This is a genomic window from Aliiglaciecola sp. 3_MG-2023 (genome assembly GCF_030548205.1).
In the GTDB taxonomy this organism is placed as follows: domain Bacteria; phylum Pseudomonadota; class Gammaproteobacteria; order Enterobacterales; family Alteromonadaceae; genus Aliiglaciecola.
On record NZ_JAUORV010000018.1, the window covers coordinates 57,672 to 115,342 of the forward strand.

General features: G+C 42.0%; 48 protein-coding genes (2 of these 48 cut by a window edge). 29 read left to right on the plus strand and 19 right to left on the minus strand.

All coding sequences use genetic code 11. The annotated features are described in order from the left end of the window. The 3 genes from Q4574_RS18110 to Q4574_RS18120 form a co-directional block, all read left to right on the plus strand. Positions 1–1,094, plus strand: the 3' end of a protein-coding gene (locus Q4574_RS18110; protein ID WP_303476195.1) for a fatty acid cis/trans isomerase. Its footprint begins 1,303 nt before the window's first position; the window shows 1,094 of its 2,397 coding nt (coding positions 1,304–2,397); its start codon lies beyond the left edge, outside the window; its stop codon occupies positions 1,092–1,094. A 459-nt stretch (positions 1,095–1,553) separates the two neighbouring features. Continuing rightward, positions 1,554–2,594 (plus strand): hypothetical protein, encoded by a 1,041-nt coding sequence (locus tag Q4574_RS18115; protein ID WP_303476197.1) that lies wholly within the window; start codon positions 1,554–1,556, stop codon positions 2,592–2,594. Positions 2,595–2,691: 97 nt separating this feature from the next. Further along, positions 2,692–2,961, plus strand: a complete 270-nt coding sequence (locus Q4574_RS18120; protein WP_303476199.1) for a hypothetical protein — start codon at positions 2,692–2,694, stop codon at positions 2,959–2,961. 62 nt (positions 2,962–3,023) lie between these two features. Here the strand turns inward: Q4574_RS18120 and Q4574_RS18125 are convergent, their stop codons facing one another. From Q4574_RS18125 to Q4574_RS18140, 4 genes are all read right to left on the minus strand, one after another. Beyond that, a complete protein-coding gene (locus tag Q4574_RS18125) occupies positions 3,024–3,260 on the minus strand; it encodes a thioredoxin family protein (RefSeq protein ID WP_303476201.1) in 237 nt (78 codons plus the stop codon). Between the two features lie 12 nt (positions 3,261–3,272). Beyond that, on the minus strand, positions 3,273–4,265 hold the full coding sequence (locus Q4574_RS18130) for a permease (RefSeq protein WP_303476202.1): 993 nt from the start codon (positions 4,263–4,265) through the stop codon (positions 3,273–3,275). A 109-nt stretch (positions 4,266–4,374) separates the two neighbouring features. Further along, positions 4,375–4,899 carry a sigma-70 family RNA polymerase sigma factor gene (locus tag Q4574_RS18135; RefSeq protein WP_303476204.1) on the minus strand — a complete coding sequence of 175 codons (525 nt, stop codon included), beginning with the start codon at positions 4,897–4,899 and terminating at the stop codon, positions 4,375–4,377. Positions 4,900–5,375: 476 nt separating this feature from the next. Next, positions 5,376–6,299, minus strand: a complete 924-nt coding sequence (locus Q4574_RS18140; protein ID WP_303476205.1) for a hypothetical protein — start codon at positions 6,297–6,299, stop codon at positions 5,376–5,378. A 573-nt stretch (positions 6,300–6,872) separates the two neighbouring features. On the opposite strand from Q4574_RS18140, the gene aldA reads away from it, so the two are divergent. Both aldA and Q4574_RS18150 read left to right on the plus strand, forming a co-directional pair. Then, complete coding sequence (gene aldA, locus Q4574_RS18145; RefSeq protein ID WP_303476207.1) at positions 6,873–8,312, plus strand: aldehyde dehydrogenase; 1,440 nt, start codon at positions 6,873–6,875, stop codon at positions 8,310–8,312. Between the two features lie 65 nt (positions 8,313–8,377). Continuing rightward, positions 8,378–8,776 carry a hypothetical protein gene (locus Q4574_RS18150; protein ID WP_303476208.1) on the plus strand — a complete coding sequence of 133 codons (399 nt, stop codon included), beginning with the start codon at positions 8,378–8,380 and terminating at the stop codon, positions 8,774–8,776. 110 nt (positions 8,777–8,886) lie between these two features. Here Q4574_RS18150 and Q4574_RS18155 read toward each other — a convergent pair whose 3' ends face one another. Then, the gene (locus Q4574_RS18155) at positions 8,887–10,095 is read right to left on the minus strand and encodes a hypothetical protein (RefSeq protein ID WP_303476210.1); all 1,209 of its coding nucleotides are present in this window, start codon (positions 10,093–10,095) and stop codon (positions 8,887–8,889) included. Between the two features lie 323 nt (positions 10,096–10,418). Further along, positions 10,419–12,404 (minus strand): sigma-54-dependent Fis family transcriptional regulator, encoded by a 1,986-nt coding sequence (locus tag Q4574_RS18160; protein WP_303476212.1) that lies wholly within the window; start codon positions 12,402–12,404, stop codon positions 10,419–10,421. Between the two features lie 357 nt (positions 12,405–12,761). Here Q4574_RS18160 and Q4574_RS18165 point away from each other — a divergent pair, with 357 nt between their 5' ends. The 7 genes from Q4574_RS18165 to Q4574_RS18195 all read left to right on the plus strand — a co-directional run bounded on the left by Q4574_RS18165 (position 12,762) and on the right by Q4574_RS18195 (position 23,797). Further along, positions 12,762–14,561, plus strand: a complete 1,800-nt coding sequence (locus tag Q4574_RS18165; RefSeq protein ID WP_303476214.1) for a PQQ-dependent dehydrogenase, methanol/ethanol family — start codon at positions 12,762–12,764, stop codon at positions 14,559–14,561. A gap of 92 nt (positions 14,562–14,653) precedes the next feature. After that, on the plus strand, positions 14,654–15,325 hold the full coding sequence (locus tag Q4574_RS18170) for a ubiquinol-cytochrome c reductase iron-sulfur subunit (RefSeq protein ID WP_303476216.1): 672 nt from the start codon (positions 14,654–14,656) through the stop codon (positions 15,323–15,325). A gap of 65 nt (positions 15,326–15,390) precedes the next feature. Then, positions 15,391–15,852 (plus strand): hypothetical protein, encoded by a 462-nt coding sequence (locus Q4574_RS18175; RefSeq protein WP_303476219.1) that lies wholly within the window; start codon positions 15,391–15,393, stop codon positions 15,850–15,852. After that, positions 15,827–19,222 carry an FG-GAP-like repeat-containing protein gene (locus Q4574_RS18180; RefSeq protein ID WP_303476221.1) on the plus strand — a complete coding sequence of 1,132 codons (3,396 nt, stop codon included), beginning with the start codon at positions 15,827–15,829 and terminating at the stop codon, positions 19,220–19,222. The genes Q4574_RS18175 and Q4574_RS18180 overlap by 26 nt, the downstream gene beginning before the upstream one ends. A 60-nt stretch (positions 19,223–19,282) precedes the next feature. Further along, complete coding sequence (locus Q4574_RS18185; protein WP_303476224.1) at positions 19,283–20,428, plus strand: alpha-hydroxy acid oxidase; 1,146 nt, start codon at positions 19,283–19,285, stop codon at positions 20,426–20,428. A 45-nt stretch (positions 20,429–20,473) separates the two neighbouring features. Next, entirely contained in the window at positions 20,474–22,519 is a 2,046-nt protein-coding gene (locus Q4574_RS18190) for a TonB-dependent receptor (protein ID WP_303476227.1), read from the plus strand. A gap of 501 nt (positions 22,520–23,020) precedes the next feature. Further along, entirely contained in the window at positions 23,021–23,797 is a 777-nt protein-coding gene (locus Q4574_RS18195) for a BPSS1780 family membrane protein (RefSeq protein WP_303476229.1), read from the plus strand. 52 nt (positions 23,798–23,849) lie between these two features. Here the strand turns inward: Q4574_RS18195 and Q4574_RS18200 are convergent, their stop codons facing one another. After that, a complete protein-coding gene (locus Q4574_RS18200) occupies positions 23,850–24,269 on the minus strand; it encodes a hypothetical protein (protein WP_303476232.1) in 420 nt (139 codons plus the stop codon). Between the two features lie 365 nt (positions 24,270–24,634). Between Q4574_RS18200 and Q4574_RS18205 the strand changes: the two genes are divergently transcribed. Both Q4574_RS18205 and Q4574_RS18210 read left to right on the plus strand, forming a co-directional pair. Next, positions 24,635–25,009, plus strand: coding sequence for a DUF3224 domain-containing protein (locus Q4574_RS18205; protein ID WP_303476315.1), 375 nt, complete (start codon positions 24,635–24,637; stop codon positions 25,007–25,009). 174 nt (positions 25,010–25,183) lie between these two features. Beyond that, on the plus strand, positions 25,184–26,206 hold the full coding sequence (locus Q4574_RS18210) for a bifunctional helix-turn-helix transcriptional regulator/GNAT family N-acetyltransferase (protein WP_303476235.1): 1,023 nt from the start codon (positions 25,184–25,186) through the stop codon (positions 26,204–26,206). A 26-nt stretch (positions 26,207–26,232) separates the two neighbouring features. Here Q4574_RS18210 and Q4574_RS18215 read toward each other — a convergent pair whose 3' ends face one another. Then, the gene (locus tag Q4574_RS18215) at positions 26,233–26,985 is read right to left on the minus strand and encodes a phosphatase (RefSeq protein ID WP_303476238.1); all 753 of its coding nucleotides are present in this window, start codon (positions 26,983–26,985) and stop codon (positions 26,233–26,235) included. A 321-nt stretch (positions 26,986–27,306) separates the two neighbouring features. On the opposite strand from Q4574_RS18215, the gene Q4574_RS18220 reads away from it, so the two are divergent. The 4 genes from Q4574_RS18220 (at position 27,307) to speA (ending at position 30,609) form a co-directional block, all read left to right on the plus strand. Continuing rightward, positions 27,307–27,747: a nucleoside deaminase gene (locus Q4574_RS18220; protein ID WP_303476241.1), complete on the plus strand. Its 441-nt coding sequence runs from the start codon at positions 27,307–27,309 to the stop codon at positions 27,745–27,747. A gap of 108 nt (positions 27,748–27,855) precedes the next feature. Next, positions 27,856–28,326 (plus strand): hypothetical protein, encoded by a 471-nt coding sequence (locus Q4574_RS18225; RefSeq protein WP_303476243.1) that lies wholly within the window; start codon positions 27,856–27,858, stop codon positions 28,324–28,326. A 1-nt stretch (position 28,327) separates the two neighbouring features. After that, entirely contained in the window at positions 28,328–28,543 is a 216-nt protein-coding gene (locus Q4574_RS18230) for a helix-turn-helix transcriptional regulator (RefSeq protein WP_303476245.1), read from the plus strand. Positions 28,544–28,686: 143 nt separating this feature from the next. Further along, positions 28,687–30,609 carry a biosynthetic arginine decarboxylase gene (gene speA, locus Q4574_RS18235; protein WP_303476248.1) on the plus strand — a complete coding sequence of 641 codons (1,923 nt, stop codon included), beginning with the start codon at positions 28,687–28,689 and terminating at the stop codon, positions 30,607–30,609. A gap of 38 nt (positions 30,610–30,647) precedes the next feature. Here the strand turns inward: speA and Q4574_RS18240 are convergent, their stop codons facing one another. Beyond that, positions 30,648–31,808 carry a serine hydrolase gene (locus Q4574_RS18240; RefSeq protein ID WP_303476251.1) on the minus strand — a complete coding sequence of 387 codons (1,161 nt, stop codon included), beginning with the start codon at positions 31,806–31,808 and terminating at the stop codon, positions 30,648–30,650. Between the two features lie 150 nt (positions 31,809–31,958). Here Q4574_RS18240 and Q4574_RS18245 point away from each other — a divergent pair, with 150 nt between their 5' ends. Genes Q4574_RS18245 through Q4574_RS18255 form a run of 3 tightly spaced genes read left to right on the plus strand, consistent with a single transcriptional unit; the run spans position 31,959 to position 34,704 of the window. After that, a complete protein-coding gene (locus Q4574_RS18245; RefSeq protein WP_303476254.1) occupies positions 31,959–33,326 on the plus strand; it encodes a DNA-3-methyladenine glycosylase 2 family protein in 1,368 nt (455 codons plus the stop codon). Beyond that, positions 33,323–33,793, plus strand: a complete 471-nt coding sequence (locus Q4574_RS18250) for a methylated-DNA--[protein]-cysteine S-methyltransferase (protein WP_303476257.1) — start codon at positions 33,323–33,325, stop codon at positions 33,791–33,793. The genes Q4574_RS18245 and Q4574_RS18250 overlap by 4 nt, the downstream gene beginning before the upstream one ends. Before the next feature lie 32 nt (positions 33,794–33,825). After that, on the plus strand, positions 33,826–34,704 hold the full coding sequence (locus tag Q4574_RS18255; protein WP_303476260.1) for a DMT family transporter: 879 nt from the start codon (positions 33,826–33,828) through the stop codon (positions 34,702–34,704). A gap of 34 nt (positions 34,705–34,738) precedes the next feature. On the opposite strand, the gene Q4574_RS18260 is transcribed toward Q4574_RS18255, so the two are convergent. Beyond that, a complete protein-coding gene (locus Q4574_RS18260; RefSeq protein WP_303476317.1) occupies positions 34,739–36,166 on the minus strand; it encodes a sensor domain-containing diguanylate cyclase in 1,428 nt (475 codons plus the stop codon). A gap of 182 nt (positions 36,167–36,348) precedes the next feature. Here Q4574_RS18260 and glmU point away from each other — a divergent pair, with 182 nt between their 5' ends. After that, positions 36,349–37,710, plus strand: a complete 1,362-nt coding sequence (glmU, locus tag Q4574_RS18265; RefSeq protein ID WP_303476263.1) for a bifunctional UDP-N-acetylglucosamine diphosphorylase/glucosamine-1-phosphate N-acetyltransferase GlmU — start codon at positions 36,349–36,351, stop codon at positions 37,708–37,710. A 146-nt stretch (positions 37,711–37,856) separates the two neighbouring features. Further along, complete coding sequence (locus tag Q4574_RS18270; RefSeq protein WP_303476265.1) at positions 37,857–39,002, plus strand: HDOD domain-containing protein; 1,146 nt, start codon at positions 37,857–37,859, stop codon at positions 39,000–39,002. A 21-nt stretch (positions 39,003–39,023) separates the two neighbouring features. On the opposite strand, the gene Q4574_RS18275 is transcribed toward Q4574_RS18270, so the two are convergent. Then, positions 39,024–42,083 (minus strand): DUF4157 domain-containing protein, encoded by a 3,060-nt coding sequence (locus Q4574_RS18275; RefSeq protein ID WP_303476269.1) that lies wholly within the window; start codon positions 42,081–42,083, stop codon positions 39,024–39,026. Between the two features lie 213 nt (positions 42,084–42,296). Here Q4574_RS18275 and Q4574_RS18280 point away from each other — a divergent pair, with 213 nt between their 5' ends. Both Q4574_RS18280 and glmS read left to right on the plus strand, forming a co-directional pair. Further along, entirely contained in the window at positions 42,297–43,073 is a 777-nt protein-coding gene (locus Q4574_RS18280) for a DeoR/GlpR family DNA-binding transcription regulator (protein ID WP_303476272.1), read from the plus strand. Between the two features lie 9 nt (positions 43,074–43,082). Beyond that, on the plus strand, positions 43,083–44,915 hold the full coding sequence (gene glmS, locus Q4574_RS18285; protein ID WP_303476275.1) for a glutamine--fructose-6-phosphate transaminase (isomerizing): 1,833 nt from the start codon (positions 43,083–43,085) through the stop codon (positions 44,913–44,915). Positions 44,916–45,278: 363 nt separating this feature from the next. Here glmS and Q4574_RS18290 read toward each other — a convergent pair whose 3' ends face one another. The 7 genes from Q4574_RS18290 to Q4574_RS18320 all read right to left on the minus strand — a co-directional run bounded on the left by Q4574_RS18290 (position 45,279) and on the right by Q4574_RS18320 (position 53,126). Further along, positions 45,279–48,392, minus strand: a complete 3,114-nt coding sequence (locus Q4574_RS18290; protein WP_303476277.1) for an efflux RND transporter permease subunit — start codon at positions 48,390–48,392, stop codon at positions 45,279–45,281. A 53-nt stretch (positions 48,393–48,445) separates the two neighbouring features. After that, positions 48,446–49,384: an efflux RND transporter periplasmic adaptor subunit gene (locus Q4574_RS18295; RefSeq protein ID WP_025254202.1), complete on the minus strand. Its 939-nt coding sequence runs from the start codon at positions 49,382–49,384 to the stop codon at positions 48,446–48,448. Beyond that, complete coding sequence (locus Q4574_RS18300) at positions 49,381–50,703, minus strand: TolC family protein (RefSeq protein WP_025254201.1); 1,323 nt, start codon at positions 50,701–50,703, stop codon at positions 49,381–49,383. The genes Q4574_RS18295 and Q4574_RS18300 overlap by 4 nt, the downstream gene beginning before the upstream one ends. Before the next feature lie 71 nt (positions 50,704–50,774). Further along, complete coding sequence (locus tag Q4574_RS18305; protein WP_198825403.1) at positions 50,775–51,170, minus strand: hypothetical protein; 396 nt, start codon at positions 51,168–51,170, stop codon at positions 50,775–50,777. Positions 51,171–51,257: 87 nt separating this feature from the next. Further along, the gene (locus Q4574_RS18310; RefSeq protein WP_025254199.1) at positions 51,258–52,142 is read right to left on the minus strand and encodes a cation diffusion facilitator family transporter; all 885 of its coding nucleotides are present in this window, start codon (positions 52,140–52,142) and stop codon (positions 51,258–51,260) included. After that, positions 52,135–52,494, minus strand: coding sequence for a DUF3703 domain-containing protein (locus Q4574_RS18315; RefSeq protein ID WP_025254198.1), 360 nt, complete (start codon positions 52,492–52,494; stop codon positions 52,135–52,137). The genes Q4574_RS18310 and Q4574_RS18315 overlap by 8 nt, the downstream gene beginning before the upstream one ends. After that, the gene (locus Q4574_RS18320) at positions 52,491–53,126 is read right to left on the minus strand and encodes a cation transporter (RefSeq protein ID WP_025254197.1); all 636 of its coding nucleotides are present in this window, start codon (positions 53,124–53,126) and stop codon (positions 52,491–52,493) included. The genes Q4574_RS18315 and Q4574_RS18320 overlap by 4 nt, the downstream gene beginning before the upstream one ends. 81 nt (positions 53,127–53,207) lie before the next feature. Here Q4574_RS18320 and cadR point away from each other — a divergent pair, with 81 nt between their 5' ends. Next, complete coding sequence (gene cadR, locus Q4574_RS18325; RefSeq protein ID WP_025254196.1) at positions 53,208–53,597, plus strand: Cd(II)/Pb(II)-responsive transcriptional regulator; 390 nt, start codon at positions 53,208–53,210, stop codon at positions 53,595–53,597. 440 nt (positions 53,598–54,037) lie between these two features. Here cadR and Q4574_RS18330 read toward each other — a convergent pair whose 3' ends face one another. Further along, positions 54,038–54,955: a LysR family transcriptional regulator gene (locus Q4574_RS18330; RefSeq protein WP_303476293.1), complete on the minus strand. Its 918-nt coding sequence runs from the start codon at positions 54,953–54,955 to the stop codon at positions 54,038–54,040. Between the two features lie 113 nt (positions 54,956–55,068). Between Q4574_RS18330 and Q4574_RS18335 the strand changes: the two genes are divergently transcribed. From Q4574_RS18335 to Q4574_RS18345, 3 genes are all read left to right on the plus strand, one after another. Beyond that, entirely contained in the window at positions 55,069–55,428 is a 360-nt protein-coding gene (locus tag Q4574_RS18335) for a cupin domain-containing protein (RefSeq protein ID WP_303476296.1), read from the plus strand. A gap of 237 nt (positions 55,429–55,665) precedes the next feature. Then, the gene (locus Q4574_RS18340; RefSeq protein WP_303476299.1) at positions 55,666–56,934 is read left to right on the plus strand and encodes an alpha/beta hydrolase; all 1,269 of its coding nucleotides are present in this window, start codon (positions 55,666–55,668) and stop codon (positions 56,932–56,934) included. Between the two features lie 264 nt (positions 56,935–57,198). Then, positions 57,199–57,671, plus strand: the 5' portion of a protein-coding gene (locus Q4574_RS18345; protein WP_303476302.1) for an amidohydrolase family protein. Its footprint extends 820 nt past the window's final position; the window shows 473 of its 1,293 coding nt (coding positions 1–473); the start codon lies at positions 57,199–57,201; the stop codon falls past the right edge of the window.

Below are 57,671 nucleotides of genomic sequence, written 5' to 3' on the forward strand. Positions count from 1 at the left end.
ACACTCAGAAAAATAATTTGCGCTTACCTGCAGAAAAAGAGAGTACTGCCTTTGCTGTCACTTGGATTGAGTATGCTTCACGCCAAGGTGATTACATGCGCGCCAGACAAAGCTTTATGAATACCGAATTAAAAAAAGGCTATCATTTTAATCCTGAAGATATTTGGGATGGAGATGGTGAAAACAAAAACGCGACATTGACTGTCTTTCGTCATTTCGACAATGCCACTGTGATTAAAGGATTAGTGGGTAAACCGCCCAAAACGGCATGGATTATCGATTACGCGTTGTTGGAACGTATTCATTATTTACTTGTGGCCGGTTTTGATGTGTACGGTAACTATGGTCACCAATTAATGACGCGGTTGTACATGGACTTTTTACGCATGGAAGGCGAAACCAACTTCTTGGCTTTTTTACCACCAGATAGTCGTCGTAAAGAATTAGCTGCCTGGTATCAAAAATCAGGCCCCGAATTGACGTCTTTTTTTGAAGGTAACGTGCACATTTTTGATCAGCCAAGTGGGATTGAGTACAAAACCAAAAATCACAAAAAAGAACTATTTGGTATTTTTGCTAAGCATTTAGAAAAGGTGCAACCACAGCGTTATAATTTAAATAACAGTAAGTTGGCTACCAATAGCCAAGCACTTCTGGCTCAATTGGGTAATATTAAAGGAACGGGGGCATCTATTCTGCCTGAGTTAACCATGATTATGGTTGAACCTGCAGATGGCAAAACCGAGGAAATTTTCACCCTGGTGCGTAATAGCGCGCATTTCAATGTGAATAGCTTATTTTCTGAAAATGACAACCGAGATCTCAAAAATGACAATGTGACATTAGTGCATGGCTTGCTGGGAAGTTATCCCGATGCGTTTTGGCGAGTAAAAGAAAGCCATTTGGCATCCATGGTTGCATTGGCCCAACAAATTGAAACAGAACAAGACTACACCACATTTCTTGATACATTTGCGGTGCGCCGTACCTCGAAAGACTTTTGGCAATTTAGTGACAGACTAAATCAATTGTTCATGCAAGATAATCCTGTTGAAGCTGGTTGGTTAGACTACAACAGGTTGGAAAATCGTTAGACTAAATCAGATAAAGCAATGACAAAGTAGAATGCGCCTTTGGCTCTTGCTTTTTGTTTCGGGCATTTCTCGGGGCGTTTCTCGGTTTTGTAGCATGGTCTTTAGGCCATGGGTTTTCTCGGGGCGTTTCTCGGGGTTGTAGCATGGTCTTTAGGCCATGAATTTTCTCTGAGCATTTCTCGATTTTGTAGTATGGTCTTTAGGCCATGGGTTTTCTCGGGGCATTTCTCGGGGTTGTAGCATGGTCTTTAGGCCATGGATTTTCTCGGGGCGTTTCTCGGGGTTGTAGCATGGTCTTCAGGCCATGAATTTTTAAGAATCAGCACTATCTGCTGTAGCATCTTAATAGCTTAATAGGTCAAAAGTCACATTTAAAAAGGTGACTTTCTTCACCTGTGCACCTCATATCCTGCCTGTATATTAAGCCCTCTTACTTAATATACTTCTAAAGGATGCATCATGAGCTTGTCAAAAATCAGACTTACCAGTAAAACTAATGTAATTGTAGCTTGGGCGCTTGGCGCGCTATGCTGGCTAGCTATTCCCACCGTTTTTGCTCAGAGCCAACAGTTCCATGGGCCTGCTTTTAAGGCACAAATGACTAAGTTAGATTTGTTTGATAAGTCACGGAAACGTCCAATTAAGGTGACTGTATGGTTTCCTTCAGAACAAACCGCAACATGTGAGAATGTGCCTGTTTGTATTGATAAGCAGGCGCAGAAAAATAAAGTGTTTGTCTTTTCACATGGTGCGATGGGCGATCCAATGGGATACAACTGGATAGGGTATGCATTGGCATCTAAGGGATTTACCGTTCTAGCCCCCTCACATTTTGGTGAATCTTGGATATACGGCCCAGACAATGTTGATCCCCAAGCTGCACTACGCACTTGGGAACGTCCGCTAGATGTGTCCTTTGTTCTCGATCAATTTGCTTCAGGTGCTTATTTAAGCGAGCAACTCAATTTCGACAACGTTACTGCAATAGGACATTCTTCAGGGGGCTTTACTAGCTTAGCGCTGGCTGGTGCAACTTTGGGCAAAGACATGACAAAGTACTGTCAATCGGCTGCTGCGGAAAAAGACTTAAGTTGTCAGTATGCAAAGATGTCAGAACTACAAAATGACCAGGACGCGCTGTTAGCCGCAAGTTACAAAGATCAACGCATCACTGCTGTAATTGCTTTTGATCCTGCTCTTGGGCCATCAGCGGATATTAAAAGTGTCAGTGAAATTTCTGTGCCTGTGCTAGTGGTTGCGCCAATTGATAATGATTTTTTAGATTTTGATGGTCATGCCGGTTTTTATCACCAGCAATTGCAAAATAGTCGCTTGGTCAGTTTGCAAAATAATGAGGGGCATTTTGTCTTTTTAGATAGTTGTCATCATACCCACAAAGCCATGGGAGTTTCCCTGTGTGAAGATAGAGCAGGTGTTGATAGAGAAGCGGTTCATAAACAGCTATATGCTGACGTATTTGGATTTATCTTTAGTTCTTAATCCAATCTAAGGTTGCACCACAATCAAGCTGAAATTAATTCGCAGTATTTCCTGTCTAATACTTACCATCGCAATATTTAATTGAGGCGAGATTGAAATGTGTAGTTCACCTAAGAGCGGCGGTGCTAACCGCCTGCGCCAAGCTGAGAATAAAAGTATCGCAGAACGTTTAACCTCTGAACAAAGGGCTCGATTTACCCTAGTGGCTAATCGTGCTCAGGAGCGACGTGAGCAGCGACAGTTGCTTAATAAGCGCAGGCAGCAGAGGAATTCAAATAGTTCTACAAGGCACACTAGGGCGGGTAACAGTAAGCCCAAAGCCTCGTCTATCAGAGCTTGGTTTTCGAAATTGTATCTTGCTCTTTGATAAAGCTAGGTAGTCTTTGGTTACTGTTGCGTCCTAAAATAGGTGTAAGGCTTACGATACTCTTATTTCTGTAGCCAATTTTGCACCTGTTCTTTACTTGGTATGCCCCTTTTATGAACCACTGTGTCGTTCAAGACAACGGCGGGCGTCGACATAACACCGTAGTTCATAATCTGAATTGGATCTTCAATTTTTTCAATATCTACCTCTATTCCTAATTCACTAGCACTGTCTTTAATGAGTTGTACTGTACTTTTACATTTGGCACACCCAGTGCCTAAAACTTTGAATGATTTCATATTTGATACCTTTTATAACAAAAATAATAAACTATTAAAGATCCATCCAATTAAGGTGAATGAAACCAACAATAGTGCGAAAAGAATGGCCAGTAAGCGCCATTGCATTACTTGTTTAAGTAAAATAAATTCGGGGAAACTAGCGGCAACAGTGCTCATGCAAAATGCCAGAGCGGTACCAATGGGTAAGCCATTGGTAATCAGACTTTCCATCACCGGAATCACTCCCGTTGCATTGGAATACAAAGGAATGCCTACTAACACCGCCGCTGGAACAGACCACCATTGTCCAGCACCTAGATGTTGCTCGATCCACCCATCTGGAACAAATCCGTGTAACGCAGCTCCTAAACCAACACCTATAATCACCCATTTCCAAACACGCCCGAAGATCTCCAAGGCTTCGGATTTTGCAAAGTTGTGACGTTCTTTAAAAGTGATTGTTTGATTTGCCATATCGACGCTGTCGCCTTGCCCGTTGCGACCGTTTTCAAGGGCTTTAGCCGCGAAAGATTGTAACCAACGCTCTGCCCGAATACTGTCTAAAAATAGTCCTCCTAAGATACCTACCAGCATCCCAACTACAATATACATAAGGGTAAATTTCCAGCCTAAAAGGCTGAGTAAAAGTAATACGGCCACTTCGTTAATCAACGGAGATGTCAATAAAAAAGCCATTGTAATCCCAACAGGTATACCTGCCGAGGTGAAGCCGAGAAAAACAGGAATACTGGAACACGAACAAAATGGGGTAATTGCGCCAAATCCTGAAGCAAGTAAGTAACTTATGCTGCGGTTTCTGCCTGCCAGGAAGTCGCGCACTTTTTCGACATTCATTGAAGCTCGCATCAGTGCAATTAGGTAAATCATCACCACTAATAGCACAAATATTTTGCTAACATCTTCAACAAAAAAATGTAGCGCGTCACCTAGTTTTGTTTCAGCGGATAAACCCATTAAGTCATATATCAACCAACTGGCAAAATCTGTAAAAATTTGAAACATTGGGCTCTCTCGTTTGTTTGATATTAATGTAGACGCACGAACAAGCAAAAGGATGCAGAAAAAGATGGAAGTATTTGAGTTGGTATATTTGGGGCGGAATTTAAAAAAGTTATTTAGGTTTGATATGTCCGCAAACTTTACCATTTTCATCAAAACTCACACTGCAGTGGACTTCGATGGAGTCACGGAGTCGCTGGCGTGCACGAAGCAAGCGAGCTTTGGCTGCCGACAAAGAAATTGCTTTATTTAGTGCGTAGGCTTTAACTGTATTATTTTTTAGGTCGCAAAACTCTAGTATCTCTTTGTCAGCGCAGGTTAGTTTTGCAAGGTTGCGGTTTACGCATTCGCTGAGGAGGTCAATTTCTTCGAGCTCATGTTCTGGCTGAGAAATCTCAGTCGATACTTCCAGCATTCCCTTGCGACGCCGATTGTGATCAACCAATATATTGCGAGTGACTCGAAATAACCAAGCTCGAGGTTGTTTTACATTGCAGAACTTTTGACCCTGTAAAACCGCCCGCAGTTTAACTTCTTGTAGCAAATCGTCAGCAACCATTGCATCGGATACTCTGTGGCGTAAAAAAGCGGATAACTCAGACTCGTTATCATGGATTGCTTGAAGGATACATTTCACTGTTATAAGTCGTCATAATTTACAAACATAGAGTCTACGTATTTCAGTTCGGAACTAGACTTAGATAATAAAAAGAATAATCCACAAGCCTCAGAGATGCAATGGCTCAAGATAGTTCGGCCATGGGTTTTCTCTGGGTATTTCTCGATCCATTTCTCGGGGCTAAAGCACCCGACTACGGGTATGGGTTTATCACGGCTTTGTAGCATGGTCTTTAGGCCATGGGTTTTTATCTCGGGGCTAAAGCCACCGACTACAGGTTATGGGTTTATCACAGTTTTGTAGCATGGTCTTTAGGCCATGGGTTGTCTCGGGGTATTTCTCGATCCATTTCTCGGGGCTGTAGCATGGTCTTTAGGCCATGGGTTTTCATCTCGGGGCTAAAGCCACCGACTACGGGTATAGGTTTATCACGGTTTTGTAGCATGGTCTTTAGGCCATGGATTTTTATCTCGGGGCTAAAGCTACCCCGATATTTATATTTCATCTATGATGGCATTTACTTTTTCTAGATAGACTTGCTCAGGAATTTGTCCGTTTAGGTACAGTTGTTTCAATTTTTCTAAGCGCACTTCAACTTCTGATTTCTGTTGTGGGTTAGAAGATGGTGAAACCCCCTCTCCCTCATTACTCTTGAAGGTTAAATGACTTTCATTCTGATTGGCTGGCCTTTGGGTTTCGGGTGCTCCAGATGGAAGTGCGTTATTTTGTGCAGATTGCCTAGGTTGCATGGTGCTAGTTAACGCAATCTTAATCCAATCTTTGCGCTGGTTAACCTGAGTTACACCTTCGGACAGCTGGAGTTGCCATGAGTGCTCGGTTTCAGTGGTGTAATCGCCCGTTGGTAGTTTGAACCCCTTTAATTCTGAATGGGTGGCAAACCGCGAGTTGTTAACACTGTTTCCAGCTCTGATGTATTTTTTTTGTATATCCACCTGTGCTTCTGCTAACAATAAGTACAAGTCATTACCACTTACATATACAGAACCACTGGAATATAGCGTGTCTGAGCCTATCCCCAAGAAGGACGAGTGTCTGTCAGACACTGAAAATACCAATAATTGATCTTTGGAAAGGGTTTGTAAGGTACTAAATATACCCTCCGATAAAACCTCAACTTCGCGTTCTGTAAATACAGTTTTTACCTCGTCACTGCTTACAAAAGAAGATAAAAGACTATCTGAAGATTTTGGTTCAATGGTAATTTTGGCTAAAGCGGATGCTAATATTGGTTGTGATATGTGTGATGCTGGCTGGCTTTTTGCCGAGATATCTTTAACTTCTTGAATGGCGATATAATCGAGCTCTTGTTGCCAAACTATTTTTTCAAATCCATGCAAATTGGATGTGTAACCGATCAACATTAAGATTGCTGTAAAACACTGTAAATTACTCATCATCTTTAGCCGCCAAGTCATTTTTAGTTATTTTATTATTAGCCTTAGATACAGCAATATACATACCACTCTCCTAATACTCATGTTTAATATTGCACAGAATGAATAAGGTAAATCTAGATGTGTTGCTGGCACTGGGCTTAGCTGCACTCAAGTGCGTTATTATTCTCTTGAGATTGGCGATCTTCCAACTGTCTTAAAAATCAGCAAACTGTATCATCTGCGACACTTGGACATGCAACACTTGATGCTTTTTCTCCTTTATAAACTTTAATTCAGACTACATAGCGTTTGATATTTTTCTACCCTCTCAATAAAAAAACACTTTCATAACATTGGCTTAACAATAAAGTCGGGATAGTTATAACAGCTGGTGTGACGCTTGCAGTAAGTCTTAGGTATTGTTTTTTACCCAACCGTATTGCAAAGCTAAGGGGTTGCTTGGTAATCGACAATCATTCTGTTTAAACGGATTAGATTATTCCGAGCCGGTGCAGTCCTTGAAAGGAGTCTCATAGAGACACGGCGTAATGATTTATAAACGACTTGAAATTAAAACGTGGGAGTAATTCAAGCATGTCTGATATACCAGTTTATCGTAATTATATTAATGGGGAGTTTAGCGCTGAGCCAACATCCACCATTGAAGTGTTCAACCCTGCAAATGGCCGTTTGTTGTCTAAGGTTCCTAATTCTTCCGCTGAAGAAGTTGAACAAGCTATTTATGCTGCGCGCGAAGCACAGTCTTCATGGGCTCAAAAGCCGGCCATCGAGCGCGCAGGTTTTTTAAAGAAAATCGCCGATAAAGTGAGACAGAATGCTGAACGGTTGGCTACTGTTATCGTAAAAGAGCAAGGAAAAACAAAAGAGTTAGCAAATGTAGAAGTCAACTTTACGGCTGACTATATTGATTATATGGCGGAGTGGGCACGTCGCATAGAAGGGGAAATTGTTACTAGTGATCGACAAGGTGAAAACATATTTGTTTTTAGGAAACCCCTTGGCGTCGTTGCGGGCATTTTACCTTGGAACTTTCCATTCTTTTTGATTGCTCGAAAAATGGCGCCAGCACTTGTCACAGGCAATACAATTGTGATTAAGCCAAGTGAAGAGACACCAAACAACTGCTTCGAGTTTGCTAAACTCGTTGCCGAAACTGATTTACCTCCAGGGGTATTTAACGTTGTTTGTGGTACTGGACATGAAGTGGGTAATGCACTTTCTACCAGTCCAAAAATAGATATGATTAGTTTTACTGGCAGTGTAGGTACAGGTTCGAGAATTATGGCCGCTGCCGCGCCAAATGTAACCAAGCTTAATTTGGAATTAGGTGGCAAAGCACCTGCCATCGTATTGGCGGATGCAAATATTGACTTGGCTGTGGAAGCGATAAAGAACTCGCGGGTGATAAATACTGGGCAAGTTTGTAATTGTGCTGAGCGTGTTTATGTACAGGCATCAGTAGCCGATGAGTTTACTGCAAAATTAAGTGCTGCTATGTCTGCAACACGATACGGCGATCCTATGGCGCAACCCGATATTGATATGGGACCCTTGGTAAATAAAATTGGCTTGGATAAAGTGGCTAAAATGGTAGAGTTTGCTAAACAGCAAGGGGCTGAAGTGGTCACCGGTGGTGGACTGGCAGATTTAGGTCAAGGTTTTCATTATCAACCAACAGTCTTATCGGGGTGTAATAGTGATATGGAAATTATGCAAAAAGAAATCTTTGGTCCTGTTTTACCTGTACAAATTGTCGCAGATTTGGATGAGGCTATCGCTCGTGCAAATGCTTCAGAATATGGATTAACTTCTTCTGTATATACCCAGAATTTGAGTCTTGCCATGAGCGCAGTTAACGGCTTAGATTACGGAGAAACTTATATCAACCGGGAAAATTTTGAAGCCATGCAAGGGTTTCATGCTGGCGCTCGTAAATCCGGTGTGGGTGGTGCAGACGGAAAACACGGGTTATACGAATATACCCGTACTCATGTGGCCTATATTCAGTCATAATCTTAACCGGTGGGCCTCGTTAGTCGAGGCTCACTATCGTTAAGATAAAAGTTGTATGGAATATCGTGGAAAGATTAAAACGAAAACTAAAAAAACGGGGTGTGAATGTTATTGAACTCAGCAAGAAAGAATACGCTGATAAGGTCTTAGCACTCAACGATACTGCTAGCGCTATGACTAGCCAATATGCTGAAGCGTGTAGCGAGTTTGCCAACTTTAACGCTATCCTAGCCGTTGATGAAAGTGGTATTTTTTATCTTGTAGAAAGTACTTTTAAAGATGTTATGTTATTACCTGAAGGCTATCCATCCAGCATATCGGTATATGAAAAAAACATATTTGACAGCATCGAAGTTGCGACATTTTTTATGCAAAACACCATTCCCCATAATCAGTTACCGCTACACGTAATTAATCCCACTGAATTAACCAATCTGCATTGCGTTTACATAATAAAGAATTAACTCCATTTACTTAGTTTCTTCCCCAGTTTTGGGGCATTAAAAAGGGCATTTTGAGTATGCCCTTTTATGTGTTTATGCGTTAATTAGTTGTTGCAGTGTGCAAACCCTAATTAGAAAGTAACCGATGCTTCAGCGATTATGCCGTCCCATTCAGCTCCGCCAATGGCACCAAACTCGGTAGCTCCACCACCAGAGAATTGTTCTTCTTCTTGTTTTACATATTCAACTTTAAATAAGGTTGAATCATTCATCCACCAACCGGCGCCAACCTGCAATCTTGTTGCATCGTTTTCTGTTGAGATTCCTTCGCTATCGTTTGTAGATTCTTGATATCGCACCGCTATATAGGTGCTGGCGGATATATCGTATTTACCTTCAATTGACCAAAATGCCATTTCTGACTCTTGCTCAATATAGTCTGTCTGCAAGCTACCTTGACCGCTTGCCCAGCTATAATCATCAGTGGCTTTGCCGTATAACGCATGGATCATGAAGCTATCTGTTTTATATTGCACATCGGCTTGCCAGATGAATGCATCAACACCCGGTATTATCAAAGTATGAGTACCTCTAGCACTAACTGGAGTACTGGCGAACTGATAGTTATCGCCATCACCTAAACCTATTGCTGAACCAAATGCTTTACCGGTTACAGCATCGATATCGTGATTGGTTTTAAATGTACCCGCGCCGAAAGAAAGCCCGCTATTGAAATTCAGTGTACCCCGTAAACCGTAATTGTAACCGCGACCATCACTAAAATCAGCAAAGAAGTCAGGGGTCGATACAACTGCGTCCCATGTAATCTTTGTGTCGTTAGAAATATCATGAACACCATAAACCCAAACACCTTCTTCAGCGGTGATCATATCAACTAAGCCGTTCCCAACAAAGGGGTTGGCCTGCACTGCTGCTCCATCTGAATAACGTAAAAACGTTTGGGTTGTAGCAATCAGATTTCCTAAACGTAAGCCCATGGTATCGTTCATATCGAATTGAATCCAAGCTAAATCCTGCGAGATGGCAGCACTACCGTTATTCCAATCATTTGGTTCTTCTGCAAGCTCTGCAAATATGGACACTTTTTCAGAAACCTGAGCATTAATGTTCAATGCAAAGCGCAGGCGATGGAAGCCAGAGTCAGATTCAGCGTCCGCTGGATTTACTGCGGCTCCATCAACCTCCATGCCTGTCTGCCAAGACTGCATTACTGCGCCGCTAAATTGAATTTTACTTGTATCAGCAGCGAAGGCTTGGCTAGCTAATATAGAGCTTAGAATCGCTGATGCGACTTTTAATTTTTTAAATTTAATTTTCATGATAATTTTCCCATTGTATTGTGGCCTGTGAATGGTTAGCCATCGACTATTTCGCAATTCGCATGCCATGCTTTTTACATTTCAGTAACAAAATAAATTCAATTGAAACAATGGGTTATGGTTTTTGTTGAAAATTTGAGGTGACGCTTTTGTCGCAAAGTTGCATTAGCTATGCGACAAGTGAATGATACCTGTGTTAACCGTAGATTGAATGGATTTTAAGTAGCGAAAATAGCCAACGGAAGGTACGTCGGCTATTTTCAAACAAAGGGGATCGAGACTAATTGAGTGATCTAGAAAGACGGTGTTTTTCTAGTTGTTAACTAATAGATTTCATTCGGTTGAACGATGTTATATTTACGCATTTTTCGATAAACAGTGGAGCGGCAAATATTCAGTTCTTCAGACACTTGAGTAATATTCCAACGGTACTTTTTGAGGGTCTCTAGCAAATGAAGCCCTTCCTGATTTCCCACATAATTTGAAAGCGTTTTGTTTTGCTCAACTGGATCTTCAATAGGTTCTTTCTTTTCTAATTGTATGTTGGTACTTACTATATCTTTGGGTAGGCAATCTGCTTCAATTCTATTGTCTTCAGATAAGGCTTCAGCGAACTTGAGAGTACTCACTAACTGGCGGATATTGCCAGGCCAATGATAACTATGCAGAATACTTCGAGCTTGTTCGGAAACTTGGATCTCTTGTTTTGAATTTAGATTATTTAAGAGGTAATTAATTATGAAGTCTTTATCTTGTCTGTCTCTCAAGTTTGGTAGCTCGATAGACATACCATTCAAACGATAATAAAAATCCTCCCGAAACAGTTTTTGCGCTATTAATTCCTGTAAATTTTGATGAGTAGCTGAGATTACTTGAATATCAATATGCGTGGGTTCAGATGCGCCAAGTGGGATAGTTTCTCTTTCGGCTAGAACTCGCAATAAACGAGTTTGCAATTGAATCGGCATATCTCCAATTTCGTCCAGAAATATAGTGCCTCCGTGGGCCAGTTCCAATTTACCTTTCATGCCTTTTTTATTCGCACCTGTAAAAGTACCACTGCGGTATCCGAACAGTTCACTTTCGATCAACGATTCTGGAATCGCCGCACAGTTTAGGGCAATGAAAGGTCCATCACAACGGTCACTGGCTCGATGAATTGCGCGCGCAAATGCTTCTTTTCCTGTACCTGTTTCACCTGTAATCAGGAATGGAATATCTTTATTAATCACCCGCATTATTTGTTTGATTTGCAACTGTGCAACTGGATCTTCTCCTGCTAATTGTTGCAGGGTCGGGTGGGCTTTCATGGCTAAACTTTCGGTAGGTTTTCGTTCAGTTAGGGCGTGCACACTGTTTAATTTAGCTGATGGAACACGCAAGCCAATCTCGATTTCCTCTAGCATCTTAGGAGAAAAGCAACGAACGACTACGCCGCCACCTTTGCTTTTTGTAAGCAACTCATCAATCGACTGACCAACAATATCTTCTATTCGACTACCGGGAAGTTGTTGACTGGCTGGCAACAATGAATCGTATTCTGCAAAAGCAGAACGATTTGCCCCAACAATGATACCTCGTTCATTCACTGCTAATAGTTGCTCTTGAATCAGATCAGCAAAGCTCTCTGTTGGTTTAATACTCATTGTGACTTGATTGCGATATGCCTGTCGAAAATAACTATTTTCAATCATTCGCCCGTACATCATCACCATTTGTAAGGTTAGAAATTGGTTTTCTTTATTTTTTGAAGCACCTATGCAAGAGGCATTCAAGCAACCTCTTAACTCACCCATGGGATCAAAAATAGGGGTCACTGAGCAGCTCAACTGACTTTGCTCGGCAAAAAAATGTTCGTGTTGGTGAACGATAATTGACTCTTTTTCAGCTAAACAGGTTCCAATTCCATTAGTGCCAACTTGCTTTTCTGACCAACCTGCGCCAATTCTTAACCCTGATTTTTGGCAACGATCACGTAAACTTCCTGGTAGTTTCGCATCCAATGTAAGCCCGTTTTCATCCGTCAGCACCACTGAAAAACCCGCATTGGAAATACGTTTTGCCAAGCCAGTTACGCCGTGTTTAGCGATATTTAAAAAATCTTCTTGTCGTTGCAGTTCTTGCTGTAATTCGTGGCTAGATAAAATTTCTACTTCGCTTTGTTTATGCGGATCTAAGCCATATTTTTGAATACTTCGCTGCCACGAATTGATAATTGTTTCGCTTGGTTGAATATCTCTTTCTTGGAAATTTCCAGTCATAAAAGCGACAACGTCATTGCTCGTTTTTAGCTGAGGTGCATGGTTCATTTTTCATTCTCCAACACAAACGCAATCATTGTTAAAAGAGCGGGTAAAACTCTTTTAAAAATGACTTTATTAATTTAGGTTATCTTTTCACCATAACACCTAATTTTCAAAATGTTTAACAATTTTTTGACAATAATTAAAAATGCGAATTAGCTGAAAATAGGTGTCTCATTTTCGCATTTCTGCTGCAACACTTGTGTACTAATTAAAAACAAACGTTTTTGGGTCAGAAAACGCAAAGAATAGTTATTCAATTAAATCAACATCTTACGGGTTTTTGTTAATTTAAATGTTATTGGCATGTTAATTGATTCATAAGTTCGCCAATCAAAAAATTAAACAGGGGCACGGATAAAAATGAAATCTACATTATTAAAAATGAAATATCTTAGTTGTTGCATAGGAGCTGCAGCGCTGGTATCCGCCTATTCGGTATCAGCAGCGAACCTGACAACCCTTAATAAAAAAATTGAAAACTATAAAACGGTTACCCACAAACGATTAGTTGAAGCTGCACCCCAAGACTGGTTGTTGCCCAAAGGTAACTACGAAGGTTGGATGTACAGCAAGCTTAAAGAAATCAATTCTAAAAATGTCAGTAAACTTCGACCGGTTTGGACTTATTCCACTAACTTGGACTCAGGTCATGAAGCGCCTGCCCAAATCAACAATGGTGTCATGTTTGTTTCTACGCCATACAACAATGTGTTGGCTTTGAATGCTAAAACCGGACAATTGTATTGGCGTTATAAGCATGACAATCCATATGATTTAAGTGTAATGCACAATACCAGTCGTGGTGTGGCGTTATGGGGTGACAAAGTTTATGTAGCAGGTCTAGATGGCACACTTAACGCCTTGGATGCGGCAACAGGTGAACGTTTGTGTCAAAGCCAAATTGGTGACTGGAGTATTGGTGCGTATATCACGTCTGCTCCAACTCCGGTGAAAGGCAAAATTCTTGTCGGTCCTTCTGGTGGCGAATATGGCGTACGCGGCTTCTTAGAAGCGATGGATGCTGAAACTTGTGAGACTGCTTGGAAAACTTACAGTGTTCCTGGCCCAGGCGAACCCGGTCATGAAACATGGAAGTACGAAGGAAAACGTCCTGATGCGTGGAAATATGGCGGCGGTAGTATGTGGATGCCAGGTAACTATGATGCAGACGAAGATATTCTTTACTGGGGTGTGGGTAACGGTTCACCTTGGTTAGGCGATCAACGTCCAGGTGACAACCTATACGTGGCGTCGTCAATTGCGATGGATCCCGACACCGGCAAGATTAAAGGGCATTACCAATACCACTATAACGATTCTTGGGATTGGGCGGCAATGAATGCACCTATGCTCATTGACGGTCTTAAAGATGGCAGAAAGAAAGTTAAAGGCTTAGTTTCTCCGCAACGTAATGGTTATATGTATTGGTTAGAAAGAGATGGTAAAGGCAAGATTGACTACCTCGAAGGCAAACCTTTTGTGGCAAATAATGCATTCAAATCATTGGATCCAAAAACCGGTCGTCCAACTTATGATTACGACCATGTTCCAGTCACAGGCAAGCGGGTTTCGTATTGTCCAAGTCTTTGGGGTGGGAAAAACTGGCCTTATGAATCCTATAACCCAGAAACTGGGATGATGTATGTACCTGCAAATGACAACATTTGTAATTCCTTCGAAGGTAAATTCCAAGACGATGTTGAACCTGCATCAGGTCAATTCTGGGCGGGTATCGATATTCCTGACTTAGATGTGTATTTGGCTGATCAGAGTAAAGGTGTTGGACAGATGCAAGCTTGGGATGTGAACAAGCGCGAAAAAGTATGGCAGCACGATTACGGCAAAACCATGAATTGGGGTCCTGTTTTATCTACCGCTGGCAATATTGTGTTTAGCGCTGGTACTAACGATCGCATGTTAAGAGCATTTGATGCCAAAACAGGCGAAGTACTTTGGGAATTCCCTTTAAACTCAACGGCAATTGCCCCTCCTGTCGCTTATGAAGTAGATGGTAAGCAGTACATTGCCATAACTGCTGGCTACGGTGTTGATCCACATTGGACCAATGGTGTTTTAGCCGCAAAAGACGAAAGTGGTGAGTGGATTTCAGATGTGCCAGAAGGCGGTGTCATCTGGGTATTTGCACTACCTGACGCTTAAAACGCTTCAAGGGGAGGCGAGTGTCTCCCCTTGCTTTCATAAACCAATAAAATAAAAAGTCTATTTAGCCTGCTGAAGTTCGAGGTGTAGCAATGAAAGAAAAACTAAATGATAAGCATGATGGTATCGAACAAACAGCATGCTGTGGTTGTGCCCAAACCAATCAAAATCAACCGACCGATAGCAAGAGACGCAATTTACTGAAGTATCTTGCTTTAGCCATACCCGCAGTGAACTGTTTCACTGGAAACACAGCATTAGCTGCTATCAAGAAAAAATCGCCCGAAAGTAAATTACCCCCACAAATAGGTGACCGTTTTACTTATTTTAGTAAGCGTTTACAGGGACCTTTGATCAAAATGTCTGATCTCACTGAGTTGGATAAGCAAGTGTTGGTGGTGCCTGTCGATCCTAAGACTGGAGAAGTGCGAGATGGCTCTCGTTACAACCAAATCCTGATTCAAAAATTGTCGAAAGATACGCTTTCAACGGATACACAGCAAATGTCTGCCGACGGAATTGTTGCTTACTCTGCCATATGCACCCACGCAGGTTGCCCAGTAACCGGGTGGGTCGAAGATGAAGGGAACTACATGTGCCCTTGTCACCAATCCGTTTTTGATCCTAAAGAAGGGGGTGGAGTGGTGTCTGGTCCAGCACCTAGGAAATTACCTGCCTTGGCATTAACGGCTGAAAACGATGAACTCGTGGTTGCCGCGGAGTTTAATAGCTGGATCGGGTTTGGTAAGCCTCCACCGCGGTAAATACGTTTAATCGATTAAAAGTAGACAGTTAATGTTATTCAATAAATAACCAAAGAGAGTTAATTATGAAAAAAGTCAGTATGAGTTTAATTGTTATTTCGCAAATGCTTTTCGGACTTGCTGCTTCAACGACTGTGTCGGCAGCGGCGAAACCCATAACAGGCGTGAGTTGTAATGGTGGTTTTTTCGTAAGAACCCCTGATAAACACATACATTGGATTGATGAAGAAACCGAAGAGCACGTTCAGGTTTATGATAAAAGTGACGACATTTATGCCATGGCGCAATGTGGAACTGGCGTGGTGACGGTTTTCGAAAAGCAAATCGATGGTGAGCAACAATATAATGCGACCTATAGTCCAAATTGTATGAACATTGGCAGTGAAAAAGGTTTGTCGTCACATATCTATCAAGGTAAAGAAAAGATAAACAAAATCGATGCAAAAGACGGCAAACTGGAGATTCGTTTTGTAAATAACACTTACCTACGGGGTGACACTTGTGCATCTGTTAGCGCAGGAAAATAAAGTGTTAAAGGGCGCTTTTGGGCACGTTGCAGTAGTTAAACAGCTAGTCTGTTTAGCTACTGCCTTTTTATTGTTAGTAAGTTGTACGGGCACAAAAAATGCCAATCAGGAAACGGATAATTCAGAACGATTGATGCTAAGGGCGGTTTTAAACAAGCTGGAACAGCAATATCCACTAATGCCTACGGTAATTGAAAAACCCACTTCTTCACCGCTTTTTACTTTAGGTAAAGAACTGTTTTTTAGCCGTTCATTAAGTGGTAACAAGGATGTTGCATGTGCCAGTTGCCATCACCCATATTTAGCTGGCGGCGATAAACTGAGTCTGCCTGTAGGTGAATCTGCTTATGATCCTCAATTACTTGGTCCGGGGCGTTGGCACGACTGGCAGTCTTCAGCAGATCCAAATGCTGACGGCTCGCCAAATGTTGCCCGTCACGCCCAAAGTACCTTTAATTCCTCACTCTATAATCGTGCGATGTTTTACGATGGTCGAGTTTTTGTTTTAGATGACGAATCTAAGCATGGCGGTAAAGGTCAAAACCACCGCACACCAGATAGTAATTTATGGCAAGGAGACATTGCAGCAGGCAATGATCTGTTAGCCAGTCAAACCCGTTTTCCGGTTGTTTCGAATGATGAAATGCGCGGCTATAGTTTTGCCACAGCGCAAACTCATGAAGGTATACGTGACGCACTTGTAGCAAGAATGAAACAACAAGATCAAAATCAGTCATGGTTAACTTTATTTCGGGCAGCATTTGGTGCACCGAATGCCAATGCCGATACACTGATAAATTTTAGCAATATTGAAAAAGCCATTTCCTATTACCAATCTACCCAAGTGCTTATTGATAATGATTGGTATGCCTATATCAAGGGTGATGAAGATGCATTAACAGACTTACAAGTTGAAGGGGCATTACTTTTTTTCAATCAGTCGCAACAAGGCGGGGCAAACTGTGTTGCTTGCCACACACCGCCGATTTTCTCTGATGAGCAGTTCCACAATATTGCTGTTCCTCAATTGGGCAAAGGTAAGCAACCTAATGGAGAAGATTTTGGCCGCCGAGGAGTCACTCAAAAAGACCGCGATAGATTTGCTTTTAGGACACCCACCTTATTGAATGTGACGGCAACTGCTCCCTATACCCATTCTGGAGCCTTCACTGATTTGTCTGATGTTATAGCTCATCATTTAGATCCCGTAGCTTCCCTCGAAAACTATGACTTTAGCTTTTCGAATAATCCACAAATGCGTTATGTGAGTGAGTTAAATCCGCAGGCCAAAGCGCACTCCCAAAAACCACTTAGATTTTTATTGGAACAGCAGAAACAAGGATTGAGTAAGTTACCGAGTGATGTAAATATGAATAACCATCAAATGGATGCTATTACCGCCTTTCTTGAAGCCCTTACTGATCCTTGTTTGCATAATCAAGAGTGCCTTGATGTTTGGGTACCAAATGAAAATGAAGCAGCACCCGATTCCTTGCGCTTAGTAGCGAAAATTGGTGAGTTTACTCCTCCTCCCAAACCTGTGGCCAGTTTGAGAAACGCCCTCATTACTAACACCCGCAGTGCAGTGCAGTCTTCAGCGCTCATCAAATCTATCATGCTTGAGTCTCATCTCGTCGGTTGCGAAGTTGCTGAGGTGGCTAAGCTTGATAATAAGCCCCATAAATTCAAAGAAGTGGCTTTAAGATCGGGGTTAACCAAGAGACATCATATTTCCTGGCCTCTTTACAATTTACAATCTGCGCAACGCCTAATTTTTAGCGGTGGTGTCGCCGCTGGTGATGTTGATGGCGACTGTTGGCCAGATATTTTCCAACCCACTGGAGATGCTTCAGCAGACGTTCTATACCGAAACAATCGGGATGGCAGTTTTAGCGATATTTCCAAACAATGGGGGATCACAGCTAAAGAGTTATCAAACGGTGTGGCCATGGTCGATATCGATGGCGACAACGATTTAGATATAATTACCTCGAATTTGATTCACCCTAATTTGTCCTCTGTGGCGGGTGAATTAAATGGTGTTCAACTTAGCCAGAATCCTACGTTATACATTAATCATGAGAATCAAAAATTTATACCAATTAAAAACTCAGGCATCGCTGCGCAATTAACCGGTTGGTCATTCGCTTTTGCTGATTTTGATTTGGACGGTGATTTAGATGCATTAACTACCCATTGGCGCGGTCCTGGGTTAGGTGGTAAACAGCCTAACCATTTATGGGAAAATGTTAGTACCGATTCTCATTTAGAGTTCGTAGCTGCGGATAAAAAAGCGAAGTTAATGGAGATGATCGGTAGCACCGACTTTACCTTTACCGGCACCTTCTCTGACATTAATGACGATGGTTATCCCGATTTGTTGATGGCCGCTGATTTTGAAACTAGTCAGGTGTACAAAAATAATCGCGATGGTCGCTTCGAAAATAACACCCACTTATCACAGATCAACGATAAAAATGGTATGGGCAGCGCTGTGGCGGATTATGACAATGATGGCGATTTAGATTGGTTTGTCAGCAGTGTGTCTGATCCTAATGGTATCGCCGAAGGAAACTGGGGAGTAGAAGGGAATCGTTTATACAACAATATTGATGGCCAATTTATTGATGTGACGGATGAAGCCGGAGTTGCCGAAGGTTTGTGGGCTTGGGGAGCATGCTTTGCTGATTTCAACAACGATCAATGGCCCGATATCTTTCACGTGAATGGTTTTGATATGGATAGTGAGTTACGCAAACACTTGGGTAGCCCCTATGCTTACATGAAGTTAAAACGTTCAATGCGGGAATTTGAAAACACCCCTAGTCGCTTGTTTATGTCAAACCAGGACGGTACTTTCAGTGAACAGAGTAGCGAGTTGGGTATCACCGATACCTTATCTGGAAGAGGCGTTGCGTGTTTAGATTACGACCGAGATGGCGATGTTGATATTTTAATTAGCAATCATCAAGATCGATTACTGTTATATAAGAATAATGCGTCTTCATCTGCTAACAAAGGGTTCATTCATTTGACCTTGCAAGGACTGGGTAAAAATAGCCAAGCCATAGGTGCAAAAGTATACGTGACAGCAAATGGTATAACCCAATTACAAGAGGTTCGCGCTGGTGGAAGTTTTATATCAAGCTCTCCGTCTGAACTGCATTTCGGTTTAGCTGATGCTAATATTGTCGATGAAATTCGTATTGTTTGGCCGGGGCCCAATATTCCTGAAAGCGTTCACCGCAATATCTCAATTAATAAGTTTTACACCATTAAACAAACCCAAAAGCTTGAAGGTGACAAAGATAGTGCGCCTCTTCAAGCAATGACAATATCTTCTAAAAATACAGATAACATCAGTGAGTAAATCATTCTAGTTCGCTAGCAGTTGTTATTAAAATCAAAGCTTTAAAATAGGAAAAAGTGAATGAGATTAGGTCAGTGTCATAATTTTCATGACTTTAGAAAACTTGCAAAAAAACGTCTACCCAGTCCCATCTTCGATTATATCGATGGCGGTGCTGATGACGAGGTTACTATGCAACGCAATACTCAAGCGTTTAATCAATGTGACCTTATTCCGAACGTTTTATCAGGCGTGCAAGACATCGATATGTCAGTTGAAGTGATGGGAACTAAATTACCTATGCCTGTCTATTGTTCGCCAACGGCTTTACAACGTTTGTTTCACCATCAAGGTGAGCGAGCAGTTGCGGCAGCGGCAGATAAATTTGGAACACTGTTCGGTGTGTCTTCTTTAGGTACTGTTAGCATGGAAGAAATCGCTGAAAAATTTAGCGCCCCTCAAGTCTATCAGTTTTATTTCCACAGAGACCGAGGCTTGAATCGGGTCATGATGGAGCGTGCCAAACAGGCCAATATCAAAATAATGATGCTTACCGTTGATTCAATCACCGGCGGTAATCGGGAAAGAGATTTGCGAACCGGCTTTTCTATTCCATTTCGGCTGAATTTGAAGGGGCTTTGGGAGTTTGCTTCTAAGCCAATGTGGGGAATTAACTACGTTACCCATGAAAAATTTTCTCTACCTCAACTAGACGCGCATATTGATATGAAAGGTGGTGCTAGCTCAATTGGTGGCTACTTTACTGAGATGCTAGATCCTTCTATGAACTGGAAAGATGTAGAGGAAATGGTGGCTTTTTGGGGAGGGGAGTTTTGTCTTAAAGGCATTATGAGTGTAGAAGATGCGCGTAAGGCGGTTGATATCGGTTGTACAGGTATCGTGGTGTCGAATCACGGTGGCAGGCAACTTGATGGCTCTAGAAGCTCTTTCGATCATTTGGCCGAAATAGTTGAAGCTGTAGGCGATAAAATTGATGTGTTATTCGATAGTGGCGTACAGCGTGGAACCCATGTTTTAAAAGCACTTTCTCTTGGCGCTAAGGCAGTTGGTATTGGACGGATGTATCTATATGGGTTAGCTGCCGCAGGACAGCCCGGCGTAGAGCGGGCCTTAGGATTAATGCGTACCGAGATTGAAAGAGATATGCGTTTAATGGGGTGCAAGAATATCCAACAACTAAGTACCAAGAACTTGCGCTTCAGATAAAACTGGGTGTCTCCTAGCAAATTTACAATTTAAAAAGGTGCGAAAATGAGTCGTCGAAATTTTAAGGTTAGATGCTGTAGTCTTGTCGCTATTGTTAGTAGTTGCACTTCCGCTTTCTCCTACGCTGAGTCACTGGAAATCGATGAAAGAATTACGGTAACGGCAACACGTCAGCCGTTAGCAATAACCCAAGTTGACAGTAGCGTTAGTATCATTGATGCAAGTGAGATTGAAGAGGTTGGACACCAACACATTAATCAAATATTCCACACCGTACCCGGTGGTTGGATAAGTCGTGGTAATGGACAAGAGCACTTAACCGCTATTCGTTCACCTGTTTTTACGGGGGCTGGTGGCTGTGGTGCATTCTTATTTGCGCAAGACGGTATTTCTTTAAGAGCTCCGGGGTTTTGTAATGCTAATCAATTGTTCGACGTAAACTCTGAACAAGCCAATAGAATTGAAGTGATTAGAGGGCCAAACAGTGTTTTTTATGGCTCTAATGCAGTGCATGGGCTAATCAATATTATGACTGCCGATGTTGAAAATGTGCAAAATTCAGTTTCTGCAGACGTTGGCGGATATGGTTTCCATCGACTCAAAGGCACGTTTAGTCAAGGCACATCAGAGGCGGGTTTTGCACTACTGGCGAATATTACGGATGATGACGGTTATCAAAATGACAGTGGCTTTAATCAGCAGAAAGTGGATCTTATTCATCAGCAATCTGTGGGGCGTTGGCAGGTTAAAAATGTAGTGAGTTATGCCAATCTAGATCAAGAAACCGCTGGTTTTATTCAAGGTGAGTTGAGTTACAAAGACGATGCTATGCGACGGGTGAATTTGAATCCAGAAGCTTTTCGAGAATCTAAGAGCTTTCGCGCTCACAGTCAGTGGCAAACAGAATTAGAACAAGGGGTTTTCAAACTGACGCCTTATGTTCGTTGGACTGATATGCGTTTTCTACAACATTATTTACCTTGGCAAGCTCTGGAAGAAAATAGTCAACAAAGTATTGGTGTTCAGGGCCAATATGAAAAACACTTTACAGGTGTAGAATTCATTTCAGGGATCGATGTCGATCTTACTAATGGCGAGTTAACGGAGTTTCAAGCTGACGATTTTTCGCCAACGATCCCCCAAGGTCTTCATTATGATTATGATGTAGACGCTACGCTTATCTCACCTTTTGTGCATACAAAATGGCGTATTGCTGAAAATACACAACTGAGTGTTGGCGCGCGCTTTGATATGACAAAGTACGACTACGATAATCACTTAACCGATGGTGATGTATGTGAAGTAGACGTAGAAAACTGTCGTTTTACCCGTCCTTCTGATCAAACTGTTGATTTTGAACAGTGGTCTTGGCGAGTAGGTTTATTGCATTCAATCACGCCTAATCAAACTATCTTTTCTAACTTAAGCAGTGGTTTTAGAGCGCCTCAAACTACAGAATTATTTCGTTTACAAAGCGGCCAAGAAATTGCCAATTTAGAGGCAGAAGAAGTGCTCTCAGTGGAGTTAGGTTGGAAAGCGTCGTGGCAAGGGTTTCAGGCAGAAGCAGTTGCCTATCAAATGGAAAAAGAAAATGTGATTTTCCAAGACACCCAAAGACAAAATATCAGCGAAGGCAAAACAATGCATACAGGATTGGAATTCAATTTCCGAGCAGCCTTGGCTGATAATGTTCAACTTGATGGCAATTTAGGCTGGGGGCGACATACTTATAAATCTGATTTGACCTTGTCAAATATCAATATTGAAGGAAATTACATTGATACGGCACCCAAAGTGTTGGCAGGAGCGAGAATACACTGGCAAGCAATGGCGTCGTTGAACTTCCGTTTAGAATGGACTCATATGGATGAATATTACCTCGATCCAGAAAACACCGCCACTTACGCTGGCCATGATTTGTTTAACCTACATTCAAGCTGGCAGATGAATGACAATATAAGTTTGGCATTGCGATTGAATAATCTTACTGATCGTGATTACGCAGAACGTGCAGATATCGCATTTGGCAATTATCGATATTTTGTTGGATTACCAAGAACCTTGTTCGCTAGCATTACCATTGGTTTGTAACACGGTCTTCAGGCCATGGATTTTCTCGGGGTATTTCTCGGGGCTAAAGCCACCGACTACGGGTATGGGGTTATTTCGATCTTGTAGCATGGTCTTTAGGCCATGGGTTTTTGTCTCGGGGTAAAGCCACCGACTACAGGTTATGGGTTTATCACGGTTTTGTAGCATGGTCTTTAGGCCATGGATTTTTGTCTCGGGGTATTTCTCGAGGCATTTCTCGGGGCTAAAGCACCCGACTACAGGTATGGGTTTATCACGGTTTTGTAGCATGGTTTTTAGGCCATGGGTTTTCTCGAGGCATTTCTCGGGGCATTTCTCGGGGCTAAAGCCACCGACTACAGGCCATGGATTTTTATCTCGGGGCTAAAGCACCCGACTACAGGATTTTTGTATAAAAGTTGTATTTGTAGGGATTCTAATGATAATTTCGTTTCTGGAATAGAAATCACTAGAAAAATTGTATGTACTAGTGATGTTGGGAATCTACAGAGGAATAAAAAAATGGATAATAATGAAAATAGCCCGTATCAAGCGCCGGAGTCTGATCTCACTTCGACCGAGGCACCTTCTGGAGAGTGGGTTTATACTGGGCCATCAAATAAAGCTGTTGGCGATGGAATGACATGGATATCTGAGGGCTTTAGTTTATTTAAACAAGATATAGGAATGTGGATAGTAACAATGATTGTAGGCTTTATTGTTGCAATCGTTATCAATATCATTCCGTTTGTTGGTTCCCTTATTAGTATGTTTTTAACCTATATTTGGGTTGGTGGACTAATGCTGGGTTGTCAGGCTGCCGCAGAAGGCAAACCCTTTGATATTAAATATCTGTTCGCTGGGTTTTCTTATCGCGCTGGCAGGCTGGTGGGACTATCTGCAATTGGCGCCGTTATTAGTATCGTCGTTATGTTTGTTGCTATGGGGTCGGTATACATGGATATCCTTGCAGGAGAAAGTAATCCTGAAATGATGGGTACCCAATTTTGGTTATCATTTTTAGTCGCAATGGCATTAATGTTACCAATGGTCATGGCGGTGTGGTTCGCCCCTGCTTTAATCGTTTTACAAGATATGCCGGTTTTCGCAGCAATGAAAGCGAGCTTTATCGGCTGCTTTAAAAACGTGATGCCATTCTTAGTTTACGGCATAGTGATGTTAGTGCTGTATATTTTAGGTGCAATACCGCTGGCGCTAGGATTGTTGGTTGTTATTCCTTTGTTGTTTACATCCATGTATGTTTCTTATCGTTCAATCTATCTAAGTAAAGCGGTTTAAGTCACTAGTTATCATTGGATTCACTAGCAGCTAGTGAATCCAATGTTTAATATTAAGACAGGTAAGCCCCCATTGAAGCGATGAAAATGAGCATTAAATGAGGCGCTAAAACTGTCGGCGTCAAAGCATTGGTTAGGTAACTAGCCGCTAATTTCGTGCTGCTAGGACGATTAACTTCCCACAAACTATTATATTGCATGCCATCGTCTTGAATTGGATTCAACAAACCTTTTTCAACGATTAACAGACGATCCGATATTCTGCCTTGAAACGTTTTCCAAATGCCGTCCAACATCCAAAATACACCACATAGCAATGGGATGATAAAGTCTAGTTGTACATGCAAGACTAAAAAACTGCATATCACTCCACTAAACACCTTAATCAATAAAGAAAACTTCTCATAGCTGTCGTACTGATACTGTAATGTTGTCCATTCTTGATGAAGGGCGTTAGGTGTCATTGTATTCAACGTTCTTTCCTTATTATGAATGGGTAAAGTCAATGGTTTGACTGTTAGATATCAGTATTGCAGACAAAAAAACGGCTCACAAGGAAGCGTTGTATATTTAGAGTGCTACCCTTCATTTAAATGCGTAAATCAAATCTTTTCAATTAGACCTAATCTTAATTCTGATAGTCAGTTTAGGAGATTGAAAACTGTCTTTATATACAGCTTTTGTGTTAATATTATTACCATTGAAGGATTCAATTTGAGACATGGAAATGCACAATCTAAAAACTATTTTGGTGATAGCAACTGCCTGTTTTATAGGCTTGATTGTTGTGCCGTATGCGCAAGTTATTTATTCAGGAGATCCAAATTTGAACACTGAAATGGTCAAAGGCAAGTTCGAAGTCACCATGCAACCACAAACCGACGTAGACTTTTCAATGGGCAGAATGACCTTGGATAAAACTTACTATGGCAAGCTTGAAGGCAAATCGACAGGTCAAATGCTAAGCCATATGACAGAAGTGAAGGGATCTGCTGGTTATGTGGCAATGGAATCGTTCACTGGCACCCTTGAGGGCAAGGCGGGTGGTTTTGTTTTATTGCACAAAGGTGTTATGAACAAAGGCGAGCAGTCTTTAGAGATTATAGTTGTTCCAGACTCTGGCAGTGGTGACTTGTCAGGTATAATAGGCACAATGAATATTGAAATTGAAGACGGCCAGCATTTTTATATTTTTGATTACAAATTGCCTTAGTGATTTAAAGGGCTGTTGAAAGAGTCTCATTCAATACAATAAAGTGGCACACCCAGCCGCGACGTTCTAATCCTTAATTTCTATTTAAGTAAAATAATAAAGTGAATTGACTTGATTGTTTTACTTGCATTTATATATAAGCAGTTATATAAATGTTTATATAGAGAGGTTTGTATGAACGAAGATTTTTTAAATGAATTAGGTGAGCTAGCATTAGGCAGTCGTTTAAAGCGGGTCAGCGAAAGAATGATGGCTGATGCCGCGGCGGTTTATCAGCATTTTAATATGAATATCCAGCCCAAGTGGTTCACATTGCTGGCTTTATTAGACAAAAAACAACAGGTAAGTGTGGTTGAAGCCGCCAATTTATTGGGCTTAACTCAACCTGCTCTGAGTCAATTTAGTCGACAACTGGCATCTAAAAAACTCATTAACATTACCCTAGACAGCGAGGATTCAAGAAAAAGAATACTTAGCTTGTCACTTTTAGGCCGCCAAAAAGTAGAAGAAATGCGTCCAGTGTGGGTGGCTGTTGATAAAGCGGCTAAAGATCTATGTGCAGAATTTGAAAATCACTTTTATGGCTCATTACAAACTTTCGAGAAAGCTCTTAAAGAGCGTTCATTGCTTGAGCGTAGTAAAGATCATTTCGAACAATTAAATTCCTTAGAAAATACCAATATTGTGGATACTGACATGAGAACAAGCCCCCTCACCTTTCTAGAGTTTGAACCTGAATTAGCGCCATTCTTTGAGCAAATTAACCGTCAGTGGATTGAAAAAATGTTTGTTCTCGAGGACGTCGACAAACTCGTTTTAGGTCAGCCTCAGGAATACATTATCGATAAAGGTGGCAAGATTTGGTTTGCTAAGCATGCACAATTAGGAGTTGTTGGCGCTTGCGCATTATTGAATAAAGGGGATGGTGCATTCGAGTTGACCAAAATGGGCGTATTAGAGAATGCACGTGGCTTAAAAGTAGGTGAGAAACTTTTACAGCACGTGATTGCCCAAGCGCAATTGCTAGCAGTGGACTGTTTGTTTTTATTGACCAATGGAAAATGTGAAGCCGCTATTCATCTCTATGAAAAAAATGGTTTTCAGCATGACCGCGAAATTATGGAAAAGTATGGGAAAAGTTATCAAAGGTGCGATGTGGCGATGCGCTGGGTTGGCACATCGCCAGAGTCAAGTTAATCCTATCTAAGCCAAATTTTACTTAATTATAGAGTTTCACACCACTGTGCTAGCTCTGTACTTACGGGCTTATTGTGTTCGGCTAAAAACGCTAAATAGGTTTTTGCATCACGATTGATGATACGCTCAATTGGAAAGCCAATGGATTGTGCATGGGTAATACATTGTTCATAGTTGCCTAAATTGTAGGCAATGTGCGCATCACTTGAAAACACTACTTTCCAGTCGTGTTTATCCACTAATTCCAATATGCGAATACAGTTAGGTTCACTGCCTTGGCGAGATTGAATAAAAGAGCTGTTATTTATCTCAGGCACCACATTATGCTCTTTAGCCGCTAGGATCACCGCCTCATAATCTAGAGGGAAATTTGGATTACCAGGATGGCCAATGATCTGACAATCTCCCGATGCTATGGTGTTAATTACAGCTTGAGTGTTAACGGCTTGCGTTCCAGGGGGAAAGACTGGTTCATGAAAGCTAGCAATCACAAAGTCTAAAAATGGTTTCATTCCTTCTGGCACATCTAAACCTCCCTCTGGCGGTAATATATTGGCTTCGATTCCTTTTAAACACGCCACTCCATCAATTATTCTGGGGATAACGTTACGATTACCAAAATGCCAAGGATGAGGAGAATCGGGCATTTGCGGGCCATGATCCGTTAGTGAAAACATTTGCATCCCTTTTCTTTTCGCTTCAACAAAATACTCATTGACTGTGCTGTAAGCATGAGTGCTGGCGATGGTGTGAGAGTGGGTGTCTACAAGTATTTTCATACGGGTTCGTTTCCTTTAGAAATTTGACGGCATAAATGTTACCGATTAGGGAGTTGAGAATGTGATCTAAGTTGCCCATGGGGTAGTTAACGTTAGAGCAAGTTTATAACTTATTTATATTGCGCCTCCATGACAGGATTTGATTCATAGGAGCTTTGGCCAATGCAAGAGGTGTGTTGCAAAACTATACACAAACAGTATATCAATTTATGCTAGTTTGGTGAATCAAAGAACAAAAAATCAACTTGATAAACACGAAAATATTCAATCATGCAGTTCGTAACTGGTTTTAATACGAACACAACAGTGACGGAGATCTAAATGGATAAATTCATGGCCGCAGCCATTGATGAAGCAATCAAAGGCAAACAAGAGGGGGGGATCCCCATAGGTTCTGTCATTGTTTATCAAAATAAAATAATCGGCAGAGGACATAATCGCAGGGTGCAATCAGGCAGCCCCATTTTACATGGTGAAATGGATGCCTTTGAAAATGCGGGTCGACAAAGCGCTAGTGTTTACCGTGAATGTGTTTTGTACACAACTTTATCGCCATGCTCAATGTGTTCGGGTGCCATTTTATTGTATGAAATCCCGAAAATTGTAATAGGTGAAAATCAGACCTTTATGGGGGAAGAGCAATTACTTCAAAGTAGAGGGGTCGAACTAGAGGTTCTTCAAGAGCCCAAATGTATTCAACTTATGGATCAATTCATAACTGAGTCTCCTGAATTATGGAATGAAGATATAGGTACTGATTAGTAATTATAATTGACCAATAGTATTTTATATTTAACCTGATGTTAAATATATTTGACATGGGGTTTGTTTGAGTATACATTTTATCCAATTAGTCTTGGAGAAAAATGTATGGATATGTCATTTAAAGAAAAAAGTCATTGGATTTCCTTAGTTAGCACAGTCTGCATATTTGGTTATTACTTTTACAATATCGTTATGCTTGAAGGTGTTCCTGCCGAGGAAGCAAAAGACGTTGCAAAAACTCTACTCTTACAGGCAATTGTTTTGAGTATTTTAGTCGAGGCAGTGTTGCACGGCATGTTGGCAGCCACTAATCATAAAGCCGCCGAAATGGGAGCCGATGAAAGAGATAAACTGTTTGAGTATCGCGGTAATCAGGTTGGTTATACTATTTTAGTGCTCGGGGTTGTTATCACCCTCGGGAGAATTATTACCCTAGAATATAACCCTGAACTGTCGAATTTCTATCCGTCCAGGCAAATTCCGCTGTTAACGGCGCATATATTGATGTTTAGTTTTATTTTGTCAGAGGTCGCTCGATTTTCTGTCACGTTATTTAATTATCGTAGAGGATATTAAGGTGGCAGGTATACCCATAGTTAATCGTATACGTGAAAAGCGCTTCTTTGCAGATGAAATGACCCAACAAGCGTTGGCCGACAAAGTGGGAGTAACCAGACAAACCATCATGGCCATTGAAAAAGGTAAGTACTCCCCTTCGTTAGAGGTGGCCTTTAAAATGGCCGAAGTGTTTGAATGTCACCTTGAAGATATTTTTCAATATCAACCTGAATAAATTAGTACCATTTTAGAACATCAGCAAAGTATAATACTGCCTATTAACAATGAATTTAAGTTGTTTGAGCAATATTAGAAATGGGGCAATTCCTTTTGAATTGCCCCATTTTTTCAAATATTGGCAAACTTCGGAGTAGATAAATGAGCAAGCCCGATAATTGGACAATTGAAGACGCAGAGAAGTTATATGGCGTTAAGCGCTGGAGCGGCGATTATTTTGAGATTGGTCCAAACGGAAATTTGCACGTTACACCTGATGTAACCAATGCTGAAATGCGCATAGATTTTAAAGATGTAATTGAAGAAATCAAAGAAGAAGGTATTCAGTTTCCTGTGGTGCTTCGATTCCATGACATTCTGCGCTCACAAGTTGCACTATTAAATGAAACTTTCATCAGAACCATAAAAAATGCTGACTACGAAGGACAGTATCGTGGTGTTTACCCGGTGAAAGTGAACCAGATGCGCGAAGTGGTTGAAGAAATTGTCGATGCGGGCAGTAAATACGCTTATGGTTTAGAAGCCGGCTCTAAAGCGGAATTGCTCACTGTTTTGGCGTACAACACTAACTTAGATTCCCTGACTATTTTGAATGGCTATAAAGATGAAGAGTTTATGCGTCTTTCACTGATGGCCCGTAAGCTGGGACGCAAAATTATTGTCGTCATTGAAAAGTATTCGGAACTTTTATTATTGGTAAAATTAGCCAAAGAACTGGATATTGAGCCTATCATAGGTTTGCGCTCTAAAATGACCGTGAAAGGCCAAGGAAAGTGGGAAGGTTCCGGTGGCGATAGAGCTAAATTCGGATTAACCAATACAGAGATTATTCAAGCTGCCCGTTATCTTGAAGCTCAAAACATGGGACAGTGTTTTAAATTGCTGCATTTCCACATTGGTAGCCAGTTAACCGACATACGTGCGGTGAAAGACGCAATTAGTGAAGGGGCCATGATTTACTCTGAATTGCATCATATGGGCTTCAAACTTGATTATGTGGATGTGGGCGGTGGTCTTGGAATTGACTATGACGGCAGTAAATCCACCAACGATTCCTCACGCAATTATACCATTGGCGAATACGTTGCCGACGTTGTATTTGGAATGAAAGAAGTCTGTGATCTCGAAGGTGTGCCTCACCCAACCCTAGTGACCGAGAGTGGCAGAGCGATTACTGCCCACCATAGTTGTGTTGTTGCCGAAATTGTCGGAGAAATACGCTCCAATAGTGCTGAAATGGAAACGGGTTTTGAAGAACACGAGCATATTCTCGTCACTAATATGCGCGACCAGATACGTTTGTTGGAAACCCAGGAAAACCTCCAAGAAATTTTTAACGACGCATCACAATATAAAGAGCAGGCGGTGTCTGCTTTTAAACTTAGAGTCATTAGCTTTGAGGAATTAGCTAAAATTGAAACCTTGTATTGGCAAATTATGGTGAGTCTGCAAGAGCGTATGCAAACCGCAGATTTTGTACCAGAAGAAATGCAAGAATTGGATTACAACTTATCATCTCAGTATTTGTGTAATTTCTCGGTATTTCAATCGGCAGCAGATACCTGGGCTATTGACCAAGTTCTGCCAATAGTGCCACTGTCTAGAATGAATGAGCGCCCAAATGTAAATTGCTCATTGGTGGATATTACCTGCGACAGTGACGGTAAAATTGACAAGTTTGTGTTAGGTAAAGGGATTTCAGATGTCTTGCCCATGCACAAATTGAACAAAGGTGAAGATTACTATTTGGGTATGTTTCTAACCGGGGCGTATCAGGATGTGATGGGCGATATGCACAATTTATTCGGACGTCTAAATGAAGTGCATATTTTCAGTCATGATGATGATCCCCTCGATTTTTATATCGAAGAAGTGGTGAACGGCTCCTCTGTAGATAATGTGTTATCGATTATGCAATACAATCCTACCTTTATGGCGGCATCGGTTAAGAAGTTAATTGACGCGAAGATTGCTGAAGGAGAAATTAAGCCACGAGAGGGTGTGAAGTGGACAGATTTCTATGAAAACTGCCTGAAAGGTTATACCTATTTAAAAACCTCGTAATACTTCAACAAGGCGGTATTTTGAATGCCGCCTTAAGATTACTCTCCTGTTTGTTTTGCCAGTTGTTGTTTTTGAACAGCATCGTAAGTTTCAAAGTACGCCTGCCAGAATTTGGCGGTAAAACTGTTGATCAGATTTGATTCTGCATTCATCAACATTGCATAACCTACTTCCTGATCGGGTGCGAAAGACACATCGGCACGATAGCCTTTCACCCAACCACCATGATAATTCAACTTGTGACCGTTAAAGTCGTAAATTCGCCAACCCAATCCATAGTGAGCATCTTTTAAAAATCGCCGCCAATCTCGTCTGCGTAATTCACGTTTTGTTTTAATTCTTTCTGCGGTGACGGTTTTCACAATCTCTGGGGAAATAATCTCTGGGTATTCCCCTAACATTGCGCGTACCCAAATGGCCATGTCTTCTATACTGGCATTCACGCCCGCAGCAGGTCCGAAACGGTAATAATCATCTTGTACTTTGGTTTCACGCCATTTAGAACGAGTAATTGCCACATGGGGTTTTGCCCACTTTGGCGAACTCTGTAAACCTTGTCTACCTGTGCTGGCATGGGGCATCTTTAATGGTTTAAAAATGCTCTTACTCAGCTCTTTGCCATAAGTGCTTTTTTGATTAAAGTAATAATCTTCAAGGACACCAAACAAGGCGTTTTGATAGGTATAACATTTCCCCGGAGAACACAGTGGTTCTAACTTTGCCAGTTGTCCTAGAACGCGTTTTAAGGAGTAATTGGCTTCTATTAAATTGTCGTAAGCATTAGGTATATAGCCACTTGACTGACTCAATAAATGCCCAAGGGTAATGGGGTTGGGATCTAAACGATTAAAACCATATTCGGGTACAATTTCCAGTATGGGGGTTTGCCAAGTGAACTGTTTTTCAGCGACTTTTTTGGCCATCAATATACCAGCGAATGTTTTCGACACAGAAGCCAATCTGAAAACCGTATCGCCGTCGATTTTCTCACCAAAATTTTCTGTTAAGCCATAGCTAATTACTTTGGCTGGTTCGCCTTTACGTACAAAAACTAGAATATAACCAGGCACATTATGCTTCATAGCTTGTGCTTGGGTTTTTGAGGCAAAGTCGTACAACCAACTATCTTCCTTTGCAAAAGCAGAGGGGCAGGTAAATACGGTAAACCAAAAAAGGACAATTAAAGTTAAGCTTCTCATCCCTATAAGGATACTAGGTGAAGGAAGGCGAAACAACAGACAAATCCATTCACAAGATTGATGAACCAAAAATATATCAGTTCCGTTTTCAGCGCGTGTTATTCAACTTTTGCAGGTACACTTGGGATATATAAGGTAAAAGTGGCGGTTATGGATACAATTCAAATATATCAACAAGCGCGTAAATCACGTGATCCTCGTTTTGACGGTCAATTTTATGTTGCTGTAAAAAGTACCGGGATATTTTGTCGACCAATCTGTCCCGCACCTTCACCGAAAGAAGAAAATGTTGAATATTACCAACTTGCACCGCTGGCCATGCAAGCTGGTTTTCGGCCTTGTTTACGCTGTCGACCTGATAGTGCGCCAGGTTCCTGTGCATGGAAGGGCACTACCACTACACTTGAGCGGGGTATTAAATTGCTGCGTGCTCACCCAGAGTTAACGGTGTTGGACATTTGTGGCAAACTAGGCGTAAGTGATCGCTATTTGCGTGAGCTTTTTCAGCAAAAACTCGGAATATCACCGAAAAAGTTTCGTTTGTTTGATCAGTTGTTGATAGCTAAAAATCTGCTGCATAATAGTGAGTTAAGTATCGAAGATGTTGCAATTGCCAGTGGCTTCTCCAGTGCTCGTCGATTACAAGCTCACATGCACGCTACTTTGCAGCTTACGCCAACACAAATCCGCAAAAATGGGCGTACCAAACCGTTTTCTTTGAATAAGAGTGAGGCTGCTTCACTGCACATTCAGCTGGCTTATCGAGCGCCCTATAACTGGACGCATTTAAGGGACTTTCTAAAATTACGTGCCATTGCTGGTATCGAAACAGTGACAGAAAATAGTTATACAAGGAGTTTAACTTACGGTACAGCAACGGGAGTATTTACTGCCACACATAACTCAAATAGGCATTGTTTCGATATTGAACTGAGTATCAGTGATTTAAGTTGTTTCCAAGGTGTTGTGCTGCAAATCCGCCGTTTATTGGATTTAGATTGCGATCCTCAGGTCATTTATTCACGTTTACTCGCAACAGGTTTACCGCAAAACGTGATTGCTTCAGGAATACGCATTCCCGGAGTTTGGAGCGTTTTTGAGGCCAGTTGCCGTGCGGTTTTGGGCCAGCAAATTTCAGTTAAAGCGGCGGTGAATTTGGTTTCTCAATTAGCTCAAGAACTGGGTGGAACGTATAACCAACTGCGTCTTTTTCCGACCCCAGAGGCTATAGCAGAGTCAGATTTGAGCTTTCTCAAAATGCCCGACAAGCGCCGGCAATGTCTGCGAGACTTAGCTACGTTTTATAGTCAAAAAGGTGAGTGGCAAGATATGCAAAGCATTAAAGGCATTGGCCCTTGGACTGTGGCGTATGCCGAGATGCGTGGGCTATCTAATCCGGACATCTGGTTAGATTCTGACTTGATAATTAAAAAGCAAATTCAACAACATTCATTAACACCCCAAGACGCCGCACCTTGGAGAAGCTATCTTACTTTTCAATTATGGAATATGGCATGAATAATATCAGTGATTTATATTACAGTTACTTAGACACACCCATTGGGCAAATAGAAGTGTGCGCCAATAACAGCAATATTGTTTCCATATATTTTTCTGATCTTAAGCAAGATTTTTATCAGGGCAATCCCGTTACAACGGAAGCTGTTACTCAATTGAAAGCCTATTTTAAAAGACAGTTAACAGGCTTTGAGTTGCCCTTGAGCGCCAAGGGGACAGATTTTCAACGTCAAGTGTGGCAGGCATTAGCCACTATTCCCTATGGCGCGACATGCAGTTATGCCGATATAGCCAATACATTACAAAACCCTAAAGCCGTGCGCGCGGTTGGGGCGGCGAACGGCAAAAATCCACTTTCTATTGTTATCCCTTGCCATCGTGTTATTGGCAAAAATGGCACCCTCACAGGTTATGCTGGGGGCTTAGCGCGAAAATCATGGTTGTTAGATTTTGAACAGCGCTCCTAATCTCAGTAGTTCAAGGAAAGGTAAATGAAACAATGCGATTGAAAGACATTTTTGAACTCGTACTTTTGGGGGCGCTTTGGGGCTCTTCATTTTTATATATGCGTTCTGCAACGCCAGAGTTTGGCGCGTTTGCCCTCGTGGCGGTGCGGACGGGGATCGCGGCATTGTGTTTACTTCCCATACTATTTTTGCGTAAAAAAGCCTTTGTGGTTAAGCAATATTGGCGACCAATTTTATTTGTAGGCCTGGTCAATACTGCCATTCCTTTCGTTATGTTTAGTTATAGTACGGTGTTGTTGGGTGCAGGTATGGCTTCTATTCTAAATGCTACCGCTCCTATGTTCGGTGCCATAGTTGCGTTTTTGTGGCTTAAGGAGAGATTAAACGAACTGGCGGTGTTTGGATTGTTTATCGGTTTTAGCGGTGTCGTGGTCATCAGTTTAGTTCGTACCGGGGTTGAATTGCACATGTCTATCTTGCCTATTTTAGCGGCGTTAGGCTCAACCTTTGCCTATGGAATAGCCGTCTGTTATACCAAAAAACACCTTACTGGTATTAATACTCTTGCTATCGCCACTGGCAGTCAGGTATTCGCTACCCTAGCTTTAATTCCCTTTGCTGTGGTGCTTTGGCCGCAACAAATGCCTTCTACCCATGCTTGGCTACAAGTAGTCGTTTTGGGAGTGGCTTGTACTGGTTTTGCCTATATTTTGTATTTTAGATTAATTGCCAATATAGGGGCATCAAAAGCCATTACCGTTGCTTATTTAGTGCCGGTTTTTGGCGTACTTTGGGGCGCACTGTTTTTACAAGAAGTAGTAACGCTAGGAATGCTGCTGGGAGCGGGATTAATTTTGCTTGGTGTGAGCTTAACAACGGGCGTTATCAAATTTAAATTAAAACTGGCCTAGGTTTAGTTAAACGAATAGTAAGTACTCACACTTACTACTCGGATTTTGATAGCTGCATTCTCACAATGTTACGCCCATCTCGTTTGGCTTGATATAAAGCGTCGTCGGCGTAGCCTACCACTTCGGTTAAAGGACGTTGGGTATCGGTATGTGAAACGCCGAAACTAGCGGTAACTTGAAGTGAAGCGGAACCCGTAGAAGCAGTCATTTGCGACATATATTCACGTAGCTTCTGAGCAACTTCGTAGGCCTGTTCAGGGCTGGTATCAGGTAATAAAAGTAAAAATTCTTCACCTCCCCATCGGCCTACAACATCACCATGACGCAAATGGTTATTCAACATATTAGCAATTTGTTTAAGAACGTTGTCGCCTGCATTATGGCCATGGGTGTCGTTGACAGCTTTAAAGTGATCAATGTCAATCAAGATAAGCCCTACCTGTAGTCCTTTATCCAGCATTTCGGCATAACGCAACTCAACTTTATTGCGGTTAGGTAAACGGGTTAGCGGATCTGTCTGGAAATTTTTCTGCATGTCTTGCTTGAAGTAATAAAGCAAGTGATAGATGAGCATGAATAATGCGAATATGATCACTAATAAGGTTACGACACTGATGATGAAACTACGACTGATTTCGGTTTGTCTGTCTTGTAGGGGAGTTAATAAGTACATTGTCCAACCGAATGGATCAACTTTAACTTCAGCAATGAGCGCATCCATCCCTGACGTCTTTACCAATAAATTGTTCAAAGAACCTTCGGGTAGACTGTCTACATCTATATCTTGATACCAATCTAAGCTTTCTAAGGTTTTGAATGTCGCATTTTCAACGATTAAATCGGGATCGGAAGATAGGGCAATATTGTTGTCTTGATCAACAAAAATGAAATCATAGCCATACTGGCGTTTATACTGGTCGAAGATATCTACAAAGCTATCAAGGCTCTTACTCGTTCCAAAAAATCCTAGAAACTCTCCTTTGCTATCATATATTTTTAAATCAATATAAAAGTGCGGATCTTGCCATTGGCCGATATCTGCGATTGCGTCCTTAGGGACTTCTTTGTAACGAAAATACCAATCAACTTCTCCTTCAACGAGTGCCAATTGAGATCCATCTGAATTATACTGAATACGACTGCTTTCACTGGCAATAAAGAATTCCATATTGAACTCATTTTCTAGCCTTTCGAGCATCGAAAACATCGCGCTTTCGTCGATCTCCTTATTTTTCATTAAATTTTGTAATTCTTTGGCCTTGCCTAAGGTTTTCGACACATGCAAAGGTTCTAATAAGTGATCAATGATGAGAGTGATGGCGGGGGAAATGGATTGTTGTTGGGCTCTGCTTTGCTCAGCCACAATTTTAGACGCAGTGAAGTGCACAAGGGTCACAATAGAGATAACCACTACAGCAAATAAAATTAGTATACTACGGTGTAAAGTTCTAAAGGCGTTCAACGAAATCCACTTTCCATTTAATAATCTCAAGACGCTATCTTAACGATAAGCGGCTTATACTTCTACGAATAAAATTAGAACACAATTTAGTCAGACAAATAATATATGCTTTGAATGATATTACTAGACCTTTTTGTGAGCTTAGTTAGAATAAATAGAATTTTATGATTTAAGGATTCTCTATGACGTTTTCAGTAGTTGTGCTGGCTGCAGGCAAGGGCACACGAATGAAGTCTAAATTACCCAAAGTACTTCACCCCATCGCAGATAAACCTATGGTGCAACATATTATTGATACTGTGAACACCTTAGGGGCTGAAAACATTCATTTAATCTATGGTCATGGTGGCGAGCAACTGCAAAATGCATTGGCTCATAATCAACTTAATTGGTGTTTACAAGCCGAACAATTGGGCACCGGCCATGCGGTTCAACAAGCCGTGCCTTATATTAACGATGACGAGGATGTGCTTATTTTGGTGGGAGATGCGCCTTTAATAAAAGCACAAACTTTGCAGCAGCTTATTGATGTTAAGCAACAATCTGATCTTGCATTATTAACCGTTGAATTAGCCGATCCTACAGGAATGGGACGCATTGTTCGGGATGGCGAAAACGTAAAAGCAATTGTAGAGCACAAAGATGCCACAGATGCACAACGGCAAATAAAAGAAATTAATACCGGTATGATGATTATGGGCGGAGCTGACCTGAAACGTTGGTTGTCTGCGCTAAATAGCGACAATGCTCAGGGGGAATTTTATCTTACCGACGTGATTGAAATGGCAGCCAATGAAGGAAAAGTGATTAAAGCATCCCATCCCAGCAGTTCAGTGGAAGTTGAAGGGATTAATAACCGCAAACAATTAGCCATGATTGAAAGAGCGTATCAACTAGAAACCGCTGAAAACTTGCTAATGGAAGGCCTGTATATTTTAGATCCCCATCGTTTTGATTTACGCGGTGAATTGTCGTTTGGCGTAGATTGCAGCATAGATATCAATGTGATTGTAAAAGGAAAGGTTATTTTAGGGAACAATGTGAAAATTGGACCCAACTGTATCCTAATTGACTGTCAAATAGGCGATGATACCGTTATCGAAGCAAACTCTATTATTGAACAAGCCGAAGTGCATAACGGGTGTAGTGTTGGTCCTTATGGTCGGTTAAGACCTGGAGCGGTGATGCATGACAAATCTAAAGTTGGCAATTTCGTAGAGATGAAAAAAACCGTGTTGGGTAAAGGTTCCAAAGCCAATCACTTAACCTATTTAGGCGATACATTAGTCGGTGAAGGGGCGAATATTGGTGCAGGTACCATAACCTGTAACTATGACGGCGTGAACAAATCCAAAACCACCATCGGTGATGGCGCATTTATTGGTTCTAACAGTGCCCTAGTTGCGCCTGTCACAATCGGTAAAATGGCCACGGTTGGTGCAGGTTCAACGGTAAGCAACAATGTAGACGATCATGAACTGGCCATAGCGCGTAGCAAGCAGCGCAATATTCAGGGTTGGAAACGACCGACTAAAAAATCCTAATGGATTCGTAATTAATGTTTTAAAAGCAATGCTTATATTATCTATTGCTAACTAAACAGTTAGAAGTGCTAAGCTTAGGCAATCGCCAAGTATTTAAAGGCCTTGAAGGAGGTCTTTAAAGCAAATAATTGGAAATAAATTCGAATATGTTTGAAAAACTCATTTCTAAATTGTTTAAGCGCACTGCGCCTAAACCTAAACTTAAGCCAACAACCAGTCCGTCCTTAGCCAGTAAACCGCTAGCCAAAGGGGTTCCAGCAGTGACTTCGGCAAAGCCCGAGCCAGGGGAAAGTTCAAAACAGACTAGCCTTGCAGAAGCCAATGTGTCAGACATTCCACTCCCTGCAAAAAGTATTAAGATCAGCGTTACCTCATTTAATCGTTTGGAGTTTTTGTTTTACGATTATTTATTAGGGCCCTCTGCAACTACAACAACTTTAAACCCCTTGGAGCAATACATACTGACCCGGGTAAATCACGCTCTTAAAAGTCCGCAAGATGTGCTGACTCACTTTCCTGTTTTACCCCAGTCTGTATTAACGCTAACTAATTTATTAAATGATCCTGACTTTAATTTAACTGAATTCATCAAAGTGATTGAACAAGAACCCAGTATTGCCAGTGAACTGATGAAAAAGGCTAATAGCCCTGCTTATAAACGTGGAGACAATGAAATCACCGATCTACAAAAAGCGTTTATGTTGATGGGGGCTAAAGATATAAAAGAGTTTGTTTTAAATGGTTTTGTGAAAAAGTTATGTCATCAAAAGCCGGTATATTTTAAAGCATTTGGAGAAAAAGTTTGGTTGCACAGTCAAGAGGTTGCAGTGCTTGCAAAGTCTCTAGCCAAAGCTCGCAATTTAAATGCCGATGCAGCTTATATTATTGGTTTGATGCATGATTTGGGCAAAATCGTAATTTTTCAATTTATGGTGGAGGCTTTTCAAAAGAGTCACCCCGACTTCAAGCAAGATTCACTGGTGTTTAAGAAATTTCTGAGTCAGCGCTCAATGTTGCTTAGTGTGGAGCTTATGAAAATATGGGAAATGCCATCATTAATCATTGATGTGGTAAAAGACCAGACTATCTCTATAACCAACATCTCAGAGTTATCACCGCTTTCTGCAACACTTTTTGAAGCCAACCTTATGAGTGAGATCAGTCTCACCTTCCAAGCAGGTGATTACGATGAAGTAGCGTTAGAAGAAATGCTTGCAGAAGCATTATTGAGTGACCAAGCTAAAGACCTGCTCAGACATAACTTAGATATTTCCCCGTCTGTTGAAACTTAATGTGAAAATATCCAATAATTGTTATCTATCCCGGGTTAAATAACTTCTTAAAATCTCGGCTTCAATATCACCCACAGTAGGCTGATTATCTGGTGAACTTTCCATAAACATGGGGTTGTCAGTTTGAGAACCAAATATGGCTTCTACACCAGTAACACTAGAGGATTCTGATGCTAATGGTATATCTAAGCGTTGTTGTCGACGTTGTAATTCGTTCATTATTCTCTCTCGTTCCGCTTGTTCTCGTCTGCGTCTGCGAGCTTGCTCTTCTTGTATCTGACGTTGACGTGCTCGTTCATTCCAATAGCTAGCTCCCCCCCCAATGAGTCGATTTCCTAGCCAACCCACAGCTAAACCGGCAAGCAGACCAACCCCAAAGCCAATTGGACCACCTATGGCGGTGCCAATTGCTGCTCCAGCCCAAGCTGAACTGCCACCAATCACAGCTGCACGGCCTGTTCGAACCACAATCTCAGTGGCAGAGTTTTCTCTTCCATCGGTGGCAATATTGTAGGTTTCCATAACCGCATCTATTACCCCAGGCACAGCACGAGCACCTAATCGTGCAGCAACAGCTTTGGCCGAGGTAGCTTCTAGCCCCTCGGTTATTATCATTTGACCGGCTCTGGTACGCATGTAATGTTCACCAACTTCTGAAGCCGCGCCTGCGCCTCCCTCCAATAAGCCTAATTTGATTAAATGTGCTCGATAAGCAGGGTCATTTAAATTTGCTTGGTCATTCAATAGGTAATCTGCACCCACACCGATGGCAATTCCCAACCCAGCCGATCTAGGCGCTTGTCGCAACGCAGTTGTACGCCTTGCTTGTTGCCAGTCTCCGGCTGAAAATTGCGCATCAGGCAGGTTAGCTTGTTGTATTCTTCGCATTTCTTCAATTGCTTGAGCGGTACTGGTATCAATACCTGCTCGCATATCTGTTGGAGTTCTATTGGGTAAGGTATCTAAAAAGCTTTCATACCATCTAATGGTGTTCGTGTTGAAATTAGGTATGGCAACAGCTCTTGATGCTGCCTGTTGTCCAATTTGTTGAATCAGGTTGTCGAACTGCGCTGGTGTGATTCGTCCGTTTTGCCTAGCTAGGTAGAGTTCAGCACCATTTCGTAAGGGGGGCGAACTATCGTTTAAGTCAATTGGCGTGTTAAAACGGGTTGCTTTATAGATTGTTCTCATCGGTTCTAAATTCCAATTGGGTGATCTAGAAACTGTCCCTGAGTTGGTAAAGTCGGAACCTGTAGGGTTATTAAGTAGTGCTCTGTATTCGGCTAGATGATTTTCAGGTATCGCCAAACCTAATCCGTCACTCACTTGAGATAAAGTCATGTCAGGACGATAGGTACTAGCAAATCGCTGAAATTTTCTGGCGTCAGTATTCAGAATATCTTTGTGGCCACTTAGATAAGTCTTGAACCGGGTTCTAGCGCTTGGGCTGCTATAACTGGCTGTACCAGGGCGTGTTACTTTCACGGATAAATCTTGAAATGGTGAGCCCGAAGTCACTCGTATATCAGCAATTGGCACATTGCCCCGGGTAGCTCTAAATGGACGTAGCGGATCTCCCGACCATGTTCTGCCCGCATTGTTGTAGTTGCTACCGGTTAAGCCTCTATTTAAATCTGATGGTGTAAATGCCTCACCTATATCTCCTGCTCTAACGTTAACATTTCGGTAGGGGAGTGTCTGCTGTATAGCGCTGGCGCGAGGATCTATTAAGGAATAACCTCCGCTGTACGGGCGAATTCTGTCTTCATTACGATAGTTAATAGGAGAGGTCGGTCCAACTGGACTAGTATCATTTTCCCCCGAATATAGGCGTATAGCCTCTGATTCTTCACGTATCAGGGCGGCCTCAGAAGCTCGTAGTCTGGCCACATATTCAGCTTCAGACATAATAGGAATATCGATGTCGGACAAATGATCCTGAAACTGTTGCTCTGACATAATTGGATCTGGAAAAGAGCGGTTTGGTGTACCAATAACGGATTCCGGATGTATGGAGATAATAAGGGCTACGCCATTATTATCTTTCAACATATAGAATTTTTCTGGTGTTGTTGAGGTGGCTGTTGTCATCCACAAATGTCCATATTCAACCCGCTTGGTTCGTTCGGCTTTCAAACGTCTTCGAAAAGTTTGATAAGCTGAAGTTTCCGGTAGGCTTACATTGCCATTACTAGCAAACCATTGCTCAACTCTAATCGATTCTACATTTAGCGTGTCGTTGCGCATTTCCTCTACGTTGTAATCATCTGGGTTGAAGCTAAATTCATTTTCAGCAGGTTCACAAATTTCATCACCAGAGTATTGTTCAATAGATTGTTCACTAAACAAGGAAGCTCCATCAGCTTCAGATGTTTGATTTACAGATTGAGCAAGGGACTGTGATTGCATGGAGGGTTCCAGTTCACAGATATCCTCTTCCGGGGTTCTTTGAATTTGCTTAGTACTGGATTTTTGTTGGGTATGGGTAATTTCGTGAGCCATTAGCCCTATATCGCTAGAACTTTGTTTTGATCCAAGAAAGATATGATTACCCAAGGTAAATGCTTTGGCGTTTAGATCCTTTGCTGCTTTGTTTGAGGCTGAATTTTGGTGTACTCGGATTTGTGATAAATCATTGCTTAGAACTCGAGAAACTGGATGTTTGATGTCGTCAGAGACAGGACTGCCTTGATCGGGGTTTTTAACTATATTCTCAACTTGCTTAGTGATTTTGGGCTGGGATGAATTACTTCGCTGTTTTGTTCTTATCACTTGTGGATAGTGATCTGTGGATAAATTTACTTGAGAAGCGCGCTTGTTGGAATAACTAGGCTGATGCAAAACACTTCGTGCTACGGCGTCAGCCTCTTTTTCTAGAGAACTATTTGGATTTCCTACCTTTATAGTCGACGGTGGATGACCGTCGTTTGACCAGGTATCATTTATATAAGCAAGTTTCTGCCATGTAGGGTTGACCTTTGACGTTTTAAACTTAGGTTCTACCTTTACACTTTTGGATGGGGGTGTTTCATTGCTTCCCTTTGTGTTAGTTTTGCTAGTTGGATAGCTTGTTGTAGACACCTAGAACGATCCTTTTCACTTGTATGGTCCCCAGTACAATTAATTTTAGTCTAAAGCATACTGGTTGTACAAAAAACAGTCAGATTGTGTTCCCTAAACTTTTTCATCCGTTAAAAATACCCATGTATGAAACTAAATACTTGCAATTCGTAATTAATTATCTATTATTTCTTTCGTTTCGAAATTTAATTGCTTTCATCAATGGATATTATCGTGCAAAAACGCAATACCCAACAACGTCGTCGAGCCATCATTGAACGCCTAAATGAACAAGGGGAAGTGGCTGTAGAGGCTTTGTCTAAGTTATTTTCAACCTCAGAGGTGACAATTCGAAAGGATTTGTCTGAGCTCGAAAGTAATGGCTTACTGCTTCGAAAGTTTGGTGGTGCTGTGTTATTGCCTTCAGAATCTTCTGAATTAACCAACGAAAATCTTTCGAATCGAAAGAAAGCCATTGCGATTGCCGCTGCAACCCTTATTCAAGACCATAATCGTATTATTATTGATAGCGGAAGCACCACAGCAGCCTTAATACCTCACTTACCTGCTAAAAGGGGCTTAGTCATTATGACTAACTCACTGCAGGTGGCCAATACGTTATTGGAACGGGAAAATGAACCGCAAGTGTTAATGACGGGTGGTACTTGGGATCAGCAGTCTCATTCTTTTCAAGGGCAAATGGCAGAACAAATGCTGCGTGCCTATAATTTCGACCAAGCCTTTTTAGGTGCTGCTGGTTTAGATACCCAAAGAGGGTCAACCACATTTAATGAGTTAACTTCATTGAGTCGTACTATGGCAGAAGTGTCGAAGCAGGTCATCGTCATGGCAGAATCAGAAAAATTGCAGCGTAAAATACCCAATGTGGAATTGCCTTGGTCAAAAATATCGATATTGGTTACCGATGATGGCATCGATGACCAAGCTAAACATCAAATTGAACAGCACGGCGTAAACGTGATTTGCGCTCCAACCCTTGAAACACATTAGGAGAAGATTATGTGTGGGATAGTAGGCGCAATTGCCGAACGCAATGTAGTTGAAATATTGTTAGAAGGACTTAGACGTCTTGAGTATCGTGGATACGATTCTGCTGGTGTCGCTTTGCTAGATGGTAACGGACATTTAACTCGGGAACGTCAAATTGGTAAAGTGCAAGCATTGAGTGACGCCATAAAAGCCAACCCAATAAAAGGTTCTACTGGCATTGCTCATACACGCTGGGCTACCCACGGTGGGGTCACTCAGAAAAATGCTCATCCCCATTTTTCAGACGAACGTATTGCCGTGGTGCACAATGGCATCATCGAAAACTATGAAGATCTGCGCGCCGATTTGCAGAGTAAAGGCTACACCTTTGGTTCAGATACCGACACAGAAACCATTGCCCATACCGTGCATGAAGAACTGAAAAAAGGGAAAGATTTATTGCAAGCAGTGCAAGATTCTGTGAATCAGTTTCACGGTGCTTACGGTACTGTAATTATGGATAAAATGGACGCAGAGCGAGTCATTGTTGCTCGCTCCGGTAGTCCGTTAGTAATTGGTTTAGGCATTGGCGAGAACTTTATCGCATCAGATCAAATGGCTTTGCTACCCGTGACGCGCCGTTTTATGTTTTTGGAAGAAGGCGATGTGGCTGAAATTACTCGCACGTCCGTGAAAGTCTATGCAGCAGATGGTACTTTGGTCGAGCGTGATGTATTCGATTCAGATATTGAACATGATGCCGGTGACAAAGGTGGTTATCGCCATTACATGCTCAAAGAAATCCATGAACAGCCTACTGTTGTGCGCAATACACTGCAAAATCGATTAGGCGAAACCGATCTGGTAGAAGGGATATTTGGCGCTGGTTCAGAAGCGATTCTAAAAGATATTAAACATGTACAGATTATAGCTTGTGGTACTAGTTACCACGCAGGCATGACTGCGCGTTATTGGTTAGAGCAATATGCAAATGTCTCGTGTAACGTCGAAATTGCATCAGAATTTCGCTACCGTAAATCTGTTGTGATGCCAAATAGCTTGTTGGTGACCATTTCTCAGTCTGGTGAAACGGCTGATACTTTAGCTGCCCTCAGATTAGCGAAAAGCGTGGGCTATATGTCGAGTTTGGCAATATGTAATGTGCCAGGCTCATCGTTGGTACGTGAATCCGACATGGCCTTTATGACCTTAGCGGGTGCAGAGATAGGCGTTGCCTCTACCAAAGCATTTACCACTCAGTTGACCGGATTTTTAATGCTGACATTAGCTCTTGGAAAGTACAATGGTATGTCTGAAGACGATAAAAAGTCTATCGTGAGTGGGCTACATAGCTTGCCAGCTAAATTGGAAGAAACACTGAGTTTAACCGCTGGAATTGAAGACCTAGCCGAAGAGTTTGCCGACAAACAACACAGTCTTTTCTTAGGTCGTGGCGATCAATATCCCATTGCCATGGAAGGCGCGTTAAAACTCAAGGAAATCTCCTACATACATGCAGAAGCCTATGCATCAGGCGAACTAAAACACGGTCCATTAGCGTTAATAGATGATGAAATGCCAGTAATCGTTGTAGCACCGAATAATGAGCTACTCGAGAAGTTAAAATCAAACGTCGAAGAAGTCCGCGCCCGTGGCGGAATCATGTACGTATTCGCCGATAGACAAGCAAAATTCGCCAGTGACGACACCATGCGCGTGATAAACGTACCGCACTGCGAACCGGCTATCGCGCCTATCGTCTACACATTACCTCTGCAATTATTGTCATATTACGTTGCAGTGATAAAAGGCACAGACGTAGATCAACCTCGAAATCTAGCTAAATCTGTAACAGTAGAATAGAAATTATAAGGGCCGAAAGGCCCTTGTGCGAGTATATTAAAGTTTGAAACTAGGCATTAATGTTTGAAACTCGCACAACTATGTTAAACCCGCTTTTGGTCGGGTTTGTGCCATTGCCGTCATTGAGCAGAAGTGCTCTGACAGGCAGCTTCGAGCCTATAAGCGGTCGGTCGAGTGTTGAACGTTACTGAGATGTTTGTTTCATTTGCGGGTCGTCATTCGACCTTGATTGAATTGGTGGTAATTGTAGTATTCCGGACAATCAGCTTCTTATTGGTGAATACACAATTCAGTAATCATTTTCAGTTGTTTTGAATTTCCAGACGAAGAGCACCGTATTTTCTGCAATACGGTGCCCAACAATCACACTCTGGTTAATTTGGAGTGAATCATCCGATACAAAATAGGCAAAACCACCAATGTTAGAATGGTGGACGAGATGATCCCGCCAATCACCACCGTTGCAAGCGGTCTTTGCACTTCAGCGCCAGTCCCGACATTAAGTGCCATGGGAATAAAGCCTAAGCTTGCTACCAGTGCTGTCATCAAAACCGGACGCAATCTTGTGATAGCTCCGTCAACGATTGAGTTAATTAAGTCACCTGTTTCTAGTACTCGCTGTTTAATAAATGACAACATCACTAGGCCGTTTAGTACCGCAATACCAGAGAGCGCAATAAACCCGACTCCGGCAGATATAGACAGTGGCATGTCACGCATCCAGAGCGCGAAAACACCTCCTGTTAAGGCTAAAGGCACACCAGTGAAGATGATCAAGGCATCACGAAATGAGCCAAACACGACTACCAGTAACACAAGTATCAGAAAAAGCGTGGCAGGCACCACGATAGACAGTCGCTGACTGGCACTTTCAAGCTGCTCAAACGTGCCACCATAATCCAGCCAGTAGCCTGCTGGGAGTGAAACCTGTTCGGTTATTTTGATTTTTGCTTCGTCAACAAAGCTCCCTAAGTCGCGCTCTCTGACATTGGCGGTAACCACGACTCTGCGCTTACCGTTTTCTCGACTGATTTGATTGGGAACAGACGAGTACCCCAGCGTAGCGACTTCTGATAACGGCACAAATTCCCCATCCGATGTAATGATAGGAGTGCTGCCAATGGCATCTAAATCTGTACGGATACCTTCACCAAATCGCACAAGCAACTCAAAGCGTCTATCTCCCTCAAAAATTAAGCCAGCAGTATTACCACCGATAGCTGACGCCAACCACTCCTGCAAATCGGCCACGTCCAATCCATAACGTGCCAACTCGACTAGCTTAGGGTTGATAGTGAAGATAGGGATATCATCGACCTGTTCAAGTCGTGCATCCGCCACGCCGTCAATTGATTGTAAAACCGTTAAGATGTCGTTTGCAGAAGCAACCAGCGTGGTTAAATCATCTCCGAAGACTTTTATACCAAGGTCAGCCCTTACCCCACTTATCAACTCGTTAAAACGCATTTGGATAGGTTGGGTAAACTCATAGTTATTGCCTGTCACCGCTTGTAAATCTCGCTCAAGGGTTTCCACGAAATCAGCTTTTGATAGGTTAGGATCAGGCCACTGCGCTCGTGGTTTTAGCATCACAAAGGTATCGGTTACGTTGGGCGGCATCGCATCGGTGGCTACTTCTGCGGTACCGGTTTTCGCAAACACTGTGAGTACCTGTTCGTATTCCATCAAGGTAGATTCAAGTGTTTTTTGCATTGCGACGGCTTGTTCAATACCTGTGCCCGGTATTCGCATGGCGTGCAGTGCGATGTCTCCTTCGTCAAGCTGGGGAACAAACTCAGAGCCTAATCGCGTTGCCAACCATAAGCTGCCCACTACCAGCACGACTGAGCCGAAAAGCACTATCCAGCGTAATTTCAGTGCAAGATTAATGATAGGACGATAGGCGGATTTAGCTGCAACAATAATGAAGCTTTCTTTCTCACTGACTTTACCTGCCATAAACATCGCGACTGCCGCCGGTACAATAGTAATGGAGAACAGCATCGCTGCTATCAGCGCCATGATGACCGTTGCCGCCATTGGTTGGAACATCTTGCCCTCAACGCCTGTCAATGAGAACAGCGGGATATACACGACAGTAATAATCAATACACCGAATAAGCTAGGACGAATGACTTCGTTGGTCGCTTGAAAAACCAGTTCTAGCCGCTCTTTAAGTGGCAAGACTGTGCCTGTGCGTTTCTGAGACTCGGATAACCGCCTGATACAGTTCTCTACGATGATCACCGCACCATCGACAATTAATCCAAAGTCCAATGCGCCAAGGCTCATTAGGTTGGCAGACACACCTGTATTAACCATCCCTGTAATGGTCGCCAACATCGCCAGCGGTATAACTGCCGCAGTGATGAGCGCGGCGCGAATATTGCCAAGCAATATGAACAAGATCACTATGACTAACAACGCACCTTCTACTAAATTCTTCTGAACCGTTTCGATAGCTTTATCGACCAATAGGGTACGGTCATAGACTGGCTCAATGACAATACCATCAGGTAAGCTGGATTGAATGTCCTTCACCTTTTTGGCAACGGATTGAGCAACGGCTCGTGAGTTTTCGCCGACTAGCATCATTGCCGTACCTAAAACGGTCTCTTCACCCTCCTGCGTTGCCGCACCAGTTCTCAGCTCCTTACCAATAGCCACACTGCCAATGTCTTTCACCGCAACGGGGACAGTATTAATGCGTTTTATTACCACATTTTCGATATCGCTAAGTGTTTGAAGTTGACCTTGTGAGCGCACCAGTATTTGTTGCCCATTTCGCTCAACAAACCCCGCCCCCTGATTGGTGTTGTTTCGCTCCAGAGCACGATGGATATCACTTAGACTAATGTCAAAATTCAGCATAAGCTGTGGTTCAGGATTCACATGGTATTGCTTAACATAGCCTCCAATGGCGTTGACTTCAGTGATCCCCTTAACCAGTGCGAGCTGCGGTTTTACGATCCAGTCGTGTATCTCGCGAAGCGCCATTGCATCGTACGGCTCACCGTTTTTTTGCATGGTATTTTGCTTGGCTCGCAAGGTATACATGTAGATTTCACCCAACCCAGTAGCGATAGGTCCCATTTCAGGCTCTAACCCTTCAGGTAGCTGACTTTTGATTGCACCTAATCGGGTATTGATGAGATTACGTGCAAAATACAGATCAGTGCCTTCATCAAATACCGCTGTTACCTGAGCTAGTCCGTAGCGAGATAAAGAGCGGGTGTAGGACAGGTCAGGTAATCCCGCCAGTGCTGTTTCTACTACGAATGTGATCCGCTGCTCGGTTTCCAAAGGCGAATAACCCGGTGCTTGTGTATTGATTTGCACTTGCACGTTGGTGATATCGGGTACCGCATCGATAGGTAATTTTTGATAACTGAATATCCCCATGCCCAGCACAAGGAAGATCAACATTAGCATTATCCCTCGTCGCTCTATGGATAAACGTAAAATGGATTCAATCATGTGTTCGTCCCCCAATAACTGAGTCGCATGACCAAGTAAATAGCATTGAGTTATTAGTGGTCATGACCGGCCTCCGACTTTTCTAAATCGGCTTTAAGCAGATAGCTGTTCTGGCTGACAATCACATCTGCAATGTGCAGACCTGATAACACTTCAATATTTTGGTTATCTTGTTGACCTAAGGTAACGGGCACGGGACGGTATTCGCCACCTTCTTTGACAAACACGACAGAAGCCCCCTCAAACTCTTGAATCGACGTTTTAGGCACCATCATGGCGACATCAAATTTTTTGATTGTCACAAGCCCTTTGATAGCCGCGCCAACCGGCCACTGACCTGAGGTATTAGCTATTTTGGCATACGCCAATATATACGGTTTTTCATCTGGTGACGGTAAGATATGTTGGATAGTGGTGTCTAACGCTGCCCCTGACAGGCTAAGCTGAACGGGTTGCTGCTCTGCAATATCTGATAGCTGTTGTGGGAAGACTTTAAGCTGTGCCCACACGTCATCATAGTTTGCGATTGAAAATAGCACTTGGCCATTGGATAACTCGCCTTCATTGGCATGTCTGGCAATCACGGTGCCTGAAAACGGCGCGGCAACAGGATAACTTTTAAGGCTTTCGTTGGATTCAACGATTGCTAGTGTCTCTCCTTTTTTAACTTTGTTACCTAAATTTGCATTGACCTTGGTCACCATACCGTCGAATCGTGCACGCACATGACTCAGTGAAGCAGGGTCGGTCACGATATTTCCGTAGACAGTGGTGGTAATAGTGAGGCTACCCGTTTGCACACTTTGCGTCATTACGCCCATTTTTTGCGCCATGCTATCTGACATGAATACGCGTTCCCCCTTATGGGCTTCCTCTTTACCATGTTCGCCTTCTGATGCTTGTATTGTGGTGCTTGAAAAAAATCCCAAGGCACTACAAACAATGAAAACTAACAGAGTGTTTTGCTTCTTAATTAATATATTTTTGTTCATTTTTCTTTACTCGAAAAAGAGGTGTTGATCGTATCCACAAGAGGCTGTGCAGTCAGTGATTCGATATCTGCACCACGCTGATGAGCTTGCTTCGCTGATTGAATTAAGGCTTGTTTGGCATTGAGTAGTTCTTGACGTGTACTCACCCATTCAAGGTAGCTGAATCGACCGTTTAAATAGGCTTGTTCTACTAATTCCAGCGCTTGGACTAAGGGTGGGATAATAGAGTTTTGCAGTGTCTGTACATTGAGCAGCGCATTGTTTCTGACCATCAAGGCCATATTTAGCTGATGGTATAGTTTTTGTGTCGCTGACTCTTTTTGTTGTACCAGCTGCGCCTGAATTGCTCGCTGTTTTTCGTACGCGCCAAGGTTTCGGTCACCGGCAAACAGAGGCATACTCAGGCCTGCTACAAAGGCTGTTTCATCTATGCCATTCATGCGCCTGATACCAGCCGTCCAGCTTAAATCCGATTGATTAGCTGCTTGAGTAAGACGGACTTGAGATGCCTGCAATCTCGATTCTTGCGCATAGACCTCAAGATTGGGACTGTCCAATAAGGTGGTAAAAAGCGCGGTTAACGAAGGAGACGATTGCAGCGCAAATAAGTCACCCTCCACATCAGTAAAAGAGGGATCTTTTTCCCCCCACATAATAGCCAGACTATTTATCATGGCTCGCTTAGTTTGCTGTGCGGTCACCACATCCAATCTGGCTCTTGCTAGTGCTGCTTCAGCGCGTTTCTGTTCATATGCAGGGGAAGCGCCTGCATCCACGCGTTTTGTGACAGCTTGATAGGTATATCGAGCAAGTGTTTCTGCATCTTTTTGCGCGTCAATTAACGCTTGTTGCGCCAATACATCGATGTAGCGACGTGTCACTTCAGCCAGTACATCCAAGGTGTCCACTTGTTTTTGTGCTTCGGCGAGGGTTGATTGTGCCTTAGCAAACGCCTTACGTGAGTTAAGTTTATTGCCCAATTCAATGACCGACGACAATGTGAGAGTCAACTCGGTGTCCTTAATGCCTGAGACCTCGCCTGTTCCTAAGAAGTTTTCCACTTCAATACCTACGTTTAGGGCTGGTTTAAGAGACGCAGTTTTAATTTCTCCCTCAATCGCTTGTTGCCTATATGTGAACTCATGCAACTCGGGCGAATTCGCTAATGTTCGCTGTATGGCACTTTGCAAGGTCATTTCGCGATTGGTGATACTGTTTGTTTGTGCTACTACCACGGTGTGTGTTGTCAAAAAAACAAGCATCGTGGAAATCACCCAAGCGTGCAAACGCATAGGGCGGCCCAATGAAATATGCATCATTGTTTTATTCCTAAATTATCAAAAATATATATCGCCAAGCTGCTGGCGAACGGTGTTTGATTAGTTCAGGGTTATGCTTTAGGTGGGCGTAATAATTGCGTGACCGGTGCATCTACTACTTTTGATAAGTAATAGAAGCCGTGATGGGTGGCAACAGAAGCAAGTTCAATTGCGGTGTTATTTCCAAGCCATTGGGCATGGGTTCCATGACAGTGACCACAATGGTGGCAATCAGCAGGATTGTGAGAAATATCTACGGTGGCGTTATCAGTATCAAGTAGTTCGTTAGATTGCAGTTGAACATGCGTCTTCACAGAAGCAGCGTTATCTCCTGCCTGATGTTCATGTATTTCGCCTAGATGTTGCGAGTCGATAGAATGAAAATCCAAGGACTTGGCGACAGCAGAAAACGACTGAAACAAAATCAGCGAAATCAGCAGGTAACTTGTCACCCTTACACTAAACATATCTATCTACTCTCATCTTTTTCATATTAACAGGTAATCTAACTAAGACCAATCAACCAACCTAAACAAAGCATTTCAATCGTTATATTACTCATCACGACAATCTTCATTGGCAAATTCAATTTCAATGGTAGTGTGCACAAAATCAAACTCATCAAGGCCTTGGCGAAGTTCGTCTTTTAGTGTTCTCAACTGAGAAACCGAAACATCTTGTTTCAACTCCACATGTGCCGTCATGACGCTATGTTCACCGTCCAGAGACCAGATATGAAAATGATGTATATCCGCCACATCATCAAATGACATGAGCACTTTACGCACTTCCTCCATCTGCTTAGCATCTGGCGTGGCTTGCAGGAATAACAATAAGGTTTCTTTTAGATTTCTAACTACATTGAATAAAATGAATAACGTGAAGCCAATCGATAAGATAGGATCTAAAATTGGCCATGGCTTAAACATCAGCACAATCGATACGATCAGCACTGCCACCCAACCCAAAACATCTTCAAGCAAATGCCAGTTTAAGATACGCTCGTTTAAGGAATTCCCTTCGCTAAGTTTATACGCAGCAAATCCATTAACGACGATGCCAAAAATTGACAGGAGTAACATGCCTTCGACTTGCGGCATTTCGGGTGCTGAAAGCCTTGGGATAGCTTCGAATAAGATCCATATTGAGCCGGTCGTTAACACTAACCCATTGATCAATGCACCAAGAAGTGAAAAGCGTTTATAGCCATAGGAAAATGTATTGGTTGCTTCTTTATCACTGAGTTTATTTAAGCTCCAAGCAGTACCAATGGATAAACTATCGCCCAAATCATGCACTGCGTCGGCCATTATAGCCGTGCTGTTTGTCAGCCATCCGCCGATAAATTCAATGATAGTGAATACGACATTCAAGAAAAATGCCCAGCCAATCCGTTTTGATGCGCTGTTATCACTTTGACTGTGGTTATGATTATGCATGGTTGATTTTGTCCAATATCGCTTGATTTTCAGCGTTGATTGGCAGTCGCTTAAAAGGGCTGATGTCAGTGCCGCCTGTATTCCCTTTAGGTACAAGGCCGATAGCTGTTTTGGTTGCAGCACCAACTATCCTTATTACTTGTCCAAAAGCGGCTCTCCAATCTTTGTTTAGAAGACCATGTCGCAGCATTTTATAATGAATTAAACAATGGTAATAAGTAGAGTGCTGACCAATTACATGCGCATCCTCCAGCGCTGCAAATGCCTGCCTCTCATTATTGTTAGACATTGCATCTGAGTAATCTGTCAATTTGGAATCGATATGCGGCTTAACGGCTTTATTGTATGTCATAGTGGCTCACCCACTTTACCTTTCTGTACTTCGTTATTAATTACTTCATGCTTGGCGTCTTTCAGGATCATCCACGCTCCGCGCAGCACGACAATCGACACTATACAGCCGATAACCAGATCCGGTACTCTGCTATCAAGCCATACCACTACAACTCCGGCCATGATGACGCCCATGTTGGCAATGACATCGTTAGCTGAAAAAATCCAGCTAGCTCGCATATGTACTTCGTCATTTTTATGATTTCGAATAATCATCAAGCAAGCGACATTTGCAATTAGGGCAATGAAACCCATTCCTATCATTAATGGTGAGATAGGCTCACTGCCCAAGAATAATCTTCTTGTAATATCAATGAGAATGATCACGCCCAGCAATAACTGAAAGTAACCACTGATTTGCGCAGCTTTGGCTTTGTGAAGTATAGATTTACCCACAGCATAAATACCTATGCCGTAAACAACCGCATCTGCTAGCATGTCCATAGAGTCTGCTATCAAAGCAGTAGAGTCAGCCAAAATACCCACGGTCATCTCAACGAAAAACATCGTCGCATTGATGCCGAGCAGCCAATACAGAACCTGTTTTTGTGAGGCATCTTTGATTTCCACTTCACAGCCGCATCCACTCATTGTTCAACTCCTATTCCCAAAACTATAGCTACAGTGTAAAGTCTATACCTAGTATAGGGTCAACAGCACAAAGGCACGTTTATGAAAATAGGTGAGCTATCAAAAAAAAGTGGGTGTTCTATTCAAACGATCCGTTTTTATGAAAAACAGGGGTTGTTTGAAGCTTGCAATCGCAGTGAAGGTAACTACAGAATTTACGACGCCTCATCGTTGAGGGCACTGCGATTTATTAAACAATGTCGCTCATTAGATTTGACCATAATAGAAATTAAACAGCTGTTGGATACAAAAAATAATCCCAATAAAAGTTGTTCTAGTGTGAACAATTTGATCCATCAACATATGGTTGACGTCACGCATCGCATTGCAGAGCTTGAGGAGCTAAAGATTACCCTATCTGAGATGGCCTCGGCATGCACAGATAATAGAAAAGTTAAAGAATGTGGGGTATTGCAGTTGCTTGAAGAGTGATACTGATATCTACAAGTCTTGTAGTTTTACGTTTGCCTAAGGTTTCATAATGGTACATGGTTCGCTAATTGATATTAGATAAAGTAACCAATACACAATAAATAGCTACGTCCGCTATCTTGGGCAAAGGAGTCGTTCGGCTATCGCTGCACCAACTGCTGCTAATCGCTCAAACCCGCTTGTCAGTTTATTAAGCAAGCCTGAGTTTCAAACATTAATTAGTCGAGTTTTATAAAGTTTAAGCTTTGGTTTACCCTAGTTACAAACATTGAGTAAGACCAATCACATGGACAGCCACAAACTGAATTCATATTCGGCAAAATTAATTTTTAGTATCTAACTAAATGAGCTTATCGGTGATTCGCGCTCTATTCACGGTCAGTCTTTACCCTCGTTTAGTTTCCATTATTCGAAACAAATGGGAACTAATACTGCTGATGTCATTCAAGTTTGATTCCAGCAAACTCTGGGATTTCATTTTTCAAACAATCAATAAACGCACTGAGTTTTAATGGCATGTAATCTCTGCTTGAGTAAACTACCCATGCAGATGTATCAAAATCTGCTGCAGCACATTCATAATCTGAAAACAGTTCTACCAAGCTACCATCGTTCAATTCGTCTCGACACAACCAGTCAGGTAGCAGTGCCACTCCCAATCCTGCTACCGCGCTAGCTGTCATCGTCATGCCGTGGGAGATTAATAAATGCCCTGTCACAGGAACGACTAGCTCTTTCTTCTTAGCTTGACGAAATTTCCAAGCTTCTCGATATCCAGGAATTGAAAATCTGAGACATTCCAATTCACTTAAACAAAAAGGATTATTGGTGATTGCATTCGATTTGATGAACGCAGGACTGGCACAAACAATAAACTTTCTAGGTGCTAACTCTTTACAAATAAAATCATCAGTAGGTTTTTTTCCGAAACGAATCGCGGCATCAATTTGTTGCTCTACAATATCTACTTGGTTGTCGGCAAGCACCAATTCAATTATCAACTTTGGATATTTCTTCCTCATAATAGGCAATAATGGAACCAATTTTTTTTGTCCGAATGAAGTACAAGCCGTTACTCTGAGAGTGCCGATAGGTTGATTCGATAGATCTAAAGCCCGTTCTCCTGCTTGTATAAACGTATCGACCAGTCCTTCTACTTGCCTAAAATAGGATTTTCCAGCTTCTGTTGGAGATAATTTACGTGTCGTTCGTTGGAATAGGCGAAAACCTAAAGTGGTTTCAAGCTTCCGAATAGACCGCGATACTGATGAAGGATCAATATTTCGCATTCTTGCCACTTCGGCAAAGCTGTTGCGTTTCACTACTTCAACAAACAATTGAATATTGTTCAAATCCATTCGTGCACTCCTTACATTAATATAATGATTATATGCCTATTTACTGTGCAAGTAACCAACTGTAGTCTTTCTAACGTGTTGGTAAATCAAACTTAGAAAAGGGAGAGATTCAAATGGGATTAAAGTTTTATAAGCAATTTTTCACAACAAAAACTGAAGTTTTAGCAGACATAGAAAAAAATGATACTTGGCCAACTACTTTTGTATCAGGGGCGACAGAAGGGCCTCCTGTGCATTGGCATAACGATGAAGTTCACGCTTACATCATGCAAGGAGAAACTGATTTTTTAGATGCACAAACCAACGAGCGAACAATGGTTTGTGCTGGGGATAAAATTGTAATACCTAAGGGAGAGTTACATGCAGAAGGAGCGATTAAAGATCGCGTTGTATATATTCTTGCCTTACCAGATCCGAGATTACCTGAAGATTTTCTTGCAATGTTTACACCCGAACAGTGCGTTGATAAATAAAAGATATAATGTGCCTATGATTGTAAAAATCCAATGACTGATTATAAGTTTGAAGTAAAATAGATACCGATTCATGAGCACATTTTAAGCACACTATAATTGCCGCTACATTTAGCTCACAAGATAAACCCAGCATTATTCCTAAGACCGCATAAGTCTGTTATATTTTACTGGCTTGGTTATTACCTTTTGTTTTGACCTCCTAGCTTTCATAATAAGCGAAAATAAGGAACAAAAATGTTGAACCTCAAAGGTACAAGCACGGTTTTCATTTCGTTGTTAGTTTTTTTATTGTCTGCTTGTTCTTCGAATCCCAAGTTAATGCCTACCCCCAATGTATTTGTAAATAATCTTTATTCAGAAAGCGAAATACCTGAAGCTCTGCGTGAAACCAGTCTAGAATTGATATATGTGACAGACCGCGGCACTTCCGAGAAAAAAGGGGTTATATATGATGCAAGTCGCTCGTCATCACTTGCATACGGTGTTGCCAAAGTAAATTTTGCAGATAAGTTGCTATCTTGGGAAGAATTAGTAGAACAAAGCACCCTGCAAAAACGATCTGCTGATTTAACCTACGTACTAGAACAAGTCGATGAACAAGGTCGTTTTCCGGTATCGCCGTATAAATTTAGGCGGGTAGGAGAACGACTTCAAATTGACGAAGACATTCTAGAACAAAAGTCGTTTCATGAAACGCAACTAAACAACAATATCAATCAACGTTTAAAAAATAGTGAAAATAAAGATGTTATTTTATTTGTTCATGGCTTTAATAATACCTTTAACGAATCAGTATTTACCCTTGCAGGCATTTGGCACTTTCTGAAACGCCAAGGTGTGCCTATTGTATATTCTTGGCCAGCGGCGGCAAAAGGCGTAACCGCATATTTTGCAGATAAAGAATCGGGGCAATTTACGATTTTTCATTTGAAAGAAACCTTGCGACTGCTGTTTAAAAATCCCGAAATAGAAAATATCCATATTATTGCTCATAGTCGAGGTACCGACGTTGTCACCACAACACTACGAGAACTTATCATCGAGAATAGAGCTAGTGGCGGAAACCCAAGAAAAGACTTACGTATCGAAAATCTTATTTTAGCTGCTCCGGATTTAGATTTTGGCATTATTAAACAACGCCTAATGGCTGAACAGTTTGGCCCCGCTTTTGGAAAAATTACTATTTACACGTCGCAAGAAGATAGCGCTTTAGGCATTTCTCAATGGTTAACTAACGGCTTGAGTTTTGGGCGGTTGAATACAAAAGATGTGAATATGAATGAGCGTAATATTTTCAATTCAGTGGGAAATGTGAGCTTAATCAAAGTACCTAAGTCAGTAAACTTTATAGGGCATGATTACTTTCATAGCAATCCTGCAGTAAGTTCAGACCTTATCAATCTGATTTTATTCAATGCCGAACCTGGTTCGAAAGAGCGACCATTGAAAAGACTTGAAAACAACTTTTGGTCACTGGATTCTGATTATCTAATTGGAAAATAAGTCTTTTAACTACAAATTATTCGAAACAGAATCTTTTCGTTAGTCTTAACGCCTAGCTTTCAATAGACCTGATAATCTCAGGTATCTAGGCTAGTGCTCAATACATTTCGACTTCATACTTTTAAACTAAAGTGACCGGATTTATCATAATCTAGTATCGTTTTTTTCACGCTATTTTGTCTTATCGTTACTATCAATTCGTATTATTTCCATGAAAAGTTGTATAGTAAAAATACAATAACACTAATAAAAGGTATCTAAGCTATGAAAGGATTTCAGCTCATTCGCTGCATATTATTTTCTGTTTTTGGCGTATTCACGGCAAATACTCTGGCTATAGCAGACACTCAGTTCGTTTATGCAGATGCCTTTGTGAATGTTAAAAACGGTAAATTAATAACACGTCCCTTATTAGAAATTCAAGACGGTAAAATTGTCAAGATTACCGCCAATAATCGTGCACCATTACCTCAAAATACCGTCGATTTGAGCGGTCATACACTTTTACCCGGTCTGACCGATATGCACGTTCATCTTACTGCCGATTCACAACAACATGGCTATGCTGGCCTAGCTGACTCTTTACCTAGAGTGACATTAACGGGCGCAAAACATGCCAAAGTAACTTTAATGGCTGGCTTTACTACCGTGCGGGATGTAGGCGCTCCAGGCTTCTCCGATGTGGCACTACGTGATGCAATTAACGATGGTGACATTGAAGGGCCACGAATGTTTGT

Excerpts from the sequence above, each read along its gene's own strand:
- Q4574_RS18205 (WP_303476315.1), top strand. The coding sequence starts at position 24,635 with ATGGTCAAAGGCAAGTTCGAAGTCACCATGCAACCACAAACCGACGTA.
- Q4574_RS18130 (WP_303476202.1), bottom strand. The coding sequence starts at position 4,265 with ATGTTTCAAATTTTTACAGATTTTGCCAGTTGGTTGATATATGACTTA.
- Q4574_RS18315 (WP_025254198.1), bottom strand. The coding sequence starts at position 52,494 with ATGACATACAATAAAGCCGTTAAGCCGCATATCGATTCCAAATTGACA.
- Q4574_RS18165 (WP_303476214.1), top strand. The coding sequence starts at position 12,762 with ATGAAATCTACATTATTAAAAATGAAATATCTTAGTTGTTGCATAGGA.
- Q4574_RS18185 (WP_303476224.1), top strand. The coding sequence starts at position 19,283 with ATGAGATTAGGTCAGTGTCATAATTTTCATGACTTTAGAAAACTTGCA.
- Q4574_RS18270 (WP_303476265.1), top strand. The coding sequence starts at position 37,857 with ATGTTTGAAAAACTCATTTCTAAATTGTTTAAGCGCACTGCGCCTAAA.
- Q4574_RS18120 (WP_303476199.1), top strand. The coding sequence starts at position 2,692 with ATGTGTAGTTCACCTAAGAGCGGCGGTGCTAACCGCCTGCGCCAAGCT.
- Q4574_RS18125 (WP_303476201.1), bottom strand. The coding sequence starts at position 3,260 with ATGAAATCATTCAAAGTTTTAGGCACTGGGTGTGCCAAATGTAAAAGT.
- Q4574_RS18190 (WP_303476227.1), top strand. The coding sequence starts at position 20,474 with ATGAGTCGTCGAAATTTTAAGGTTAGATGCTGTAGTCTTGTCGCTATT.
- aldA (WP_303476207.1), top strand. The coding sequence starts at position 6,873 with ATGTCTGATATACCAGTTTATCGTAATTATATTAATGGGGAGTTTAGC.
- Q4574_RS18210 (WP_303476235.1), top strand. The coding sequence starts at position 25,184 with ATGAACGAAGATTTTTTAAATGAATTAGGTGAGCTAGCATTAGGCAGT.
- Q4574_RS18115 (WP_303476197.1), top strand. The coding sequence starts at position 1,554 with ATGAGCTTGTCAAAAATCAGACTTACCAGTAAAACTAATGTAATTGTA.
- Q4574_RS18160 (WP_303476212.1), bottom strand. The coding sequence starts at position 12,404 with ATGAACCATGCACCTCAGCTAAAAACGAGCAATGACGTTGTCGCTTTT.
- Q4574_RS18335 (WP_303476296.1), top strand. The coding sequence starts at position 55,069 with ATGGGATTAAAGTTTTATAAGCAATTTTTCACAACAAAAACTGAAGTT.
- Q4574_RS18215 (WP_303476238.1), bottom strand. The coding sequence starts at position 26,985 with ATGAAAATACTTGTAGACACCCACTCTCACACCATCGCCAGCACTCAT.
- glmS (WP_303476275.1), top strand. The coding sequence starts at position 43,083 with ATGTGTGGGATAGTAGGCGCAATTGCCGAACGCAATGTAGTTGAAATA.
- cadR (WP_025254196.1), top strand. The coding sequence starts at position 53,208 with ATGAAAATAGGTGAGCTATCAAAAAAAAGTGGGTGTTCTATTCAAACG.
- Q4574_RS18290 (WP_303476277.1), bottom strand. The coding sequence starts at position 48,392 with ATGATTGAATCCATTTTACGTTTATCCATAGAGCGACGAGGGATAATG.
- glmU (WP_303476263.1), top strand. The coding sequence starts at position 36,349 with ATGACGTTTTCAGTAGTTGTGCTGGCTGCAGGCAAGGGCACACGAATG.
- Q4574_RS18175 (WP_303476219.1), top strand. The coding sequence starts at position 15,391 with ATGAAAAAAGTCAGTATGAGTTTAATTGTTATTTCGCAAATGCTTTTC.
- Q4574_RS18330 (WP_303476293.1), bottom strand. The coding sequence starts at position 54,955 with ATGGATTTGAACAATATTCAATTGTTTGTTGAAGTAGTGAAACGCAAC.
- Q4574_RS18320 (WP_025254197.1), bottom strand. The coding sequence starts at position 53,126 with ATGAGTGGATGCGGCTGTGAAGTGGAAATCAAAGATGCCTCACAAAAA.
- Q4574_RS18295 (WP_025254202.1), bottom strand. The coding sequence starts at position 49,384 with ATGAACAAAAATATATTAATTAAGAAGCAAAACACTCTGTTAGTTTTC.
- Q4574_RS18155 (WP_303476210.1), bottom strand. The coding sequence starts at position 10,095 with ATGAAAATTAAATTTAAAAAATTAAAAGTCGCATCAGCGATTCTAAGC.
- Q4574_RS18250 (WP_303476257.1), top strand. The coding sequence starts at position 33,323 with ATGAATAATATCAGTGATTTATATTACAGTTACTTAGACACACCCATT.
- Q4574_RS18305 (WP_198825403.1), bottom strand. The coding sequence starts at position 51,170 with ATGTTTAGTGTAAGGGTGACAAGTTACCTGCTGATTTCGCTGATTTTG.
- Q4574_RS18255 (WP_303476260.1), top strand. The coding sequence starts at position 33,826 with ATGCGATTGAAAGACATTTTTGAACTCGTACTTTTGGGGGCGCTTTGG.
- Q4574_RS18245 (WP_303476254.1), top strand. The coding sequence starts at position 31,959 with ATGGATACAATTCAAATATATCAACAAGCGCGTAAATCACGTGATCCT.
- Q4574_RS18300 (WP_025254201.1), bottom strand. The coding sequence starts at position 50,703 with ATGATGCATATTTCATTGGGCCGCCCTATGCGTTTGCACGCTTGGGTG.
- Q4574_RS18240 (WP_303476251.1), bottom strand. The coding sequence starts at position 31,808 with ATGAGAAGCTTAACTTTAATTGTCCTTTTTTGGTTTACCGTATTTACC.
- Q4574_RS18310 (WP_025254199.1), bottom strand. The coding sequence starts at position 52,142 with ATGCATAATCATAACCACAGTCAAAGTGATAACAGCGCATCAAAACGG.
- Q4574_RS18170 (WP_303476216.1), top strand. The coding sequence starts at position 14,654 with ATGAAAGAAAAACTAAATGATAAGCATGATGGTATCGAACAAACAGCA.
- Q4574_RS18340 (WP_303476299.1), top strand. The coding sequence starts at position 55,666 with ATGTTGAACCTCAAAGGTACAAGCACGGTTTTCATTTCGTTGTTAGTT.
- Q4574_RS18140 (WP_303476205.1), bottom strand. The coding sequence starts at position 6,299 with ATGATGAGTAATTTACAGTGTTTTACAGCAATCTTAATGTTGATCGGT.
- speA (WP_303476248.1), top strand. The coding sequence starts at position 28,687 with ATGAGCAAGCCCGATAATTGGACAATTGAAGACGCAGAGAAGTTATAT.
- Q4574_RS18220 (WP_303476241.1), top strand. The coding sequence starts at position 27,307 with ATGGATAAATTCATGGCCGCAGCCATTGATGAAGCAATCAAAGGCAAA.
- Q4574_RS18225 (WP_303476243.1), top strand. The coding sequence starts at position 27,856 with ATGGATATGTCATTTAAAGAAAAAAGTCATTGGATTTCCTTAGTTAGC.
- Q4574_RS18195 (WP_303476229.1), top strand. The coding sequence starts at position 23,021 with ATGGATAATAATGAAAATAGCCCGTATCAAGCGCCGGAGTCTGATCTC.